The following is a 57,671-nucleotide window of genomic DNA, read 5'->3' as shown; positions in this document are numbered from 1 at the left end:
GAAAGATTTTCCCGGATGAAGTCTAATTCAAGATAAACATGGAAAGAATTCCTGATAAATTTAAAGCTATGAAAAAAAGTTACCTGAAGATTACCATAGTGTTGTTCTTATTTGTAAATCATTTCGCCATTGGGCAATGCTTTAAGGAAATTAGTTCCGGAGTTTTTTATGAAATTGCAATAAAAACCGATGGCACACTATGGTCATGGGGCGGTAATTTCATCGGAGCTTTGGGAGATGGGACAACAATCTCTAGATCTATACCTGCCCAAATTGGCACGGATACTCATTGGAGTAGAATAAGTGCTGGTTCGGGCCATACCCTTGCGATAAAATCCGATGGTACCCTTTGGGGCTGGGGACATAATCATGATGGGTTATTAGGAGATGGAACTTATGTTGATAAATACATTCCAACCCAAATTGGAACCAACTCAAATTGGATAACTATTGTTGATGGTTATGACCACATCCTATCATTAACAACCGATGGCACCCTTTGGGCTTGGGGATTTAATGCATCGGGACAATTAGGCGATGGAACAAATGTTGGTAAAAACATACCCATCCAAATTGATACCAATACCAACTGGGATAAAATTAGCGGCAAACCAGAATTTACGAGTGCTTTAAAAACCGATGGTTCGCTGTGGGTTTGGGGATACAATAAATGGGGACAATTAGGCGATGGAACAACTATTAATAGATATCTACCTACTGCTATTGTTTGCCCTGCAACTTTGGCAACTGAAACCATTATACCTGAAAATAACTTTAAAATATACCCTAATCCGGTTGCTGCTAATCTAACAATTGAGGGAAATGAGGCTATACTGCAAACTATAATTATCGATTGTAATGGTAGAGTCATTCAAATGGATAAGCATAACGAAACAAGTGCAACTATAAGTTTGGAAAGGGTGCAGGCAGGCGTCTATTTTTTAAAAATAATAACTGAAAAAGGTACTGTAACAGCAAAAATTATAAAAAACAACTAAACATAAACATATTCTTTCGGAGAGAAAATACTGAAAGACTATAAAAATAAAACCATCTAATTTTGTACTAGATGGTTTTTACTTTAATCTCTTTTAGGACTGTTTTTTTTATCACGCTTTTCCGCTTTCTTTTCTTTTGCCGTCTTCAGAGGCTCTTTTTTTGCGGCTTTCTGAACATCTTTTCCTTTTGCCATGGTATATTGTTTTTAGTTTGGTTATTAATTAAGATAAGTAAAGGTAAATACTATTTTTTATAAACCCAATTCTTTTTTAGTGTCTTTTCCGAAGCATACTTCAAAAAGATCATATTGTGTTGCCATGTCAAAATTGAAAAACTTCCATTCTTTGTTAGTGGTCTCATCTATAACTGCGACAAAAGTGCTTATTTTCTTCACGTTAAAACTATTTCTGTTGGGTTCAAACGTAACTTCTTTGGTTTTATTGATTTCCTTTAACCAGGTTGCTTTTTCTGTTGCAGTTTCAGTAGTTAATTTAGTTTCAAAAAAGTATCGCATCGGATTACGACAAGTAATTACACAAAACGATTTGCCTTGAATTGTCTTTATGATACTAAATTGAAAAGGAACAGTTTCTAATTGCAATCGTAAACGAAATTCAGGATTCTCATAATGGTTTTCTAGGTTTTCAAGAAACTTTTCGGGGCCACTTTTTTCTGCGATTTTCGGATAAGAAAGGGAAGCTACAGTTTCAAAATCCATTAAATAATTGACTTCATAGAACTTTTTTGTTGCCAATTGTAAACTGCTTATCGTTTGCGTAAGCGCATTTAAACTGAATAACAGAAAAAGGAGAGAAAATAGTTTTTTCATTTCTATTTATTGAGTAATGACAATTTTTAATTTTTTTATTGCACCTCCTTGTTGAATTTGAACAAAATAAATAGCTGGAGTTAAATTGAGTTCAATTTTGTTATCTAGAAATGCATTTTGTTGGTACATTACTCTTCCGTTAATGTCATAAATTATAATACTATCGGCTTCAATCGTTTTATTAAATAGGATGGTATTATTTTTTATTGGGTTTAAAACAACTACATTCTGAGAATCAAAAATAGAAGTGTTAAGTGAGGCACAAGTACTAGAAACTGAGTTTGTATTTTCAAGAATACCAGTTGTAGAAGTCATGTTGTGACCAACAAACCCTTGATAATTGGCAGGATATTTTTCAGCTCTAAAAAAGCTATTATTACCAGATGTAATGTTAGTAAACTGAGTATAATAAGTTGGATTTGAGTTCACTATTGGTCCAGTTGGATTTATATAAGACCATAAAATTGTTCCTGATTTTGTCATTTCTGATACTCTACCTAAAGATGCTTCACTAATGATCATATTCCCATTGGGCAAGCTATGTGTACCGCATTGTTTGGATTCATTAACCGTAACTCCTAAAATGGAACCTCTCCATGACCAATCATAGTTTATAGGATTGAATTTATTATTTGATTTCATATAAACACCATTAACAATTTCGGGCTGAAGCATAACTATTGAAGTAAAGGTTTGAGCTGTATTTGGCGCACCATTATTGAATACAGTAATTTTACCGTCATCTAAATAACCACTTTCAACCCATTTTGGATCGTGTTGTAAGAACAGTTTTTTGTCGGCAACCGTTCCTTGACGGTATACTTCTGGATTTCCCCATCGCCATAAAAAATCACCTCCTTGATTTGAATTCCCTCCAGTATGTCCAGCTGCTTGTGCTGTTGTGGTACTGTGGTCTATGATGTATATTTCATTTAGATGTCGACTTGAAATCAAAATTTGATCTAAAGCTGCATTATAATCTATTCCATTAGAATGTATCCAATCGACAGTGTTGCCATTGTTATAATTAACATCTAACAATTCGGGATGATCTATAACCACACCAAAATTCAATTTAGTAGAATCAAAATCTTGAATAAAATGATCTTTAAATTTCCATTCCCATACAATGGTGGCATCGTTTGTTCCAACGGGATGTAATTCAATTATTTTTTCTAACTTCATAGTAGCTGAAGTAATCGCTGGATTTCTTCCTAGGGATGTCATTTCAGCAAGTGGCGTTTGATCAGCAACGATACATAAAACATTTCCATTGGGCAAAGGCTCTATATCATGATGTTGTTGAATTCCGTTTGCAGTGGTAGCATAACTCCAAACTATATTGTTGTTCCAATCTCTGATTTCAATATGATCTTTCCCTGCGCGTAATAAATTACCATTAGTAAGTAAATAACAAGTGGCTCCAGGGATTTCGGTAAATGTCCATTGATTTACTTTTTCACCACAAGAATTAATTAGAAAGGTTTCATTGTTAAGTAAAGGTGTGAATAGGGTATACCCATCAGAAACATTAGCATCATGATAAAGTAATCCAATTGTAGTAGGTTGTGCTAAGCTAGATAGCGATATGAAAACGAATAGCAGTGTAATTTTTTTCATAAGCTTTTTTACCAAATTTAAATAAAATATTTTGAATTGGTATAAAAAATCCCCAACAGCATTCACTATTGGGGATTGGATTTATTGTTAACTGTTTTTTACAATTCTTCTAATTGAATACGTTTTTTGTAATTTTTAATTTCTTTAAAATAGGTTGGTGTTAGTCCAGTCACTTTTTTAAATTGGTTTGACAAATGGGAAACGCTACTGTATTCCATTAAGTAACTTATTTCAGTTAGTGATAATTCATCATACAAGAGCAATTCTTTCACACGCTCTATTTTATTCAGAATAATATAATTGACTATGGTAGTTCCAGTAACTTCTGAAAAAAGATTAGCAAGATGAGTATAATTATAGTCTAATTCTTTACTCAAATATTCTGAGAAATTTACTTTGGGATGTTTTTCTGCGTAATGAATCAGTTCTACAATTACGTTTTTTGTTCGTTCTATGAGCATAGATTTTTTATCATCCATTAATTCTAGTCCCTTTTTTAATAAGGCTTTGCGAAGTAATTCTCTATCATCAGCATGGATGTTTTTTCTGAGTACCACTTCCCCTAAATCAATAGTGGTAAAAGCTAATTTTAATTTGTCTAATTCTTCTTTTACTGCCATTTTACAACGCAGTGAAACCATATATTTAATGTGTATTTTCAATGTAAATGTGAATTGTGTTATGAAAAAGGAAGAGACTTTTGAAATCTAATAGCTTTTCTTATTCTTTTATAGAAACTTTATTTGACGGCGCAAATATATTGTACTGCACTTAAACTAAATTATATAATTCTGGAATAGATTTATATAATTCACAGTTTTTGATACTATAAAAAATCCCCAACAGCTTTCACTATTGAGGATTCTATTTAAAAATCTAGGAACTGAAATTTATTCTTGAACCAAAACCCATTCTCCAGAAGCAATCATGCTTTCTGCTTTTTTGTATTTCATGGTTTCCGTTTTTCCGCTCATAACATGTTTAATAGTAACATTGTCATTACGGTTGATTTTCGGAGCATCTCTTACAATGGTTTCAGTAACTTGTGGTCGTTGCGAAGCGGCTTGACTGGCTTCACGATTGGCACTTTCACTGCTTTGAATTTCATCTTTGCTTTCCGTGTAATTTTGTTTTTCACGTACTTGTCGTGCTTCCTGAATACTATTGTTTTGCTGTGGTAAATCCCCTTTGAATAAGAACGAAATCACCTCTTTATTCACTCCGTCTAACATGCTTCTAAACAAGTTGAAGGCTTCTAATTTGTAGATAAGTAATGGATCTTTTTGCTCATGAACTGCTAGCTGAACCGATTGTTTCAATTCATCCATTTTGCGTAAATGTTTTTTCCAAGCTTCATCTACAATAGCTAGAGTGATGTTTTTCTCAAAGTCGGCTACTAATTGAGCACCTTGTGTTTCATAAGCTTTTTTCAAATCGGTAACCACATTCAAACTCTTAATACCATCCGAAAACGGTACGATGATGCGTTCAAATTGATTGCCTTCATTTTTATATACATCCGTTATAATTGGTAATGCTTCACGAGCACTTCTTTCTGTTTTTTCAGTATAATAGGCTAAAGTAGCTTTGTATACTTTACCTGTGATTTCCATTTCAGATAGTTTGTCAAACTCACTTTCTGTAATTGGAGAGGTTATAGAGAAATAACGGATTAATTCAAATTCAAAGTTTTTGAAATCTTTTTTGTTTTTGTTTTCACTTACAATTAATTCGCAAGTGTCATACATCATATTCGCAATATCTAATTTCAATCGTTCTCCGTGCAAAGCATGACGACGGCGTTTGTATACCACTTCACGTTGCGCATTCATTACATCATCATATTCAAGCAAACGTTTACGGGTACCAAAATTGTTTTCTTCTACTTTTTTCTGAGCTCGTTCAATAGATTTAGTCATCATCGAATGTTGGATAACTTCTCCTTCTTTCAATCCCATTCTGTCCATGATTTTGGCTACTCTGTCTGAACCAAACAAACGCATTAAGTTATCTTCCAAAGACACATAAAATTGTGAACTTCCTGGATCTCCTTGACGACCTGCACGACCACGTAACTGACGGTCTACACGACGTGAATCGTGACGTTCTGTACCAATGATAGCCAATCCACCAGCGGCTTTTACTTCGGGTGTTAACTTAATATCAGTTCCACGACCGGCCATATTGGTAGCGATAGTTACTACGCCAGGTTTACCAGCTTCTTCTACGATTTGCGCTTCTTGTTTGTGCATTTTTGCATTCAATACATTGTGATTTACACCACGTATTTTCAGCATTCGACTTAATAATTCTGAAATTTCAACAGAGGTTGTTCCAATCAAAACGGGTCTTCCGGCTTGGGATAATTGGGTTACATCTTCAATTACCGCGTTGAATTTCTCACGCACCGAACGGTAAATTAAATCTTCTTTATCCACACGTGACATTCCTCTATTAGTTGGAATTTCAACAACGTCTAACTTGTAAATTTCCCATAGCTCACCAGCTTCAGTAACAGCTGTTCCCGTCATACCCGCTAATTTGCTGTACATACGGAAGTAGTTTTGAAGTGTAATGGTTGCGAAAGTTTGTGTAGCTGCTTCAATAGTTACACTTTCTTTAGCTTCAATGGCTTGGTGTAATCCATCAGAATAACGACGACCGTCCATAATACGACCGGTTTGCTCATCAACAATTAAAATCTTATTGTCCATGATTACGTATTCTACGTCTTTTTCGAATAAGGCGTAAGCTTTTAGTAACTGAGTAAGCGTATGAATTCTCTCAGATTTGATAGCAAAATCTTGGAACAATCTTTCTTTGGCTTCTGCTTCTTTATCTTTTTCTAAATTTTGTTTTTCGATATTAGCAATCTCAGTTCCGATATCGGGCAAAACGAAGAACTTATCATCCGTATCTTTAGAAAGGAATTTGATTCCGTTATCCGACAAATCTACTTGGTTATTTTTTTCTTCGATAACAAAATACAAGGCTTCGTCAACTTCAGGCATCTTACGATTGTTGTCTGACATGTATTCATTTTCTGTTTTTTGAAGTAATTGTTTAACGCCTTCTTCACTCAAGAATTTGATTAAGGCTTTATTTTTAGGCAATGCTCTATAGGCTCTCAATAATTGGAAACCAGCATCTTTCATATTCCCTTCTTTGAACAAACGTTTAGCTTCGGTCAAAAATCCGTTAGCCAATTGACGTTGCAAATTATAAAGATTTTCGATTTTTGGTTTCAATTCGTTGAATTCATGACGATCGCCATCAGCAACTGGACCAGAAATAATCAATGGGGTACGAGCATCATCAATCAATACCGAATCGACTTCATCGACAATCGCATAGTTATGTTTTCTTTGAACCAAATCTTCTGGAGAATGCGCCATATTATCACGCAAGTAATCAAAACCAAATTCGTTATTGGTACCGTAAGTAATATCAGCTTCGTAAGCTTTTCTACGAGCATCTGAGTTTGGTGAATGATTGTCAATACAGTCTACTGTTAATCCGTGGAATTCAAATAGAGGTGCTTTCCAGGTACTATCACGTTTGGCTAAGTAGTCATTTACAGTTACTAAGTGAACACCATTTCCAGTCAAGGCATTTAAGTAAAGAGGGAGTGTTGCTACCAAAGTTTTTCCTTCACCCGTTTGCATTTCGGCAATTTTGCCTTCGTGTAAAACGATACCACCAATCAACTGAACGTCATAGTGAATCATATCCCAAGTAATTTCTTTCCCAGCAGCATTCCATTGGTTGGCCCAATTGGTTTGGTCACCCACTAAAGTAATGTAAGGTTTTGTAGCCGAAAGTTCTCTATCTTTTTCAGTTGAAGTAACTGTAATGGTTGAATTTTCTTTGAAACGTTTTGCCGTTTCTTTTATTACTGCAAAAGCTTCTGGAAGAATTTCCATTAAAACTTTTTCAGAGATTTCATAAGCCTCTTTTTCTAAAGCGTCAATAGCATTGTAGATATCTTCTCTTAAATCGATATCAGCTGTATTTTCAGCTTCTATTTTTTTGGCTTCAATCTCAGCATCTTGTTTAGCACGAGCTTGTTTTATTTTTTCTTTAAATTCAGCTGTTTTAGCACGAAGTTCGTCATGAGAAAGTGCTGCTAATGCTGGTTCTAAAGCTTTTATTTTGTTGATATAAGGTTGTGTAGCTTTGACATCTTTTTGAGATTTGTCGCCTACAAAAGCTTTGATAATACTATTAATGAAACTCATAATGGGTTTGTATTTTATTTTTAAAGGGTGTGCAAATTTAAACAAAAAAAAAGCCCGAAATGGACTTTTTTTCTCTTGTAATTGTTTATTTTTTAATATTCATCCTCATTCCAAAGATAATCTTCGTCGGTTGGATAATCTGGCCAAATTTCTTCCATAGATTCATAGATTTCACCTTCATCTTCTATAGACTGTAAATTTTCTACTACTTCAAGTGGAGCACCAGTTCTTATAGCATAGTCAATAAGTTCATCTTTGGTTGCTGGCCAAGGGGCATCGCTTAAATACGATGCTAATTCTAATGTCCAATACATCTTCTATCGATTTTTAATTTAATGCAAAAATAAATTTAATACTGAAAAAGTCAAGTTTTTTTTGATTTATTTTTAAATATGTTTAAGAACGTCCTTTTGAGTATTCAATCTCAATCTCAGTTGGGAGAAACTGAACACTGAAAACTGTGACTGCTTACTTCCTCGGAATCCATGGTACTTCATCCGCTTGCAGGTCAAAGGACAACTTCCGTGCCAAGACAAAAAGGTAGTCAGAAAGTCGGTTTAAGTATTTAATTACTAACTCATCCGTAGGCTCTAACTCATGCAAATGGACTGCTAAACGCTCCGCTCTACGGCATACACAGCGTGCTATGTGACAATATGACACAGTAGTGTGACCGCCTGGCAAGACAAAGTGTGTCATGGGTGGCAAAGCAGTATCCATTACATCAATTTTACTTTCAAGGAATGCTATATCTTCTTCAGAAATGCGATTGATGTTTAAACGAGGCTGACCGTTTTTTAAAACTTCTTTTTCGGGTGGTGTGGCAAGAATGGCTCCCACAGTGAATAATCGATCTTGTATTTCTATCAGCACATTTTTGTATAAAACATCGATGTCTTGATCGCGAATAAGTCCGATATGGGAATTAAGTTCGTCAACGGTACCATAACTTTCAATTCGGATATGGTGTTTTGGAACTCGAGTGCCTCCGAAAAGAGCTGTGGTTCCAGTGTCGCCAGTTTTAGTATAAACTTTCATGCTGATTTAATATTTTAGAATTCTGATTTTGATTTCAGAATCAGAACAAAGGTAACAAAAATTCATATGGATGGCTTACTAGCCCTGATGGGAATGGCGTCATGCAGAATGGACAGCAGGAAAATAGATTACTGATACTGCCCAAGCCTTTCGCTCCTTAACCTTTACAAATGATCTGGATTAGGATTGTCACTCTCTATAATACCATCTCGCAAACGGATAATTCTATGTGCATATTTAGCGATGTCTTCTTCGTGAGTTACTAGGATTACCGTATTGCCATTTTTGTGAATGTCATTAAAAAGATTCATGATTTCGATAGAAGTTTTACTATCCAAATTTCCTGTAGGTTCATCTGCTAAGATGATAGAAGGTTTGTTGACTAAAGCTCTAGCAATAGCCACACGCTGACGTTGTCCTCCAGAAAGTTGGTTTGGTTGGTGATCCATTCTATCGGCAAGGTTAACTTGAGTTAATACTTCAGTCGCTCGTTCATTACGTTCTGATTTTGAGTGACCTGCGTAAATCATAGGTAGAGCAACATTATCTAAAGCAGTTGTTCTTGGTAAAAGATTAAACGTTTGAAATACAAATCCAATTTCTTTGTTTCGGATTTCAGCCAAATCATCGTCATGCATTTGGCTAACGTCTTTTCCATTCAAAATATAACTTCCAGAAGTGGGTGTGTCCAAACATCCTAAAAGGTTCATTAAGGTAGATTTTCCAGAACCTGAAGGCCCCATAAGCGCTACATATTCGCCTTTGTTGATTTGTAAATCGATGCCTTTTAAAACGTAAATGGTTTCGCTTCCTAATTGAAAATCACGTTTAAGGTTACTTATGTTAATTAATGGATTTGCCATTTTTTTTGCTGAAATTGAATTTGCTAAATAGGTAGTAAATATAAAGATTATGTTACAATGACACCAGTATAATTTGAAACAAGGAATTATGCAACTATTAAAAATAATTGTGTAATGCGCCAGGTTTAGGTTCAAACTAAATTTACAGTAACATTAAAACTAAAATAAAATGAAAAAAAGAGTATTACAATATGGATTGCTTTGTGGGTTATTAGTAACAATTATGTCATGTAAAAACAAAGAAAAAGAAGCTGCTGATGAAAAAATTGTAGCATTACAAACCTACATAGATTCATTAGAAGATGTAAAAACGGCTGATGCTGAAGCGAATTGGGATCAAATTTCAACGGATTTTGACAGAAAAACGAAAGAATCTAATGATGCTATCTTGCAATTGGGCGATGACGTAAAAGCTAGTAATCAGGCACGTGTTGACTCTATTAATAAAAGATACATAGTCATCAAAACTTCGGTTGAGGCATCTAAAACTCCTAAAGTAGTAGTGGTTAATGCAAATCAAAGGTTAAGAAATACTTTTTTTGGTACGGATAAAATTGGAGAAGACATGAATTTTGGTTGGGTAAATAAAGATAATATCTTGGATACATATCAAAAATTCTTTGACTCTTATAAAGCCAACAAAAGTAATTTTTCAAGAGAAGATTACGATGAGGTAAAATTGATTTATGAAGCATTAGATAGTCGTAAAAACACTGTTGAAAAAGAAGGTTTGTCTTCAGACGATAACATGAAGATAGCCTCCATAAAATTCAAATTTGCTCCCATGTTTAAAGTAAACAGAATAGGAGCAAAAGCAAGAGAAAATGAAGAAGCAAAAGAATAATTGATTAAATTGGTTTTGTTTAATTCGAGGAATGGCAATCAGGGATGGTTGCCATTTTTTATGCTCGAATCACAAAATGCTCTTTGGGTTGTTCTTTACGAAAGAATACCAGTCCCCATTGAAAAGTATCTATGGTTACTGTAACATTAGGATGATTTTTAATCCTTTCCCATGCTTCTTCCATGTCTTTTGACCAATGGATGTCATCAAAAATCCAAACCGTTTCATTAGTAACAGTGGGTAATAAGAATTCGAAATAGGCCAAAGTTGCCTTTTTAGAATGATTTCCATCAAAGTAAATTAGTTTCCAGTCGCAGTTTCCAGTCGCAGTTTTCAAGTAACTTGAAAATTCAGTGGTAATCGATTGAATGTTTTTAAAACCAAATTTTTCAAATTGTTTTTGAGCCACATTCAATGTATTTGGACATCCTTCTAATGTAGTAATTTTTGCTTTAGGATTTCCTAAGGCTAGGGCAGAAGTTGCCATTCCAAGTGAAGTACCAATTTCCAAAATACTTTCGGTTTGAAAATAATTAGTGATTCTGAAAAGCAATTCTGCTCTTTTTTTAGTGATTCCAGCAGTTGAGGCAATCTTAGCAATTGGCCTTGTATTACTTTTGAATACTCTAGAACCCGCACCAAAATCAGTAACGTCAATTGTATTTTTGTTTTGTAAAAGCGAATCCCTGTACTTTTTCAGTATAGAATATTCAGGATATTGTTTCTTGTCATAAAAGCATTTGGTAACCAAATTAAAAACAAAAGGCGAATGCACTCCATGTTGGTTTTTGGAGCAGTAAAGAAATTTTAAATATGATTTTAAGATGTAAAGCATAACGGTTATTGAAAGAACATAAAACTAAGTTATTCATTAAAATGATTCTCCATCATTAAAATAAAATGTTTTAGAATCGCGTCCTAATCCAAAATTAGCTACAAAATTAGTGAAAGTATTTTTATCAAGTAAAATTCTTATTCCTAAACCTATTGCTGGTTGCATGGAATGAAAAAGTTTTACATTTCCTTCTACATCACTCGCAGTCGTAGCATTGACAAATACCGTTCCGGTTATCAACTGATTTTTCAATATTGGAAAGCGATATTCACTTTCAAGACATAATAAATTTGCTCCTCTAATTAATCCTTGTATATAGCCTTTTCCACTTCTGTTGTTTTGATCCCAACCAATAGCTGGAAGATTTAAATAGGGAACTTTACCACTAGTGTTAAATTGGCCATAAGCCCAAATTCCTAAAACATGTTGTTTTATTTTATGGTCCAATGGTATAAAATATCTTGAATCTAATGTTAAAACGGTACTTTGTTGTTGACTAGAATTTATTTTTGGATTGAATCTGTAATTTAAATTTACAAACAACCCGTTATTTGTATTTATCAGATTGTCTCTGGTGTCATAAATCACATTTAAGCTGCCACCAACAACAGTATAATGGTTTTCATTGAATCCATATTTTTTCGAATAGTCATAATGATAAGTGAACTCTTGATGACTGACATCCAATAATTCATCTTGAATATGACTATAGTCATCAACATGAATACCTAATCCTGTGTAGAAAGATTTGATAATCCTGATAGAAGCAGTTTGATGAAATTTGAAATAATTATACTTCATGGGTTGTTCAATAGCAGCAAAATCAAAATCATCAAAGGCATCACCATAAGGAATTATATCAGAACTTAAACCGAAATTAGATTGGGAAAAAATATAATATCTATAATCACCTTTCAAAAAATACTTGTCTTTATCCAAGTACATACTGTTTTTTAAGTAGGTTAAGATTTGCTTTTTTGTGCTATAAGAAGCGCCACCAGAAATTAATGATATTTTATCTTCCAAATCTTTTTTAAAACTGTATTGACTGATAAATCCCAACGTAAACCCTGTTGCCGGTTGATAACCAATGGTAGGAAGTATGATGATATTACTTTTAGCTTCAGTATTACTCTCTATTCTTTTAGATTTTTTTTTAAACAAATCGTAAAAAGTTACTAAGGAATCATTTTTCGTTTCCTGTGAAAATGTAAGGTGAGGATAAGAAAATATAAAAAATAATAGAGTGAGTAATTTTAAATAAAAATGGAGCTTCATTAGATAGTTTTGAATAACTAGTTTTATCACAAAACTATTTTGTAAGTATTCAAATTTACATATAAATGAACAGCTTACATTATATAATTATTAGGTAAAGTATTAAAATTTTAATACTAGTTTTAATTATTTTTTTTTGTTTTTAAAAAATATACAAACAGTTTTATTTACTCCATTTTAGAAGAAAGCTCAAACCAACGTTCTTCTTTTTCTTCTAGTTTGGTTATGATAGCTTGAAGTTCATTGGCTTTAGCCGTAATATCAGCATCAGCTACTTTCCCTTCAGCAAACTGATTTTCGATTTGCTTTTTCTCGTATTCTAAATCTTTAATCTCGCGCTCAATTTTGCTGAACTCTTTTTGCTCATTGAAGTTCAAACCAGAAGTCGTTGGATTGTTTTGCTTCCAATTTACTTTTTCCGTACTAACACTCGATAAGTTTTTAGGCTCAGCCGAATCTTCATAGGCTCTAAAATCAGAATAATTTCCTGGAAAATCTTCTATCTGTCCTTCACCTCTAAAGATGAACAAGTGATCTACAATCTTATCCATAAAATAACGGTCGTGAGAAACCACTAATAAACAGCCAGGATAATCTAATAAGAAACTTTCCAATACATTCAAAGTCACAATATCCAAGTCATTCGTAGGCTCATCCAGAATCAAAAAGTTTGGATTCTGAATCAAAACGGTACACAAATACAGTCGTTTCAACTCACCACCACTTAGCTTTTCAACAAAGTCGTATTGTTTCTTAGCATCAAATAAAAAGCGTTCCAATAACTGCGAAGCCGAAATAATTTTCCCTTTCGTTAACGGAATATATTCGCCATATTCTTTGATAATGTCAATTACTTTTTGTCCAGGCTTAGGATTGATACCACTTTGTGTGTAGTACCCCACTTTAATGGTATCCCCAATAACCACTTTACCAGCATCAGGTAACATCGTTTTGGTTAAGATATTCAAGAAAGTCGATTTCCCTGTTCCGTTTTTACCAATAATTCCAATACGTTCACCGCGTTGGAAATCATAAGTAAAGTTGTCCAATATGGTTTTGTCTTTGAATTTTTTATAAAGTTTGTGTAGCTCAATAATCTTGCTGCCCATTCGCTCCATATTGATTTCAAGCTCGACTACATTATCTTTTCTTCTACTTTCAGCGACTTCCTTGATTTTGTAAAAATCATCTTGACGCGATTTCGATTTGGTAGTCCTGGCTTTAGGTTGACGACGCATCCAAGCCAATTCTTTGGTAAAAAGATTTTGCGCTTTATCAATCGTAGAATTTTCCATAGCAATGCGCTCCTCTTTTTTCTGAAGATAATAAGAGTAATTGCCTTTGTATTGGTATAGTTTTCCGTTGTCTAATTCGATAATTTCATTACAAACACGCTCCAAAAAGAAACGGTCGTGAGTAACCATAAACAAAGTAATATTTTCTTTAGCAAAATAACTTTCTAACCATTCAATCATCTCTAAATCCAAGTGATTTGTAGGCTCATCTAATATCAACAAATCAGGACGATTAATCAAAATGATAGCCAATGACAATCTTTTTTTCTGACCTCCTGAAAGACTTTTTACTTTCAGTTTTAAATCATCTAGTTTTAGTTTAGATAGAATTTGCTTGAATTGCGTTTCAAAATCCCAAGCATTGTGTCGATCCATTTCATCAAAAGCCAATTGGTATTTTTCCTCATCTTCTGGGTTTTCCAAAGCTTTTTCATATTGCTCAATCACATGCAAAATCTGATTATCCGAAGCAAAAATGCTTTCCTCAATCGTCAACTCCTCCTGCAGATTGTTCTTTTGGGAAAGAAACGCCATTTTCAATCCTTTTCGAAGCACCACCTGACCAGTATCAGGTTCATCTTCACCGTTGATAATGTTCATGATACAGGTTTTTCCTGAACCATTTTTGGCAATAAAAGCAATTTTTTGGTCTTTGTTGATGCCGAACGAAATGTTTTCAAACAAGGTTCTTTCTCCAAAGGATTTCGATATATTTTCTACTGAAAGGTAATTCACGAGTGTAATTTATTTTTAATAAGTTATGAGATTTTTAAAATTTGTAGGGTGATTTTTGGACTAATTTTCATATCAAAAAAACAAATAATTTTTCTCTCGGTGGGGCAAAGATACTAATCGAATTGGAACTATTGGGTGATACCTTTTTCTGCACGGAGTTCCTTTAGTCGTTTTGCCAACAACTTTATTCCTTCGTCATCAAATGTAAATGTTCTCGACAAGCAAAAAAAATATTTAATAAAAAAGAGTTTAATTTTTCCAAAAAAAATTAAATAGTTATTTGTTCAAATTGAACTCCTTTTAGTGTCCCCTATAATTATAATTCGACAAAACGTCTTTAAATGTAGGTGAAAATTAAGCGAATTACATTTTAACAATTAATTTGGCTAATCATCGAATAAATTAATCAGAAATTTTACATATAAATAGCTTTGCTGCATAAATATTAAAAAAAATAAAATGATGAAACAAAAATTATTACTGTTTTTAACGTTAATTTCTTTCTTTTCGAGTGTATGTGCTAATAAAGTGCCTACCGTTAAAGATTCAAGAGAAATTAATTTTTTTAAACCATCTGAAAATGATAGAAATTATGATAATTCTGCCATTTTTATCCCGTTGAGCGTTACAATTACAGGACCCTCATCTTTTTGTCCGGGTGCTACTGCTACGCTCACAGCAACTGTTAGTGGATGTCTGAATAGCGCAGTATTTGTTTGGAAGAGAAACGGTGTGATAATTCCCGGAGCTATTACTTCAAGTTATAGTGCTGATACGCCCGGAAATTACTCTGTTTCTGTTTCATGTGGATCAGCAAATGTAACTTCAACTTCATTTGTATTAAGTCGTTTGACTTTGAAAACTAATGTACAAAACTCATGTCCTGGTAGTACTGGAAATGTAAATTTGATTGTTATTAATGGAAGTTCTCCTTTTACTTATGCATGGAATACAGGGGCGACAACTCAAGATTTAATAGGTATTCCGAGTGGCAATTATTCAGTGGCAGTTACTGATGCAAATGGATGTATTGCAACTGCAATAGCAACGGTTAATAATACTTTAGTAAATATTAATGCAGGAATAAGTAAATCTATTTGTAGTGGTGACTCTACAACATTACAAGCCAGCGGAGCTGATTTGTATTTTTGGTCTCCAAGTACAGGCTTAAGCAATACGAATATAAGTAATCCTGTTGCAAATCCTACTACAACTACAACATATACCGTAACAGGATATGTAGCCAGTGGTGAATTAGTTACTAATGGTGATTTTAATCAGGGGAATAATGGTTTTTTATCTGATTATTCTTTTGTTAATGGATTTGCTAATACAGCAGTTGGTTATTCTTCAGGAACAGGACTTTATCCAGAATCAAAATATACTGTTGTGGCTAATCGAACAGATTCTAATGTTACATTATACCATCCTGCTTTTTTTGGAAATGGTCATAATCAAGGCAATACTGTAGGTCGTAATGATGATAAATATATGGCTATTAATGGTGCAACTGTTGTTGGTCAAAAAATTTGGAGTCAAACTGTTGAAGTTGTGCCAAACAATAATTATAGTTTTTCGGCATGGATTACTTCTATTAATGCCGGTAACCCTTCGCTACTTCGTTTTTTAATTAATGGAACTGAAATAGGCCCTCAAATTTCTGCACCATCAGCACTTTATGCTTGGAAGCAATTTTATACTGTTTGGAATTCAGGTTCAGCAACTACTGCTGAAATTACGATTATCAATGACAATAGTATTGCAAGTGGAAATGATTTTGGATTGGATGATATTTCTTTTTCTACAACTTGTTCAAATTCGGCAACAGTTACTATTACAGTAAATAGTCCGCTAACATCTAATGTGATAAGCAATCCTCAAGTAACGACTTTCTGTTTAAATGGTGATGCTGGAATCATACAAGGAGCATTACCAACTGGAGGAAATGGAACTTATACTTATCAGTGGCAATTAAGCAGTGACGATACAACTTGGTCAAATATTAATGGAGCAACCGATCAATCATACAATCCCGGTGTAGTCTATTCTACGACACGATTCCGTCGTATTGTCACTAGTGGTTCTTGTTCATCAGAAAGTAATATTTGCACAATAACAATTACACCTGGTACAGCTATTACTAATAATACAATTACAGCTCCTGCTACCTCATCATTTTGTATTTCTGGTGATCCGGCTAATATTGCAGGTTCTACTCCTTCTGGAGGAGGGAATGTAGGGTCGTTTTCTTATGTTTGGTTATCGAGTACAGATGGAAATAATTTTTCAATCATTTCCGGAGCAACAGCAGCATCATACAATCCGGGAGTAGTAACACAAACAACCTATTTCCGTCGTGTAGTTTCAAAAGGATCTTGTAATTCAGATGAAAGTAATATAATACTAATTTCAATTAATCAATTGCCATCAATTGATGTGATCTCGTCAGGTTCTGTATGTGGTTCAGGAAGTGCTACACTAGAAGTACAGTCCGAAAGTGGTGCAACCATTAAATGGTATGCCACAGAACAATCAAGTGCAGTACTAAATACTACTTCGATTTTCTCTACGCCATCAGTTACACAAACAACAACCTATTACGCACAAGCTACTAAAAGTGGATGTACTTCTAATCGTATTCCAGTTGTAGTTACTGTGAACCCAATACCTACAGTTGCAAGTGTTACTAACGGATCAGTATGTGGATCGGGTGATGTAACTCTTTCAGCAACATCATCTTCAGGTAGTATTCAATGGTACTCTGAAGCTACAGATGGTGCTCTATTAGGTACAGGACAAACATTCACTGCATCTGCAATTTCATTTAATACAACAGTCTATGCTCAAGCTTTGGATAATGGTTGTTCTTCAGAACGTTCTGCTGTAACGGCATCTGTTAATCCTAAACCCCAACAACCGACAATAGCTTGTTATCAATCGGCTAATTTTAATAGTGCTACTTGTTCATGGGATATATCAGGAACACAACCAGCTGCTCCTACAGTATTATGTTACCAAACAGCTACTTGGAATCCTACTTCTTGTGATTATGATATAACAGGAACACAACCAGCTGCTCCTACAGTATTATGTTACCAAACAGCTACTTGGAATGCTACTACTTGTGATTACGATGTAACAGGAACACAACCAGCTGCTCCTACAGTATTATGTTACCAAACAGCTACTTGGAATCCTACTTCTTGTGATTACGATGTAACAGGAACACAACCAGCTGCTCCTACAGTATTATGTTACCAAACAGCTACTTGGAATGCTACTACTTGTGATTACGATGTAACAGGAACACAACCAGCTGCTCCTGCAGTATTATGTTACCAAACAGCTACTTGGAATGCTACTACTTGTGATTACGATGTAACAGGAACACAACCAGCTGCTCCTGCAGTATTATGTTACCAAACAGCTACTTGGAATCCTACTTCTTGTGATTACGATGTAACAGGAACACAACCAGCTGCTCCTAAAGTATTATGTTACCAAACAGCTACTTGGAATGCTGCTTCTTGTGATTACGATGTAACAGGAACTCAACCAGCTGCTCCTACAGTATTATGCTACCAAACAGCTACTTGGAATGCTACTACTTGTGATTACGATGTAACAGGAACACAACCAGCTGCTCCTACAGTATTATGTTACCAAACAGCTACTTGGAATGCTACTACTTGTGATTACGATGTAACAGGAACACAGCCAGTTGCACCTACAGTATTATGTTACCAAACAGCTACTTGGAATGCTACTACTTGTGATTACGATGTAACAGGAACACAGCCAGCTGCACCTGCAATATTATGCTACCAAACAGCTACTTGGAATGCTGCTTCTTGTGATTACGATATAACAGGAACACAACCAGCTGCTCCTACAGTATTATGTTACCAAACAGCTACTTGGAATGCTGCTTCTTGTGATTACGATGTAACAGGAACACAACCAGCTGCTCCTACAGTATTATGTTACCAAACAGCTACTTGGAATGCTACGACTTGTGATTACGATGTAACAGGAACACAACCAGAGGCGCCAACAGTAGCTTGTTATCAAAACGCAACTTGGAATGGCACTACATGTCAATACGATGTAACAGGAACACAACCACAGGCACCAACAGTAGCTTGTTATCAAAACGCAATTTGGAATGGAAATACATGTCAATACGATGTTACAGGAATTCAGCCAATTAGACCTTCGATGACTTCTTGTCAAACAGCAGAATTCAATACAGTTAGTTGTTTATGGGTTGTGACCAATATTAATCTTGCTGTTCCAACTACTAGTTCAACTCAACCAAATTGTTCTTCTAAGAAAGGATCAATTACAGTTACATCTCCTATTGGATCAGGTTATAGCTATAGTATAAATGGTGGATTATCATACCAGACATCTCCTGTATTTAGTAATTTATGTGTAGGAACTTATAGTGTTACTGTTAAGAATGCTAATGGATGTGTTTCTAATGCTACAGTTGTTGTTATAAATTCAGCAATTGCATTATCTGCTCCTGTTGTAAATGTAACACAACCAACATGTTCTTCTACGCGAGGATCAATTACAGTTACATCTCCTATTGGCTCTGGTTATAGCTATAGTATAAATGGTGGATTATCCTATCAAACAACTCCAACATTTAGTAATTTATGTGTAGGAACTTATAGTATTACTGTTAAGAATGCTGCTGGATGTGTTTCTAATGCTAAAGTTGTCGTTATAAATTCAGCAATTGCATTATCTGCTCCTGTTGTAAATGTAACACAACCAACATGTTCTTCTACGCGAGGATCAATTATAGTTACATCTCCTATTGGCTCTGGTTATAGCTATAGTATAAATGGTGGATTATCCTATCAAACAACTCCAACATTTAGTAATTTATGTGTAGGAACTTATAGTATTACTGTTAAGAATGCTGCTGGATGTGTTTCTAATGCTAAAGTTGTCGTTATAAATTCAGCAATTGCATTATCTGCTCCTGTTGTAAATGTAACGCAACCAACATGTTCTTCTACGAGAGGATCAATTACAGTTACATCTCCTGTAGGATCTGGTTATAGCTATAGTAAAAATGGTGGATCATCATATCAGACATCTCCTGTATTTAGTAATTTATGTGTAGGAACTTATAGCATTACTGTTAAGAATACTGCTGAATGTATTTCTAATGCTAGAGTTGTTGTTATAAATTCAGCAATTGCATTATCTGCTCCTGTTGTAAATGTGACACAACCAACCTCTTCTTCTACGAGAGGATCAATTACAGTTACATCTCCTATAGGATCTGGTTATAGCTATAGTGTAAATGGTGGATCATCATATCAGACATCTCCTATATTTAGTAATTTATGTGTAGGAACTTACAGTGTTACTGTTAAAAATGCTGCTGAATGTGTTTCTAATGCTAGAATTGTGGTAATTAATAAATATATTGGAGTTAAACCAACTTGTAAATTGTTTGATGCTAAAGTTTATCCTAATCCATTTACAGAAACATTTCGTTTGAGTTTAACAAATTTAAGTGAAGCAAAAGTTGGAATTCTAGTTTATGACATAGTAGGAAATTTAATTACACAGTATGAAATTTCTGAGAGTGAAGTTTCAGATTTTGAAATAGGTTCTAATTTTCCATCAGGTATTTACAATGTTATTGTAAACCAAGAAGATCGTATTGAAACACTACGAGTAATAAAAAAATAGATTTCACTTTTTTTAATAAAATAACCCTTTCTCAGATATGAGAAAGGGTTTCTTGGTTTATAAGTCGATTATAGCTTACTAACCTTCAAAGCAGTTTTAGGCAAACCCATATAAAACCCATCTCCTTTTTTAAATAAAATAAAGAAAAACAAGAGAAGAAAGAAGAAGAAAAAAGTCCAAATTTAAACTTATCCCTAAAAGAAAACAGAGAACCCAAAACTCATAACTCATAGCCCAATCCAAGAAAAAATTGGTTTAATTGGTGATAATAAATATGATTTATAATGATTTTCGATAACAAAATTTAGACGAATGGTCAATTAAAGCAGTTGGTTGAGATCTTCAGTGTATGTAATTCGTAGCTTTTTTAGGCTAAATAACGATTAATTTTCTCAGTTCAAAAGGTGAAGTTTTTTTGTATAATAAACTTCTGAAAATAGAATATAATTTAAAGTATGAAACAAATACTTGTTATTTTACTAATAGTACTGTTTTTGCCAGTACGTTTTTATTCCCAAACAACGGTTACTCTAACTTCACAAGGAACATCTTCTTTGACAGTTCCGGCCGGAGTGACCTCATTAACGGTATACTGCTGGGGAGCCGGAGGTGGGCCTACCGGAAATGCAACTGCAGCATGCAGCGGTGTAATTTAGAAAGAACATAAACAAATTTTTTGCTTGTTGTCTGTCTTGAAGTTTCAGTTCTTGAACTAGGTAGTTGTAAAAATCTACTTTAAATGCTGCTTCATACTTTACATCAACTATATTTTGTTCTTCCATAATATTCAGAAGTAATATAGGTTGAGAACACTTTGCATCTATAAGAGCTAAACCTTAATTTCTTAATTCTTCTTTGTAGATTGGAATAACCGGATGATGAACTCTTCTTCCAAAAGTATCTCTTGAAATCTTTACTTCATAACCCAATTCATTAAGTGAATTTTCGATTATAGAATACCCTCTAAATTTTCTATGATTTTCTAATTCTATTTCTTCAATTCCTTATGTGGTATCAATTAGGAATTTATATTTCATACAAATCCCAATAGATACTTTGTAATAGCGCTTTTCTATGGATTCAAACAATAATTTAGGATGTTGCTCAATTCTAGTGAAAGGTAATTCACTTTTTGAGTTATAAATTTTGAATTATAAGTCATGAGTTTAATAAAATCATAACTCTTTAGCAAAAGTAACTCAAATTTCTAACAATATAAAGGCATAGCCGTATCTAACAATCTATTATATTTGTCAAATGCAACTATCGGTTATCATCCTTAATTACAATGTGCGCTACTTTTTAGAGCTGTGCGTGTTGAGCGTGCAAAAAGCCATACAAAATATGGATGCCGAAATTATTGTCATCGATAACCATTCTTCTGATGATAGTTGCGACATGATGAAACAGCGTTTTCCTACTATCAAATTGATTGAAAACAAAGAAAACTTAGGCTTCCCAAAAGGCAACAACATCGCAGTCAAAGAAGCCCAAGGGGAATACATTTGCATTCTAAATCCGGACACGGTTGTGGCTGAAGATACTTTTGAAAAGGTGCTGGCTTTCGCCCGAAAACAATCTGATTTAGGAATTGTAGGCTGTCAATTAATAGACGGAGCAGGAAACTTTCTTCCTGAAAGCAAACGTGGGGTTCCAACGCCATGGGTAGCTTTTACTAAGATTTTTGGCTTGTACAAATGGTTTCCTAAATCATCGCTATTCAATAAATATTATGCCCACCATTTATCCGAAAATCAAACCGGAAAAGTAGACATTCTAGTAGGAGCGTTTATGGTAATGAAACGAGAATTGTATACGGATTTAGGTGGATTTGATGAAGACTGCTTTATGTATTCGGATGATATTGATTTAAGTTATCGTTCACTACAAAAAGGAAAATCCAATTATTACTTTGCAGAAACTACCGTTATCCATTATAAAGGGGAAAGCACCGTTCGAGATCAAAAATACATGAAGCATTTTCAAGAAGCCATGCAGTTTTTTTATAAAAAGCATTTCCGAAAATCAATTTTGTTCGATTGGATGATGCAAATAGGAAGTTTTATTTTTAGCAAAATAAAAAAAAATCAGCAACACAATAGTATTTTTTATCCAGATGAAACGGTTCTTTTTTCTAAAGAACTTTTAAATTCCAAATACGCTTTAGGTAAAATTACTTATTCAAAGTTGGAGCCATTAAAAATTAATCCCGCTCTAAAATACGAAATGATATTTGATACTCAGTCATTTTTATTCCAAGAAATCATCGGTTTTATGAAGAAAACAAAAGGAAAAAATAGCGCTTTCAAAATGTTTTTACCACAGTCCAATTTTATAATTGGAAGCAATCACGCAAACGATAGAGGAATAATTAGAAATTTATCAAAAATTGAATAATTCTTAGTGTAGGCTCAAAACAATTAGTATTTTTGCAATCGAAATTAAACCACACAACTTTAGTTTACATATATGGCAAAGTTTGAATTGAAATTACCTAAGATGGGTGAAAGTGTTGCGGAAGCAACCATTACAAATTGGTTAAAAAACGTTGGTGAAAAAATCGACGCCGATGAAGCTGTTTTGGAAATTGCTACAGACAAAGTAGATAGCGAAGTGCCAAGCGAAGTATCAGGAACTTTAACCGAAATTTTATTTCAGGTAAATGATGTGGTAAAAGTGGGACAAACCATTGCCATTATTGAAACAGAAGGTGGTGGAGCCGTTGGGAATGGAATTCCTGAACCAAAAGCTGAAACTGTCGCTCCAGCAGTTGCCGAAGTAATAAAAACAGTTGAAGTGGCTCAGGCAAACGCAGCTCCGGCCGATTTTAAATCTTCAGATAAATTTTATTCTCCTTTAGTAAAAAATATTGCCACCGCTGAAGGTATTTCTGTGGCCGAATTGGAAACCATCTCAGGTTCTGGTAAAGACAATAGAGTAACCAAAGAAGATATTTTAAATTATATCAAAACTAGAGGAAGTCAACCAGCAGTTGCTGCTCCAGTAGCTTCTCAACCAGTTGCAACACCAGTAACTCCATCAACTCAAGCTGTTCCAGTTTCAGTAAATGGCGGAGACGAAATTGTAGAAATGGACCGTATGCGTAAACTGATTTCAGGGTATATGGTAGCCTCAGTACAAACATCAGCACACGTACAATCATTTATCGAAGTAGATGTTACCAATATTGTTAAATGGAGAGACCGTGTTAAAAATGCCTTCGAAAAAAGAGAAGGTGAAAAGCTAACATTTACCCCAATCTTCATGGAAGCCGTGGCCAAAGCCTTAAAAGACTTCCCAGGTATGAACATCTCTGTTGATGGTGATTTCATTATCAAAAGAAAAAATATCAACTTAGGAATGGCTGCAGCTTTACCTAACGGAAACTTAATCGTTCCTGTTATTAAAAATGCAGACCAACTAAACCTTGTCGGAATGGCAAAAGCCGTAAACGATTTAGGAAACCGTGCCAAAGCCGGAAAACTAAAACCAGACGATACCCAAGGTGGAACTTATACCGTAACCAATGTCGGAACTTTCGGTTCTGTATTCGGAACACCAATCATCAACCAACCTCAAGTAGGAATTCTTGCCCTTGGTGCCATCAGAAAAGTACCTGCCGTTATCGAAACTCCAGAAGGAGACTTTATCGGAATCCGTCAAAAAATGTTCTTATCACACTCTTACGATCATAGAGTAGTAGATGGAGCATTAGGAGGAAGCTTCGTAAAACGAGTAGCCGATTACCTAGAAGCATTTGATGTAAATAGAGAGTATTAGGAAATAAAAAAAGGTGTTCATTTGAACACCTTTTTTGTTTATCGGGTTTTATTGATAATATCAGGATTATCAATAGATATGACTCGGTAATCAAAATTATTTTCTTTTTCTAATGTATCAATTACCCCATTAATTTTACTTTTTATCATTCCTCCTAATTTGTGGGAGTAAATAAAAATCACGGTGTTCTTAGAATTATCCAGTTGCAGATTTGTCAAAAATGGGATTTCTGAGGCATCCGACTTTTTAATACCCTTATCATCAGCTATAAATAGTTTGTAGAGCGATGTCATCTGACCCGAACAACTTTTGATACTCAATTGTTCAGCACTAACAAAATAGCTTTTATTAGCAATACCATAATAAGTACTCAACCTTTTGGAGACAATTTCAGACATGAAAGTAGTAAGTTCGTCATCCTTTAAAATAATTATTTTCTCTTTTGCAATATGATTTTTTTTATTGACAGTCTCGATGTACTGTTCTTTCGAGTCATAAGTTTTTTTATTATTAACGTTTTCAACCGTTGAATAAATAGACGTACAAGAGGCTAAAAACACTATAACTAACAAAAAGGATAACGATTTTAATTTCATAAAGGTTTATTTTAAAGGTACTTTGACTAAAATTTCATCATTAGTAAAAGTAGGAATATATTCTCCTTTAATAATAAAAAAATCTTTAGATAATGAATAATCAGCATCAAATCCAAAATTTTTAAAATCTTCAGCAGTATATTCTTTTAGTTTAGTAATCTCAATAGGGAAATGCAATGTTGCAGACTTACCATCAACAGAAACTTCGGCAACAATCGTAGCAGTCTTAGTCAAAGCATTATATTTTGACTTACTTGTTCTTGAATTATCAACACATTCTACGGTCCATGTTCCATCCGAGCAAATTGAAAATCTTCTTGTGCAATTTGTAGAAAGTCTATGTAATCTTAAACAATCAAAATCAAAATAGGCAACAGCGTGTTGACCTTCCCCACAATGATAATTAGAAAGGTTGGGTCTTTGTGCATTAGCATTTAAAAATAAGAAAGTAGTAGCAAAAAAGCTAAATAATAAATTTTTCATCTTGTTGTATAATTTTTAATTAGTCACAGCCTCATTACTTGTCGTCCAAACATGTTATAAATAAGACTGTTTTTTTTTAATGGCTGGTTTTATCACGATACTATTTATAAACCAACCTTATAAAATAAATAGTAGCTTTCTATTTTTATCTAGTACAAAAAACAGAAAAAATTTTTGTAAGGTGTCACTTTGTGGAGGTAAACCACTTCTTTACCCTGTTAATAATTTATATCGTTTTGATAGCCTAAATTTAAAAAGAGGAATGCCTCTTTTGGTGTACAAAAAGTGTACTTTTTTTAAATGTACATGAATCTTCAAGTAGTAACATTAGTATTTGAAATACACAATTTTAAAAACCGTAAAAGATGTAAATTATATTCCAATTGATGTAACATTCTAACGGTAGGGTACGAGTACATTTGTTTCGTAAAATTAAATTCAAATAGTTATGAAACAATTAATTAGCAGTGTGCTTTTCTTATTTATGTACGTTATTTCTTCTGCACAAGAAATAAAAACTACCATTGTAGTAGATTCGGTTCAAACAAAAATCCAATCGAGTAAAGCCGTAATAGATGAAAAAAAATCGGAACTGAAGTCAGATCTTCACGATCAAAAGGAAATCACCAGAGATCAAGAACGAAATGATGAAAAAGCAACAGACCAAAGAAGAGAATTAGCCAAAGAGCAAAAAAAACTCAAAAAAGAACAAAAGCAAGTTCAAAAAGAAAACAGAGCCATCGCGGATAATAATGATAAACTCAATGATGCCAAAAAATCGGAAATCAGGTTAAATCAAAAATTAGTAAATGCCAATAGAGACCTAGCAAAACTTCAAGAAAAATATGAAAGCAAAAAAAACGAAGGCCATTTATCTGAGGTAGAAAGCAGCCAATTTGAAGTTAAAATCACCAAAAAACAATTGGAAGTAAAAAAATTAGAAGAGGACCTCCTTTCCAATTTAAAAAATAACCAATAATAAAAACCGCTTCTGATTTTGAGACATAATAATATTTTTAATTATCCAATGTCATTAAATAAAAGATAGCATTTCAATATTGTCGTCGGTAGTTTCAATGTTGACTTCCGCCATTTCAATGTTGACTTCCGCCATTTCAATGTTGACGTTGGCCATTTCAATGTTGCCGTCAGCAGTTTCAATGTTCTAGTTGGCATTTTCAAAGTTGACTTCCGCCATTTCAATGTTGCCGTCAGCAGTTTCAATGTTCTCGTTGGCATTTTCAAAGTTGACGTCCACCATTTCAATGTTACCGTCAGCAGTTTCAATGTTATCATTGGCCACTTCAAAGTTGCTGTTGGCATTTTCTATTGGGTTACCTATTTTACTAATTTAATCAGTAGTTACAGTAAACTCGCTTTCAAAGATTTTAGTAAAACTAGGATGGTCCTCAAAAAAATCAACAGGATAATAAACTAACTCGGCTCTCTCCAACACCGTTTGATAAAAACGTTCCAATTTTAGTACTCTCGGTTTAAAATTAAAAGTAACGGAATTAGTTTCTTTAAGAACTCTTTCGCAAAACTCTGAACAATAAAGGGTAGTGTTATCATTCAAACTAAAGGAATAATCAAAATATATTTTTTTAGAAGTATAGTATTTACATATCTTTTTGAGGTTTTTAAAATCAACAACAGGGTTATCACATTTCCAAACACTCAAATAATACACACTCTCATTGATAAAGCTTTTCAAATCACTCACAACAAGTGCCGTTTGCATCGTATCAATATCCACCACATGATAAATTTTTAAGACATTATGCTCCAAAAATCCAATACCTACGTGGGTAATTTTCTTGTCGTGAATATTAAATTTCTCGGCAATGATTCCCGATTTGGTTTTTGTTCCCCGACTAAAAATATAAATCGTGTTCTTTTCCAATTTTAAATTGGCAATGTTATTCTGAGAATTCCCATGGATTACAAATAGTAAACATATGAAATAGCAAGCAATAGCTATTGCTTTAGAAATAATTCGATACATAAGAAGAGATTATTTTACACTGATATTCAAGGTAAACTTAAAGGCAACATTATCTTTAAATTCTGGATTCGTATAAGCACCATAACGATAGTAAGTGCCAAAACCAAAGCCAATATTGGCCACATTCAGATAATTCATTTTGACTATATTGTCAAATTGTAAACCAGATTCGACATAAAACTTATCTTTTGTTTTAAAATCGATAAACTTATGAAAGCTACTATTAGAAAGAGTTCCCCAACCCACATTAGTATGCAAAGAAATACTTGGTTGAAACTTTCTAGCCTTAAAAAGTAATCCACCAAAGTTATGAGACAAAAACAATGTAACATATTCATCCGATAAAAACTCATACGGAGCCATAGTCTGAAAGGTATTCTTCATGATAAGTAAAGCATTAGTATCATAACTTCCTTCTCCAGTAAATAACAATCCATAGGGTAGAGGACTATCAATATAACCCGCTTCGAGAGTATATTTTGTACTTCCCAAATTCTTAGTGTAAAAAGAGTGTTCAACAGCTGCTTCAACTTTAGTATAATTAAAATCGCCTTGCAATACATTTTTAAATCCTTTTGAAAAAGAAAGTAACACTACAGGATATTTTGTTCCTAAACTAACCGTCTGATGAAAAGAATTGACCAATTTTTCTTTGTAAGCAAATCGCAAATTAACATTCAAAGTAGTGTTTTTGTAGTTGGTAAAAGAGTTTAGGTTGTCATCAAACACATAACTGTACTTTGGATTAGTAGTAGTTTGATGCAACATGAAATCCCAAACCAAATACCTCAAACTTCTAAAATGCACACTAAAAGTATTTTGTTTTATTTGATCGTATTGATAACCAATAAACTTTCGATAATTCAATAAGTTTTCCCCAAAGGAGTCCAACCCATAACCACCTGTTTCAATTAAATTATTTTGATACTTAATACCAATGGTAACTTCATTTCTCTTTGAAATTTTATAACGTACTTCACCACCATATTTATAGTCTTTATCCCTAATGCCATACCCCAAAAAACCCCCTAAACTAATTTTTTTTGAAACCCTATCATTCGTCCATAAACCCGAGCCAACCCTAAGGCCTTCATACTTGTTATAAACAAAAGTTTTAGACAAGTCAATGTCAATCGCATGGAGAGGAATCCTACTTTGAGCTATTTTTTCAGCAAAGGTTAAATAGGAATCAAAATTGTTTTTTATTCCAATGCTATCAATCACTCGATAAGTTTTTACTTCGGTAGTAGTAAGTTTTTCATTGCGATACTTTTGCCAAAAGAGACTGTCTTTATGAGTGGCATTTTCATCTAACCTAACTTCCTCCAAAGAGAATTTCTTCTTGTCTAAAGCAGTATTTAAACTAATATTACTAAGGTAACTTTTACCATCAAGAGTTATAGGTGTTTTTGTATTGGGTAACTCATTAAAAACCAAACTAAAATTTAATTGTTCAGGAAACCAATACTCGTTGTTAATCAATGTATAGCGCTGTTGAATTTTAATATCTATTTTCCCTTTTTCAAACGGAGATGCTATTACATTTTGAACTGCATATTGGTTAGTGTTGATATATAACAATCCCTTTAGACCTTCAAAGTTTTTATCTTTCTTGGGTTTAAAGGATAGAATATAAATAGTATCTCTTTCACTGTGAATAGTATCTTCAATATGAAACTTATACTTATTCAAACTCCCTTTACTAATAGGATTTAGATAATTAATATCAAATAACTTGATATTGTCCTTGTAAAATGAAAAAGGTTGAAAATCAGTAGCAATAGTAGCAAAAGAAGGGTCCTGAAAGCCAGACACTTTACTGCCAATAACAACTTCTTCACTGCTATTGGGTTTTACAAACTTCTTTTCAGTTACCGATTCCATCATAAAGAAATGAATCCCCTTAAGTTTATTCCGAATTTTTATACTATCGGTTTTATCAGCACTAGTTGATTTGTAATCACAAATGATTTTGTTATAAGAAGTATATTGAAACGAATTGATGTTTTCAGGATTGTTCTTTTCCTTATTAGCAATCACTTTTTGAATGATGGCATTGGCAGGATTCTCCTTAGTTGGTATGACAATTTCGTCAAGTTTGTTTTGTGATGGACTTAATTCAATGAAAAACTTTGAATAGCTTTTCTTGTCCACTTGAATTTCTGTTTTATCATAACCAACATAACTACAGGTTATTTGAACTGAATTAGAAAAGGTTTTAAATGAAAACGCACCATTCATATCCGTGATAAGCTGTGTTTTAGTATTGATAAGTATATTAGCAAAGGCAAGCTGTTCTTTGGTTTCTTTATCAATCACAATACCATGAAGTAAGTCTTGACCATAAGACATGGTCAAGACTAAAAAAAGAAATACGGTGCAAAGTTTGCCCTTCATTATTTAAACAGTTTAGTATCGAGTCTATTATTTTTGTTTTTCACTCTCTCCAAATATAGCTCCCAAAACACCTCCAAGCAAACCACAAACAGGGCCACAAATAGCATTTCCAGTTGTAATTCCAATGCCTACCCAACAAATCCAACAACGATTAGCTTGAGGTTGAAAAGTAGCCCCATTAGTATTTACGGTATTAAAAACTGCTAATGTTGACAAAACCATTTGTTTTTCAGAACTTGAAATTTTACTCTTAGTAACATCATCGACAAGGCTAGCTAAATCTGTTGTTTTTAATGATTTCAACAAAATATCTTTAGAGTAACTTGTCAAATTTGAGTTACTAATAGCTGTTTCTACTGTGGTACTCTTTAAAGAGTTTACAATTTTAGCAAATTCTTCTAACTTCATACCATAACTTAAAGATAATTTTTTTGTGTAATAATCCAAAGTTTCTTGATTTACATCTTTAATTTTTCCTGCTTTATAATCCTGAGAGATTAATTTATAAGCATTCATAAAATCATCTCCAACATAGTTGTAAGGATTGTTTTTTTGAGCGTTACAAAGATTTGTAAAAGCAAACAAGGCAATGATGCCAAATAATAAATTTTTCATAAGTTTGTGAATAATTTTTAATTATTGGCAGTCCTACTTTTGTCGTCCAAACATAATGTAGTAGGGCTGCTTTTTTTTTAGTTGGTTTTGTCGTACTACTATTTAATAACCAACCTTATAAAATAAATAGTAATGCTCTGTTACTGTTTTATACAAAAACCAGAAAGCCATTTTTGTATCGTGTCACTTTGTGGAGGTAAACCACTTCCTTTACCTTTTATAAAGTTTAGGTTGTTTTGATTTAGTAAATGTAAAAAGTAGGATTGCTCTTTTAGTGAGCAAAAAGTGTACATTTTGAAGCTTATTTAAAATCAAATAGTCAAATATTTCCTAGGCAATCATCTATGAGCTTTTGAAGTAAATTAGGGAAGTTGTGTTTATGTGTTTAGGAATCAACTCATTCCTATGCCAAACGGTTTTTTTGTTTAAAAAAATGCAAAACTTTTTATAATTTCGATAAACGGTAACGCCAATATTTTATATTTGCGAGCTTAACTTTTGATAATGGAATTAAAACTCAACAGACCCATTTGCTTCTTCGACCTAGAAACTACAGGAATTGATGTCGCTAAAGATAGAATCGTGGAAATCTCAATTTTCAAAGTCTATCCCAACGGCAACAAAGAAAGTAAAACCTGGCTGGTGAACCCAACAATTCCTATTCCGCCACAATCTACAGCAGTGCATGGAATTACTAATGAAAAAGTTGCTAATGAACCTACCTTTAAAGAATTAGCTGGTCAAGTACACAATATGATAAAGGATTCTGATTTGGCTGGATTCAATTCGGACCGATTTGACATTCCACTTTTAGCCGAAGAATTATTACGTGCTGAAGTTGATTTTGATATGAAAAACCGAGTGTCAGTGGATGTACAAACCATCTTTCATAAAAAAGAAGAAAGAACGTTAAGTGCTGCTTATAAATTTTATTGCAACGAAAGTCTAGAAAATGCGCACAGTGCAGAAGCAGATACTATGGCAACTTACGAAATTCTTAAAGCGCAATTAGATCGTTACGAGGATTTAGAAAACGATATGAAAACACTTTCTGAATATACTACTCGTAAAAAATCAGTTGATTTTGCTGGCTTCATTGCTCTAAATGCTGAAGGGCAAGAGATTTTTACTTTTGGTAAACACAAAGGTGCTTTGGTTGATGAAGTTTTAGATAAAGAACCCGGTTATTTCGGTTGGATCCAGAATGCTGAGTTTCCTTTGTACACTAAAAAAGTGTTGACAGGAATTAAATTGAGAAAACTAAACAATAAATTCAGTTAATTTTCGTTTAAGAATCATGAAGATTATTTGCATCGGAAGAAATTATGTGAATCATATAGAGGAGTTAAAGAATGAACGCCCGGATGAACCTGTTATTTTCTTAAAACCCGATACAGCAATAGCCCCGAAAAAACTTCCGTTTTTCATCCCTGCTTTCAGTAATGAAATTCATCATGAAGTGGAGATTTTGGTCAAAATCAATAAAGTAGGGAAGTACATCGATACTAAATTTGCTCATAAATACTATGACGAAATTGGTCTAGGAATTGATTTTACAGCAAGAGATGTCCAAAATAAATTAAAAGAAAAAGGATTGCCATGGGAAAAAGCCAAGGCATTTGACGGTTCCGCTGTAATTGGTGACTTTGTTTCAAAAAACAATTTTAATTCAATTGAAAATATTAACTTTGAACTAACCAACAACGGGAATACCGTTCAAAAAGGAAATACCAGCCACATGTTGTGGAAAATTGATGAAATCATTTCGTATGTTTCGCAATATTTCACCTTAAAGAAAGGCGATATTATATTTACAGGAACACCTGAAGGCGTTGCCAAAGTAGCACCAAATGATGTTTTAGAAGGATTCATAGAAAATAAAAAACTATTAAGAATACACATTAAATAATGGCAATAAACTACAACCTAGCAAAAGTGTACGCACTTTCAGACAACGATCCTGAATTTGTTATGCAAATCATTACTTTGTTTGTTACTGAGGTACCTCAGGACTTGAAACAAATCGATTTAGGTATCAAAACCAAAGACCACAAACTAGCTTACGCCTTTGCTCACAAAATAAAACCAAGTTTGGATTTATTAGGAATGAGCGTAGCCTTTGAGGAAATTCTTCAAGTAGAAGCTTGGACAAAAAGGGAAGGTAAACGCAAAGAAATCACCGATACTTTCGAAAGCATTCAAAGTCAAGTAGAGAAAGCAGTAAAAGAAATTAAGAAAGATTTCGAAATGTAAAATAAGAAGCGAAGGGTTCGGGAGTTATCAGTAATGGCAATTCCCGCTTTTCGTTACAATATCCCGATAAATCGGGATGATTTTCTCTACAATCGGGGCTATTAAAGTTTCCGTTTTCTTTTTGTAAACAAAACTCAGCAACTATCGAATGAAAGCAACCATAGTCACCATTGGAGACGAAATTTTAATTGGGCAAATTGTTGACACCAACTCAGGTTATATTGCCAAAGCATTAGATAAAATCGGTGTGCAAACTCACGAAATGCTCTCCATTTCGGATGACAAACAGCATATATTAAACACCTTTGCATCACTTCAAAATAAAGTTGATTTAGTTTTAATCACTGGAGGTTTAGGTCCAACAAAAGATGATATCACCAAGCATACTTTTTGCGAATACTTTGAAGATACTTTAGTGGTAAATCAAGAGGTCTTGGCTCATGTCACAGCCATAATTGAAGGGTTTTACAAACGTCCCATTACCCAATTAAACCGTGATCAAGCCTTAGTTCCTTCTAAATGTGAAGTGCTTTTCAATAAAATGGGAACCGCACCAGGCATGTGGATGAAAAAGGAAAATACCGTTTATATTTCGTTACCAGGCGTTCCGTATGAGATGAAATACATTGTTGAAAACGAAATCATTCCCAAAGTAGTAAAAGAATACAAACGTCCTTATATCATTCATAAAACAATACTCACTTACGGTCAAGGAGAGAGTATGATTGCGGAACGTATTGAAAATTGGGAAAACAACCTCCCAGAATATATAAAATTAGCCTATTTACCCAACCCAGGAAGAGTGCGTTTGCGTTTAACCGCGAGAGGAGAAAATAAAGAAATTTTAGAAAATGCGATTCAAGAAAATATAGCTTCATTAACCAAAATCATAGGAGATATCATCGTAGGATTTGATGAAGAGGATACTATAGAAGTAGTCTTGGGTAGATTGTTATCGAAACAAGGAAAGACTATTTCCACAGCTGAAAGTTGTACAGGTGGAAAAATTGCCCAAATGTTTACCTCAGTGGCTGGTTCGTCTCAATATTTTAGAGGAAGTGTAGTGAGTTACGCAACGGATACAAAAGTTTCCGTTTTAGGTGTTTCTCAAAGCACTATAGATGAACATTCTGTTGTAAGTGCATCCGTTGCAAAAGAGATGGTTTTAGGAATTAAAAAACTCATGAAAACAGACTATGCTATTGCAACTACGGGTAATGCAGGACCAAGTAAAGGTAATACAGATGCTGAGATAGGCACTGTTTTTATAGCTTTAGCAACACCTGCTGAAATTATTGTTGAAGAATTTAATTTTGGGCAACCTCGCGAAAAAGTGATAGATAGAACAGCAAATAAAGCCCTAGAAATGTTGCAAAAAGAAATTATGAAAAGTACTTTCAACTAAAATAGGAATGTTAATAAATTTGTTCAAAAAAGATATTCTTTTCTACACATTAAAAACAAATAAAAAAAAAAGAAAAAAATCTGCGATATTTTTTTTGTTACTACAATATATTTTCATTAAGTTTGCACCCTCGAATTGAATAACGATAAAAGAAAGCACAATGTCAAGAGTTTGTGACCTTACAGGTAAAAAAGCGATGGTAGGAAATAATGTTTCTCACGCTATGAACAAAACTAAGAGAAAATTTTCTGTTAACTTAGTTAAAAAACGTTTCTATCTTGCTGAAGAAGACAGATGGATTACGTTAAGAGTAGCTGCGTCTACAATTAAAACAATCAATAAAAATGGATTGGCTGCTGTTTTGAAAAAAGCAAAAGTTGAAGGATTTATTAAATAATCTAATCCAGTAAAAAAATAAAGTAAGATGGCAAAGAAAGGTAATAGAATACAAGTTATTTTAGAGTGTACTGAGCACAAAGGAACAGGTCTTCCTGGAACTTCTCGTTACATCACAAACAAAAACAAAAAAAATACTCCAGACAGATTAGAGATTAAAAAATTTAATCCAATCTTGAAGAGAATGACAGTTCATAAAGAAATTAAATAATTACGATTTTACTTTTAGTAAAATTTCAAAATATACTTGAATCATGGCAAAAAAGACCGTTGCAACGTTACAAACAGCTTCAAAAAGATTAACCAAAGCAATCAAAATGGTTAAGTCTCCAAAAACAGGTGCTTACACTTTCGTTGAAAGTATTATGACACCAGAAGAAGTAGATAGTTTCCTTAAAAAGAACTAATTTAACAAACTCATTATATCAAAGCTACTTTCGTTCGGAAGTAGCTTTTTTATTTTTATATTTGCCCAACAATTTTTGAATTTTCAATCTAGTACCATGAGTTTTTTCAAAAGAATATTTTCATCCGAAAAAAAAGAAACCTTAGACAAAGGTTTGGAACAAACTAAAACTTCGTTTTTTTCAAAACTTACTAAAGCTGTAGCTGGTAAATCAAAGGTTGACGATGAGGTTTTAGATAATCTGGAAGAAGTGCTTGTTTCTTCTGACGTTGGTGTTAATACCACACTTAAAATTATCCAAAGAATTGAAGATCGTGTGTCCAATGACAAATACATGGGGACTGATGAACTTAATCAAATCCTTCGAGAAGAAATAGCTGGACTTTTATCAGAAACTAAATCAGGTGAAGAAACGGAATTCGTTATTCCACCCAATAAAAAGCCTTATGTTATTATGGTTGTTGGTGTTAATGGGGTTGGAAAAACAACTACTATCGGAAAATTAGCTTACCAATTTAAAAAAGCAGGTTATAAAGTGGTCTTAGGTGCTGCAGATACTTTCCGTGCTGCTGCTATTGACCAACTTCAAATTTGGGCAGACAGAGTAGGTGTGCCTATTGTAAAACAACAAATGGGTAGTGACCCAGCATCCGTAGCTTTTGATACTTTACAAAGCGCTGTAACTCAAAATGCCGATATTGTTATAATTGACACAGCAGGTCGTTTGCACAACAAAGTAAACTTAATGAACGAGTTAACTAAAGTAAAACGTGTCATGCAAAAAGTAGTCGAAGATGCGCCACATGATGTGTTATTAGTTTTGGATGGATCTACAGGTCAAAATGCTTTTGAACAAGCCAAACAATTTACGGCTGCAACAGAGGTTTCTTGCCTTGCAGTAACCAAGTTAGACGGAACTGCCAAAGGGGGTGTTGTAATTGGAATTTCAGATCAATTTCAAATACCAGTTAAATATATTGGAGTAGGTGAAGGTATCGAAGATTTACAAGTGTTTAATAAAATTGAATTTGTAGACTCTTTTTTTAAATAGAAAATTATGAATAAAGTTATATCTTTTTTTAAAGAATCATCCGCATTAAAATTAATAGCCATTAGCATCGGAATTGCCGCTCTAAGCTATTTTTTGGAAAAACCTTTACCGAGTATTTTTTTAGGACTTAGATTATTTTCTTTTATCTTATTTGTTTACGCTGTACTCAAGTATTTCAATAAGAAATAATTATTGGTACAAAGCACTAATCTTTGTCCAAAGTGTAGCATCAAAATCAGAAAGTGCCAAGTTTGCACTATCAGCAGCATCACCCATTCTGATGACTACCATATTTTTACTTGGAATCACATAAATTTTCTGATCATTTTTTCCTAACGCCATAAACATATCGCTAGGTCCTGATGGAATAATGCTTCCGGGAAATTCCAATTGGGATTGAGGTAAATGGTAACTTGCTTTACCATTCAACCACCACAAATAGCCATAGCTTAAGTTGATATTTTGAGAAGTTGTAGTTGCTTGATTAAAATAGGTTTCATTAAGAATCTGAGTACCATTCCATTTTCCTTTATTCAATGCCATTAGACCAAAGCGTGCCATACTTCTTGTAGTACTCCAATACACAACATTATTTCCTGACTGAATCCAAGTACCATTCATTCCTAATTTATCTCTTAATTTAGTATTAAAATAATTACTCCAAGTTTGTCCAGTAGCATTAGCAATAACATCTTGAAGTTTGACATACACATTGCTATAGGCCCATCGTGTTCCAGCATCTGCTTTATAGTTCAAGCTCGATGGAGTAACATCATCGCTATATACACCACCAACATAATCATCAATTCCAGAAGTCATCGAAAGTAGATTTTTACAAGTAATTAAATTTTCTTGTGTCAGATTTTCGTTAGTCCACCCAGTTCCAATATAATCTGAAACTTTATTATTGATATTTAAATAACCTTCTTGTTGAGCAATTCCTGTCATGGTTGAAGTTAATGTTTTTCCAGCACTAGCCCAATACCAATTGGTTGTAGCCGAATGGCCATTGAAGTAATTTTCCATCACAATTCTTCCGTTAACCAAAATCATAAAAGATTTAGAATTTTTCAATTCCAAGTAATCTAAAAGTGGTTGTACAGCATTTTGATTCCAACCTAAATCTGTAATGGCTTTGGTATTCCAAGTATTACTGCCGTCGTTAGGAGGGAAGTACATAGTTTCTTCGGTAGTGGTGCTAACTTCATTACCATAAGCTGTTCCTTTGCTATTGGTGGCATAAGCTCTAATGTAGTATATAGTATTTGGTGTAAGTCCAGTAATATTGGAAGTAAATGTTCCGACACCAGTTCCGTCTGTTGTTTTAGTATCAAGTATCGTAGGATTATGATTGGTGCTCCAACAAACACCTTTTTGTGAGATAGTTGCGCCTCCGTCATTAGTAATATTTCCACCACTTGTAATTGTCGTTGATGTTGTTCCGCTGGTAGCTGTTGTTGTTACTGTGGCTAAAGCTATAGCTGAATCTGAAGAGGAATCAGAACTACAACTGGCAACTAAAAATAAAAGAATTGGGAAGAAGTATATTTTTTTCATAAAAAAAAGATTTGCCTTTGGACTTTAAAGGTATAAAAAAGTTTAATGTTGATAATATTAATTTCTAAATCTCATGAGTTTATAAATTTTATAAATTAAATTTGTAACACTACAAATCAGAAGTTCTAGCGATGAAAAAAGTAAGTATATTGATTGTTTTTTTTGCATTGATTTCTTGTCATTCTTCTATTAACAAAGAGGACATCAAAAAGATTAACGGCTATTGGGAAATTCAAAAAGTGACTCTAGCAACGGGAGAAAAAAAAGATTTTAAAGTCAATGAAACTATTGATTATTTTGAACTAAATGGCAATGAAGGCTTTCGCCAAAAAGTAATGCCTCAATTTGACGGTAAGTTCAAGACGAATGATATCAAAGAACAAATCAAGATTGTAGAGAATAGTAATACTTTTTCTATTGAATATAAAACTAATTATGGAAAATGGAAAGAGGAAATCATAAGCATTCAAGATTCGATTTTAGTTTTGAAAAATGAAGATAATGTATCTTATACCTATAAAAAATTCAAACCATTCAATTTTAAATAATGGCTAAACGACTCAGCAACGAAAGTTCTATAGGAGATGTTATAAAACAGTTTATTGAAAAAAATAAACTCCAAGCTGGTATGGATAAAATTGATGTAGCTGAAGCTTGGAAATCGCTTATGGGAAATGGTGTCAATAGCTATACTAAAGAAGTTTTATTAAAAGGAACTACGCTTTATGTTTCACTAACATCTGCAGTATTAAGAGAAGAGTTAAGTTATGGCAAACAGAAAATTATTAAAATGATTAACGAAGAAATAGGAAAAGAAGTTATCAAAGAAGTGATCCTTCGTTAAGTATTGATTTCTAAATCTTTGATATAATCTTCGTGTTCAAAAAAGAAGTATTCAAAAGCACTCATTGTTTCATTAAAAAAAGCAAATATAGTTTCCCAATCTGTTTTTTTATTCAAACTAATCCCCAATTTTTCTACCCAAATTCTACTAATCACTTTACCATTTTCAAGATAAAAATTTCGCTCTAAAATAGCTTCTGGGAGATACTCTTCTAATAAAATTGTTTTTAAAGATTCAATTTTTTCAAAATAGATTTTACGTTTTTCTTCATCTTTGGGTTCAATATCTAGTAACACTTGAGCCTTTTTATTATCGATATAAAATTTGAATGTGACATCTTTAATTTTGGTATCATAAAGCAACCATTTTCGAGGGTAAGCCGAAGCAAATGCTGTCCAAAATTCTTTTTTTATTACGAGTGCTTCTTCTTTACTATACATTTTATTGAGTTAAATATTGGTGTGCTTTGATTTTTTAAGGTAACTTTATATTCCTAAACTATATCTCATGCATTTTGACGAGTTCTTAAAATACACGCCAAAAATACTAAATGTCGAGCTTCCGGCAACGAATGCTCACGTAAAAATGGCACCTTCCAATAGAGTTGAATTGCTTAAAAACATCAATCTTGAAGAAATAAGCCCAAAGAAAGCCGCAGTAATGATGCTTTTTTATCCTAAAAAAACCCAAACTCATTTAGCTTTAATTCTCCGAACATCTTATAACGGCGTGCATTCTTCTCAAATTGCTTTTCCAGGAGGTAAAGTAGAACCCGAAGATTTGAATCTAAGCGAAACGGCCATCAGAGAAACTCATGAAGAAATTGGTGTTCATCCTAGCCATATTAATGTAATTAGAGCCTTTACAGAAGTATATATTCCGCCAAGTAATTTTATGGTGTATCCTTTTATGGGCTTCAGTAAATCAGAATTAGAGTTTGCTTTGCAAGAAGATGAAGTAGCTGGAATTGTTGAGTTGCCCTTGGTTGATTTTTTGAATGATAAAAATGTGGTAACTAACACCATGAAAACTTCTTATGCTGGTGATATTGAAGTACCTGGTTTTAAAGTAGAGCAGCATTTTATATGGGGAGCCACTGCCATGATGATGAGTGAACTGAAAGAAACATTAAAAATGATTTTGTAAAGAGTATTTTTTATAGATTTGCCTTCCTAATAAAAATTTAATTATGGGATTGTTTGAAAGAAATCCTTTTGGTCATATACTTTTTATCAAAAAATGGTTAATCCGAATTTTTGGTATTATCACTCACAGAAGATACCGTGGATTTAACGAATTGCATATTGAAGGCTCAGAAATTATCAAAGCCTTACCAGATAAAAACGTGTTGTTTATATCTAATCATCAGACGTATTTTGCTGATGTTGTAGCCATGTTTCATGTATTTAATGCTAGTCTTTCAGGAAGACATGATTCTATAAAAAACGTGGGGTATTTGTGGCAACCTAAAATGAATATTTACTATGTTGCTGCTAGTGAGACTATGAAATCAGGATTATTACCAAGAATTTTAGCGTATGTAGGTTCTATTTCTGTAGAAAGAACTTGGCGTGCCGGTGGAAAAGATGTGGAAGAAAAAAGAGAAGTCAATCCAAACGATACAGAGAATATAAGAATTGCATTAGAAGACGGCTGGGTCATTACTTTTCCGCAAGGAACTACCAAGTCCTTCAAACCAGTTCGTAAAGGAACAGCACATATTATCAAACAATATAAACCTATTGTAGTACCGATTGTGATTGATGGTTTCAGACGTTCTTTTGACAAAAAAGGATTGAGAATGAAAAAGAAAAATATCCTACAATCATTTATAGTTAAAGAACCTTTGGAAATTGATTATGAAAATGAAACCATTGAACAAATAGTAGAAAAAGTAGCCTACGCAATAGAACAACATCCTTCTTTTTTAAATGTGATTCCAGCAGAGGAAATTGAAGAACAGGAACGATTAAACAGGCTTAGAAAATGGAATGTTGATAAACAAGAAATTTTATCATAAGAATGTATTTTTGTAAATCCAATCGTAGTAAATATTAATACTACTTCTTTGACTTTAAAAATTAAATAATTCAAGAAACGTAATTAGCTATTGAAGGTATTTTAATTTAATCTGTTCTATATTTTCTTTTCCAAGTGGTTTACTTAAAAAACCAGTTACTAATTCATTTTTTTTAGCTCTTTCTTCATCCTCTGGGTTGATACTAGAACTTAAGATATATATATTAAAATTTAAATTAATATTGTTTTTGACTTTTGACAGATTTTCCAGAAATTCCCATCCATTCATAATTGGCATATTTAAATCTAGAAAAATAATAACTATTTCCTCACCATTTACATTATTATTAATTTCAATTAATGAAGCTAAACCTTCTTTACCATTTTTAGAAATAAGGATGCTTTTAGAAATATCTATTTTCTGTAGCAACCTATTGTGATAATAATTGATAGTTAAATCATCATCTATTAATAAAACGGTGTTGATTTTAATTGACATCTTATATTTTTTTTGAAATTGTAAAATAAAAAATACTTCCCTCCCCTAAGGTAGATTCAGCCCATATTTCGCCATTATGTAATTCTACAATCCTTTTACAATGAGCTAAACCAATTCCAAATCCATTATATTCATCTTGATTGTGAAGTCTTCTATACATTATGAATATTTCGTTCAAATCTTTTTTTGGAATACCTATACCGTTATCCTCTATTTTGAATAACCAATCTTCTACTCTTTCTTCACAAGAAATTGTTATTGTAGGTTGTTGGTCATTTTTAGTAAATTTTATGCTGTTGCTAATTAAATTTTGGAAAAGTAAACTAATATTTAAAGGACAGCAATACACTGTTGGTAATTCGTTGATTTTAATTTCAGCCTTATGCAATTTTATTTTATCATTTAAATTTTCTATAACTTCTTGTAAAATAATCACAATATTAGCATGAGATAAGTTTTCTGAAGTATTAATTCTAGTATATTGTAGTAAACCTGCAATTAGAGAACGCATTCTAGTGGCAGATTTATTGATGAATTGTAAAAACAACTTTCCTTCTTCATCTAATTTATCCGAGTATTCTTCCTCTAACAGATTTGAATAACCAATTAAAGATATTAAAGGTTCTTGAAGATCATGCGAAGCGATGTAATTGAATTGTTCAAGAGATTTGTTTTGCTTAAGTAAAGCTTTATTTTTAATTTCAACTTCTAATTCTTTTGCTTTTTTATTACTAATGTCTCTTACAAAAAGGCAGTAGTGCGTTTTGTTTTCAACTTCATCTATGTTTACGATAGTTAATTCAATTGGAAATTCAACACCATTTTTACGTTTAGCTAGAAACTCTGACCTTTTATGGCTATTACGACTATCGTTTTGCTCAATAAATTTTGCGATATCATTATTAGCATCGATTTCATGCGATAATATCTTACTCAACATATTCTTACCAATAGTTTGATTGGATTTCCAACCAAAAATAGCTTCCGCTTTAGGATTCCAAAAAGTAGTCTTATAGTCTTTATCTATCATAATTACACCATCAAGAGCTGATTTTAAAATTAATTCATTTTCTTTTTCCGCTTCACTTAAATGCAATTGGGCTAATTTCATTTCGGTTATATCCACGCCATATCCTATCATATAGACAAAAATACCATCCACATAGAATGGGAAAAAGCGTCTTAAAATATAGACAGTAGACTCTTCCTTTTTTATGGTGTCAATCCAGTCTACTTGTTCTTTACTTTCTTTGGCCTGATTAAAATAGACTCTTCTTTTTTCGGCCATAGTAGTATCTAACCCTCGGTATTCACAATAATCAAAATCGGTTTTGCCTATCAGCCATCTTCGGAGTTCATCATTAGCAATACCTTTCATGTTTAGAAATAAGTAGCGATGATCTTTATCAAATACAGCTATATCAGCTGGGATGTTTAGTAAAACGGAGTCGTTAAAAGCACGTTTTTGTTTAATTTCAAACTCGGCTTCCTTTTTTTGAGTTATATCTAAAATGATACCGTCAAATTGAAAAATGCCATCTATTAGAATGGGCATTGCGTTGACTTCACACCAAATTATTTTTTCTTCAATAAGTAATCTGCCTATGTAATTAAACTTGGTGAATTGTTCAATAGATTCAAACATTTGATTGTAAAACCCAATGATATCATCCGGATGAATATTAAGTGACGTTTGCCAGTTGGGCTCATTAATTGGTAATTGGAATCCAAATAATTTTTCGAACGAATCACTGACATAGGTAAAATAGGTGCCTTTATTTGAACTGACTTCAAGTTTAAATATAGCGGCTGGTATGTTACGCTCAAAAAGATCTATTTGGTTACTTTTTTCAGCGATTACTAATTTATCTTTAGTAGACTCGCTTATATCACTGTAAATAAGCATGTAGTAATTAACATTGTCAATGCCGTGAAGACAAATCTCAACAGATAAACAAGTATCTAATTCTTTATAAATAAAATTAACTCTCTCTTTTTGCTCCAATTGTATAGTCAAATCTTGCCAATCGGTGGGATTAGAATAGTGCTGAATAATATGCCAAACTTTATATTGGTTAATTTTAGTTCTTGATAGCTTAAACTTTTTATTGGCTTTTTGATTGGAATAAATTAAATCACCATTGTTGTTAAAAACCAAAACACCTTCACTTATATTATCAACAAACTTTTCAAAATGCATTAACCTGTTTTTTAAATAATCTGTTTTTAAGGAGCTGAATTTTGAAACATTAATTTCAGAAGAGGGCATAATATATAGTACACTATTTCCATTTGCTTTATCGTAATAATCAACAGTTACATTCAATAAATGCTTTTTGAAAAATTTATCGCGATAGATAAAAGAGGTTTCATTATTGCTTTTTAAATTATTTAAATTCAGAGACGGAAAAAGTGTTACAATATTTTTTGATGGGAATATGTTAAAGGAAAAATTTAAGAAATTTAATCCTTTAGCATTAATATATAGAATATTTTGATTTTTATCAAGTTGTATTGCGGGTATAGGTAAGTTTTTTATAAAGTTGAGCATGTATTGGGATAATTTTAACTAAAAATAGTTTTAATATTTATTAAATTACTCATTAAATAAAACCATTAACAATTGTTTATCGTCGAAATACATTTTTCTATAGATGAACGTTATAAAGGAACTCAAAATATAAGGAAATTTACTCTTTTGATAGAGTATAACAATAAGCCTATTCTATAGTTAAAAGAAATAAAAAAGCCCCATTTTGGGGCTTTTTTTATTATAAATCTATTTTCTTTAATTCCTTATAATTGGTATTTAATTTTCGGAGTAAGATACCATATAATAAACGGTAGAATAACCAAAACAACCCTACAATTACTACACTCGTTAGAATGACAACCCCCAGAGTAATTAATAAAGTATGGTAGTTGTTTTCGTGAGCAATTTTATCTTTCAATAAGGCCATTTTTGGATTATAAACAAAGGCAATAACAAATCCAGCAATAAGGCTCACTACAATCATAGCTAAATTATACCATACATAATACTGTACAATTTTTCGTGTCTTTAAAATGTCTTGCATCAACTGTTTAGTGGATACTGTAGTCGAAATTTTAATATAGTTTTTATAAAAATTATAGATAAACCATAAAATCACCACATAGTTTAAAAAATTCACTACTTTGAAATACAACATCATGTCTTCGGCATGTAGCTTTTTCATATAATCGTCAGTATTATAACAAATGCTAATAACTGTCCAAAATAAGACTTCAACAACACTAATAATCAAAATCCATTTTACAATAGAGGATGATTTGGTATGCAACATTTTATAAATCTCATTTTCCGAAATCTGCTCAAAATAATGGCTGTCTTTTTGCCAAGCCTTTTTTAATAAATCCAACTCTTCCATAATCCTTAGGGATTTAATATTTTTTTTAATTTTCCTTTTATTCTATTCATTTTAACGCGAGCATTTACCTCGCTAATACCCAATGTTTCTGATATTTCCGTATAATTTTTATCTTCTAAATACAGAAAGACCAACGCTTTTTCAATATCATTTAACTGTTGTACTGCTTGATACATTAACTTAATTTGTTCTTCTTCCTCAAAGTTATAATCCTCTTGTGGTAAGAAATGTTTTTGACCTTCGTAAGAGGATGTGGCAACGGTTCGAGTACTTTTTCTATAAAGTGTAATGGCAGTGTTTAGTGCTACACGATAAGCCCAAGTAGAAAACTTAGATTCTCCTCTAAATTTTGGATAGGCTTTCCATAACTGGATGGTAACTTCTTGGAATAAATCTTTATGCGCATCGTCATCATTGGTATACAACCTACATATCTTGTGAATGATATTTTGGTTATCCTTTAATTGTTTTACAAAAGATTGCTCTAAATTGCTACTCATAGTCTCGTTAGTAAAGAAATAACAAGTTTTGTTACAATGGTAAAACTACATTTTTTTAGAATAGGATTTCAAGTTTCTAATTTCCCTATCTTTGCGGTTCAAAATTCGATACATTTAAAATGGAAATAGGACATTACAATACTCTTACTATAGCACGCGAAACCAAAGTTGGACTTTTTCTAACCGATGGTACAGCTGATGTTTTACTCCCTTTAAAATATGTTCCAAAAGAATATAGCATTGGTGATGAACTAATTGTATTTGTGTATCTTGACCATGAAGAAAGACCAGTAGCTACTACATTAGAACCTTATATTTTATTGGATGAATTTGGATTGCTCCGCGTTAATTATGTCAACAATATTGGTGCTTTTTTAGATTGGGGATTGGAAAAAGATATTCTAGTTCCGTTTAAAGAGCAAGCGCGTCCTATGGAAAAAGGAAAACGCTATTTAGTTTTTGCTTACATGGATGAAAAGACCAATCGTATTGTGGCTTCTAGCAAGACTAATCAGTTTTTGAGCAATGAAAATCTGACGGTAGCTGTTGGAGATGAAGTAGATCTAATCATTTCTCATATCACCGATATAGGAATCAATGTGATCATTAACGATATTCACAAAGGACTTTTGTATAAAGACCAAGTTTACGATGATATCCGAACTGGAGACAGAATGAAGGGTTTCATCAAAACCATCAGACCTGATCATAAAATAGATGTTTCGTTGCAAAAACAAGGTTATGAAAACATCGAACCTAATGCAGAGAAAATCTTAAGCGAACTTAGAGCAAGCAGAGGGTTTTTACGTTTGAATGATGCTAGTAATCCGGAAGACATTAAAACCGTTTTAAAGATGAGCAAAAAGACCTTTAAGAAAGCCATAGGATCACTTTACAAAGACAAACTCATCGAAATAAAAGAAGACGGAATTTATTTAATTAAAGAATAATTATTCTGCACCTTCAGGTTCCGTTCCTTCTGGTAATGGAGTTTCTATAGCTGTTTTCTTTTTATAAAAAAGACTACTTACCATACTTAAAGTAGAATAGGGTCTGTTAGAATACTTATTTCCTAAACAAACTACAGTAACCGTATCTTTTTTCACTGGTACAAACGAAGTATTATTACCATGCCACCATCCATTATGATAAATCATTTTTTCTCCAGTAGGAGGTAAGAAGCGCATCCGCATTCCTAAGCCATAATCCTTTATTGGTTTTGCTACATGACCCGCACTGTAACCGAAATAGGCTTGTTGCAACAGTTCTGGATTGATGAAATCTGAAGAATAAGTCCCTAAATCAAATTTCACTAAGTCTCTTGGAGTGGAATAAATATTTTTATCGCCATACAATGCATCAAATTGATCCCACGGAAAAATAGTATTACCTCTATAGGATTTAGAAGCGGTGTCTCTATCGGTTTCATAATTGAAGACGTAAGTGTTTTTCATTCCCAAAGGTTTGAAAACTAATTCCTGCATCGCTTGACGATAATTTAAACCTGTAGCTTTTTCAATGATTAGTGCCAAAATCACATAGTTGGTATTGCAATAATCAAAATGGGTATCATCAGGGGTTTTTAATCTGAATTTGTTGGCTACTAGTAAATTAAAAATATCTTGGTTCGTAAGTATTTTGCGTCTATCCCATCTCTTTTTCATCAAAGCCGGAAAGTTAGCATAATGTTGTATACCACTTCTGTGATTTAATAAAGTTCGGATCGTGGTCTCCTTATAAGGGAATTTAGGCAACCAGTCGGTTACTTTTTCATCCAGCATTAGATTATCTTGTTGTACTAATCTTAATACCGCCATGCAAGTCAATACTTTACTAACGGATGCCAAATGAATAGGAGTGGTAGCATCAATCTTTTGTCCCGTTTTTACATTAGCATATCCTTTATAATCTTCGTAAAGTACTCGGCCATTTTTCACCACAATGAAGCCACCACTATAGTAAGGAGAATTAATGTTTTTATTGTAAAATGAATCAATTTTGCGTCTTTTCTCATTGATATAAGCCTCTGATACTGGTCCCATTTTTATAGGATAGGTGGAAGCTACATGCAAACTGTCATCTGGATTTTTGTGAATATCAGTAATCAAATCATGACTGCTTTTTCCATTAGAAAAATAGCAGAACACAGAGATTAGAAAGGTAATTAGGGTAAACTTCATAACAATAATAAGTATACAATAATACCAATATTTAAGCGAAATAATTTATTATATTTTCTAAAAGTTTTACACTAGTTATTAAAAATTATAAACCTGACCATTTTTTTAATACTAGTCAGGTTTAAGGGCAAAAAAGCAAGAATGTTTAGCGGTTATTTTAAAATGCTACTTTTATAGGAAGGGTGTATAAGGTTCTCACTTTTTCACCATCTTTAACCCCAGGAGACCATTTTATTCTTAAAGCTCTCAGTACTCTAATAGCTTCTTTTTCTAAGTTTTTATCAGTACTTCGCAATACCTTAATGTCCGTCATACTGCCATCTTTTTCTATTATAAATGACATGATAACACTAACAGAAATGCTACTATCAATTTCCGATTTATCAATGCTATTCCCTACATATTCATAGAATTTTTTCATTCCTTCTGGGTATTCTGGAAGCCGGTCTAATTCATATGTTTTTACAGGATTATTTCCACCTCCAGCAGCGGGTTTTGTAATTGTTGTCACACTAGATGTACTTCCTGAAGTATTAGTAGATGTTACGCCAGTGTCTGTCCCATCCGTTTTAGTGTCCGATGAATTGTCTTTTAATTCTTTATTAGATTTAATAGCATCTGGATTGTCTTCAGCTTTAACAAGAGTAGGATGTACTAAATCTTTTTTATCGATTTTCTTGGTTTCCTCTTCTTTCTTTAAAGGCGCCACAGCTTCTTTTTTAGGCTCTTCATCTTTAGGTGTATTATAATCAGAAAGAGTGATTACAACGCCATTATCATCAATAGGGGCGACATCAGGTTGGTTTCCAAAAGAAGAAAATAACATCCATGAACCCAGTAAGGTTAGGATAAATAATATCCCCACAAATAAGGCTAACAATGAAGTTCGAGAGTTTTCCTGGCGTAACTGATACGCTCCGTAAAGTTTGTTCTTGTCTTCAAAAACTAGATCGATCCAGTTTTTTTCATAAATACTAACGTTTGACATAATTAATTGTTTTTGAGTTAGGTATTTATGTTACATAGTGGTGCGATTTTAGTATATAACGCAATAAATTATCAAATAGTATATGATTTATTAGTTTTTTTTCAAAAAAAAGTAAAAATACTACCGCCATGTACTGTAAATTTTTCTAAACAGGGCAAACTACTACCGCCATGTGCTCTAAATTCTTCAAAACAGAGCCTACTACTGCCGCAATGTGCTCTAAATTCTTCAAAACAGGGCCTACTGCTGCCGCCATGTGCTCTAAATTCTTCAAAACAGGACATACTACTGCCGCCATGTGCTCTAAAACATAGGTAACAGGGCTAGTTACTGTAGTAACTAGTTCTTAAATAATAGGAATAGTGAAAAAAATGGAAATTAGGGTTTGCTTTCAATAATTTCTGCCAGTAGTTTTTTGGCACGAAGCAATTTGATTTTCACGTTACTCAAAGGTTCCCCTAATTGGTCGGCTATTTCTTGATAACTCATTTCCTGGAAATAGCGAAGTTGGATTACTTCTTGATAATGGGGTTTCAATTCTTTGATAAATCGCAATAGTCGAGACAAATTTTGCTCTGTTATCAAAGCGTCTTCTATAGAGGGTGTAGTATCGGCAACATTGTAAGCTTGTTGGTCTTCTTCATCCGTGATTTCTACAAAATGAGTCGATTTCTTTTTACGAAGTAAATCGATATGCACATTTTTGGCAATGGCAATCAACCAAGTATTGAATTGAAATTCGGGGTTATAAGTAGCAATTTTGTCAAAGGCTTTAGAAAAAGTTTCAATGGTAATGTCTTCAGCATCCGTTTCGTTTTCGGTGCGTTTTAGCATAAAGCCATAGACTTCATTCCAGTAATGGTCGAGCAGATATGTAAAGGCCGATTGGTCTCCTTTTTTGGCTTTTTCTATGTAGGGGTTTATTTCCAATGTACTGGCTTTGAAAAAGTATTGGTAATAAAGACGTTCAGTTGCACTAAAACTAGCACAATTTCAATTATGGGAAACCAATACATTACGTCTTTTTCTTTAAGTTTTCCTGCTGCAAATCCCATCGCAATCCAAGCAAAAATATAACGGAACCCAATGATGCTCACCACCGCTATCCACTGGAATTGGAAGGCTAACAAAAGGATAGGCAATGCTAAAAACAGTAATTGCGTAACATAGAATATACCCAATTGGTTTTGGTCAAATAATTTATAATGTTTGGCTGTAGATACATGGCGACGTTTTTGTTTAAACCAATCTTTAAAAGAAGTTTTTGGTTTGGAATAAGTAAAACTATCTGGCAAATAACATACAGTAGTATTCTTAGCGTCAGCTGCTTGATTGATAAATAAATCATCATCTCCTGAACGGATTTTCATGTGATCCATAAAGCCACGAACCTTGAAAAACTCCTCTCTTTTGTATGCCATATTACGCCCAACACCCATATATGGTTTGCCTAATTTAGCCCATGCAAAGTATTGCGTAGCCGTTAGTAAAGTTTCAAAACGGATGATTTTATTAAGGAACGAACCAGCAATTCTTTCATAAGCACCGTATCCTAAAACAATAGTCTTTTCAACGGTAAATTGCGAACTCATATTGCTAATCCAATCCTTTGAAGATGGAAGACAATCAGCATCAGTAAATAATAAATATTCATTTTTGGCTGCTTTGATACCCAGCGTTAGTGCATATTTTTTGTTACCCCAAAAAGCTTCGTTGTTTTCTACTTTTACCAATTTGATATTGGAATGCAGTTTTTCAAATTCTTCAAATATCTCTAAAGTATTATCGCTTGAGGCATCGTCAATTAAAACGATTTCAAATTGTGGATAGTCTTGTGCTACCAAAAGTGGAATAAGGGTTCTAACATTTTCCTCTTCGTTTTTGGCACAAACAATTACGGATATTGGAATTCTTTTTGGTGTAGCCGATTGAGGTTTAGCAAATGAAAATTTGCCAAAAACAACAATGTAGTACAGGAATTGAACAATAACAACGGCGATAAATAAACAAAAAACAGATAGTAACATAGTGCTTTTTCAACTTTTAAAAAGGTCTGCAAATGTACAAAATCAAATATGAAATTTTGATGAAGAAAGAGGAAATTTTACAGCCGTTATTTTCTGTTTTTTTTCATCTCTTTTGCCACTTCAATGGATTGAAAATCATTAGAATTTTCCAGTTTTGAAATGATATTTTGGTAGTTTTTGTCGTCTCGATTTTGAGATAATTTTTTCTTAGCTTCAATAGCGGTTATTTCAATTTCAAAGCCAATAATTCCTCGTGCTTGAAGCATAGTTTTTTTGGACAGTTCTTCTACACGAATGGGTTTCTCTGATTTGGCTTCGTATTTGTCTACTAGTTTTTTTAAGTCGGCCACAGTTTCTTCCAAAGAATGAATGGTTAGTTTTCCGTAAACATGAACTGCTAAATAATTCCATGTAGGTACATTTTCATGGTCGTACCAAGAAGAAGAAATATAGGAATGAGCTCCCGAAAAAACGATGAGAACTTCATCATTGGTTTTAAAGCTTTCCGCTTGGGGGTTTTCTTTAGAGAGGTGTCCGACTAAAATTTGCTTCCCATTTTGCTCTTCCAAAACTAAGGGTATGTGAGTCGCCCAAAGCTTTCCATTGGTTTGATTGATCAGAATCCCAAACCCATTTTGATGGATGAAGTTTTGAATGTCTTCCTGGTTTTCGTTTTTATAAAGTTTTGGAATGTACATGATAATTACGAATAGTTGAGATTAGATCACATTCACCTCTGCTTCAATAGCAATACCAAATTCCTTTAAAATAGTGGCTTGTATATCTTTTGAAACATTTAGAATTTCTTGTCCAGTAGCATTACCATAATTGACTAATACTAAAGCTTGGTTTTTATGAATACCGGCATCACCAAAACGTTTTCCTTTGAAACCTGCTTTTTCAATAAGCCAACCTGCAGGAACTTTCACTTCGGTTTCTGAAATTACATAATGTGGCATTTCTGGATGTAAAGCTTTAATCTTATCGTAATCCGTTTTTGATATGATTGGATTTTTAAAGAAACTACCACTGTTTCCTAACTCTTTCGGGTCAGGCAATTTGCTTTGTCGAATGGCAATCACAGCATTGGAAACATCTTTAAGAGTAGGAGTAGTCACGTTTTGTTTTTCTAGTTCCTTGGTAATATCTCCGTAGGAAGTATTGATTTTATGATGGCGTTTCGTCAGTTTAAAAACTACCGATGTAATAATGAATTGGTCCTTAGCTTCATGTTTGAAAACACTTTCTCTATATCCAAAATGACAGTCGGATTTGCTAAACGTTTTCATGTCTTGGGTTGCCATATTCATAGCCTCGCAAGAAACAAAAGTATCTTTGATTTCAGTGCCATAAGCTCCAATATTCTGAACTGGAGTAGTACCCACATTGCCCGGAATAAGGGACATGTTTTCTAATCCACCAAAGTTTTGATTGATGGTCCAAAGTACAAATTCGTGCCAATTTTCACCGGCCATGCTTTCTACCCAAACATAATCCTCATCTTCTTTTAGTATTTTTTTGCCTTTCAAATCAACATGAATCACTAACGCCTGAATATCTTGTGTTAACAGCATATTGCTTCCACCACCTAAAACAAATTTGGTTTCCGATTTGTTTTCTTGTAAAACAGTCTTTAACTCAGCTACAGTATGTACTGCTACAAATTGTTTGGCTTTGGCTTCAATACCGAAAGTGTTGTATTTTTTTAAAGAGAAATTAGGTTGGATATTCATATAGTACTAATAATTACTTCATACAAAAGTAGGTAAACAAATTAACTGAATTTTTTAAAATAGTTTTTGTACCAAATATGCAACATGAAAATAGGCATAATGTAAGGCATCAATTTACTATTTCCTTGACGCAATTCGGCTACCAATTTTTTTCCATCAAGGTTTTCTAAAAAAGACATCTCAAATATGGGACTTATGGCAAAAGCATCTAATTCTTCTTTAAATGCAGGGTATTCCATCAGATAACTATACCAAGGCGCACTCAAACCAATCTTTCTAAAATTGATTATTTCAGGAGGAAGTAAGTTTTTCATCGTTTCTTTGAGGATGAATTTTCCTTTCTTTCCTTTAAAGAACCAATCGTCCTCTAAAGTTCCTAATCCAGCAATCAATCGATAATCTAAATAGGGTTCCCGACATTCTATAGATGTTCCCATGGTGCAACGATCATTTCTATCTAGTAACGAACACATGTAGGTATGTTGGTCAAAATACAATACTTGTCGTTGCGGATTATTAGGATATAATTGTTTAGCCTCTTCCAAAATTTCTTGTCGGTATTGATTAAAAGGAACTTCCTTTCTACCATAAAACGATTTAATATCTTCTGGATATACGTTAGAACCATTGAAAATAACTAAATCATCTACATTGTCAATTTTAGAGTAGCGCATTAATTTGTCATAACGCGGCTTTTTGTTAAACCGTTCCATTAAGCTTAAACCCGAAACTACCTTTAATAAGGAAGGGCTTCTCAAAGCTTTATAACGAACATAACCTCCCATAAGTTCATCGGCACCTTCGCCCGAAAGCAATACTTTTACTTTTGGTTTTGCTATTTTTGAAACCGCTAAAAGATGGGGTTCATTTAAATGCATCAAAGGTTCATCTTGATAATAAGTGGATTCAAGTAAATTTTGATATAATGAATCGTTGTCAAGTTGAGTATTGTTGAAATTATAATGGTATTCCTCGGTAATTTTTTTGGCTAAAAAGGATTCGTTGTGTTCATCTTCTGCAAATCCAATATTAAACGTGTTGATGTTTTTATAATCCTGATGGTAAAGAGACGATAATATGGAACAAGAATCTAAACCACCACTTAATAGCACTCCAACAGGAACATCGCTAACCATCCGCAATCTTACCGATTCAAAAAAGGTTTCTTCAAACCAATCTTTAGGGTTTTTAATACTTGGGAAATTTTCAATTTCTGATTTTAGACTCCACCATTTTGTAAAGGTAGTATAGCCATTGTTTTCTAAAACCATATAATGTCCGGGCAACACTTTTTTTACTCGGTTGTACAAGGTGTTTTCACCAGCTACAAATCGATTGAAAAAATATTCATCTAATCCGTTTTCTGAAATTTCTAATGGAACTCCAGCAGTAAAAAGAGCTTTTTGTTCGGAGGCAAAATAAATAGAATTTTGATAAAACGCATAGTACAAAGGTTTTACACCCATTCGGTCTCTAGCCAAAATCAATTTCTTTTCCAATGTATCCCAAATGGCAAAGGCAAACATCCCTTGCAATCGGTGTAAGAAACTCATTCCGTATAGTTCAAACAACAACATCAAAACTTCGGTGTCAGAACCTGTTTTAATGACTAAACCTTTGCTTTTTAATTCGCCATAAAAAGATTTGTAGTTGTAGATTTCACCATTGAAAACCATAATGAATCTCTGGTTCTCTGAAATAAAAGGTTGATGACCAGCGGCACTAGTATCTATAATTGACAAACGTCTGTGGCCTAAACCAAGATTTTCCTGAATATAAAAACCAGCATCATCAGGACCGCGATGTTCAAGTGCATCACGCATTTTTAAGAGTTGATTTTGGTCAACTTTGTCTTGGTTGAACTTTAAAATACCATTAATCCCACACATAGTTATTTTGGGCTTATTTTTTCCATTATTAATTCATGATAGGCTTGGGCAATAGTATTCATATTGATGGTGTAGTTAGCTTTTTCTTCTATGAAAACTCTGTTTTTATTGACTACGGCTTTTCTCCAAACATCTCTTTCAAAAGCACTCATAATTTCTTCTGCTAAAATTTTATAATTTTTACTTGGAATCAATATCCCATTTTCGTGATTTCTGATCCAACTTCTATTGCCAGGTAAATCGGTTACTATTGGAAAACAACCACAGGCCATAGCTTCAAACAAAGATGCTGAAACTCCTTCGGTTATGGGCATACTAATATAGAAATTGGCATTATGAAGTAATTCAGCTACTCTTGTATTAGGTGTTCTTCCTTTAAAAATGACTTCTTTTTCAATATCAAGTTCAATAGCTAATTTTTGAAGGGATTTCAATAAACTTCCATCTCCAACAATTCTAAGGGTAAAAGGAATATTTTTCTTTTTAATTATAGAAAATGCTTTTAAGATAACATCATGTTTGTACTCTGGTTCAAGTGCTCTTGTGACTATAGCATCAATTGATTTTAAATTCTGAGTATCACTAAAGGAGAAGGAATTTAAATTAATTCCCTTAGGTAATTCCAAAACTTTAGTCATATCAACATTACTATTTTCCATGTGGTTAGACATAACTTTACCCCAAGCATGAATTAAATCAGCTTTTTTAAAAGCATAATCTTGAAGCATTTTTTTGAAAGGATATAAAGGCGAATTATGAGGCCAAAGATCGGTAATTCCTTGTTGTGCTATGGCAACTGGTTTTATACCTGTTAAAGCAGCCAAAAAACCGTAGCTAGTCGTTCGTTCAGCAATGACCATATCGGGTTGGAATGATTTTGTAATTTTTCTAATGGTAAAAAAAGCCATTAAAAGTTCTATTAATCGGCTAATTCTACTAAAGCCAATACTACTTTTTTTAAGCTCCCAAGTGACGATTTCAAAATCACCAAATTCTTTAAGACCATTCATCCAAGTGATGGCATCAGCGCGGTAAGTCTCTCCTAAAAAAAGAATTCGTTTTTTTGACATTTTGGTTTAGTCTTCAGTTTCTAAGGCTCTGGTTAAAAAATCATTAAATGGTTTTAAGGCAATTAATTTCTTTGCTACAATTTTACTGAAATCAGCTTCTAAAAAAAGGTTATCTTCTAATTTTTCAGATGCAGTAAAACTTTTGAGTTTTAAAAATTCAATGGCTGGATGATTGGGTTCGAAATCTTTTGGTGCTTTTTTAAGCGTATTATTTTCATCTCGAGTAATAGTTCCAAATTCGGATTTAAACTTGTTATCGTTAACAATGGATTCTAAATCTTCATAAAAATAAGCAATTTCTTTTCTGATTTGTTTCAGTTCATTGGGCTCAGGACACCAGCAACCGCCAGCTATAAAGGAATTTCCTTTTTCAAAATGAATATAATAACCCGGCGCATTTTTACTATTTCTGTTTTGTGACATCCAAACTCCAATATTGGTTTTATAAGGCGATTTGTCTTTTGAAAATCGGATATCTCTGTTAATACGAAAAGTACAATTTTTGACTTCTAAGGGCTCCAACTTTTTGTCTAAAGCTTTCATTTCAGCCAAAACACTGGCAATATAATTATGATAGTCTTTTTTAAAACTTTCATACCTTTTTTTATTGGCATGCATCCAATCGGTATTGTTGTTGGCTACTAAATCTTCTAGAAAAGTAACCGCTTCTTTGGTTATCATATTACAAATGTTTTTTAAGATCTTCTTCTGAAATATACCCTACGTTTCGCCAAACTTCTTTTCCTTTTTCATAAACTATTACAGTTGGTAATCCTTCTAATTTCAATTGTTCAACGATAGTTTTATTCTCATCAGCATCTAATTGAACAATTTTAATTTGGTCTTTTAACTCTCCTTGTAATTTCAAAATATAAGGTTTCATTTTTTGACAAGGCGCACACCATTTAGCATTAAAGTCAATCATCACTTTGTCACTTGATTTAATTAATTCACCAAATTCTTGGTCGCATATGCCAACTATTTTATCACTTGGTTTAGCGTTTCCAGCTGCATTCCATTTCATAATACCTCCATCCAAATTGTATATTTCTTTGAATCCTAATTCGGCTAATTTACTAGCAGCTTGCGCGCTTCTTCCTCCAACTTTACAATACACAAAAATGGGTTTTGTTTTATCATATTGATTAGCTTTGGTTACAAAATCGTTCCCGTTCCAATTCACATTAACCGCATTACCAATATGTTCTGAACTATATTCTTCTGGAGTTCTCACATCTAAAAGTTGAGGGTTTTCAGTTGCTTTCAGTTTTTCGGCAAAGGTTTTTACGTCAATGGTTTGAATGGCTTTTGATGATTGTCCTTGACAACTCAAAAATAAAAAAGGGAGTACTACTAGATAGAGTAATTTTGATTTCATGACTAAAAAATTTGATGTAAAATTACAAATTTGAATGATATTAAAGAGTAAATAGTTTATAACTTTGATGTGTTGATTTTACTATACTTTCCGTGCGTTCTGCATGAGTGTCAGAAATAAATAATTGTCCAAATTCTTCTTGATTTACCATTTCAATAATCTTGCTTACACGATATTCATCGAGCTTGTCAAAAATATCATCAAAGAGTAAAATGGGTTTTTCGCCACTTTGCCTTTTGACAAAATCGAATTGGGCTAGTTTTAAGGCAATTAGAAAAGATTTTTGTTGCCCTTGGGAACCAAATTTTTTAATGGGGTGACTATCAATTTCAAAAGATAAATCATCTTTATGTACCCCAACGGAAGTGTACTGCAAAGCTCTGTCTTTTTGTAAATTTTGTTCCAATAAAGTCAATGTGTCTGTTTGAAACAAATCACTTTGATACACTAATTGAACGGTTTCAGCTCCGTTAGTGATATCACTATGATACTTATTAAATATAGGTATAAAATCCGCTAAAAATTGTTTTCGCTTTTCAAAAATAGATTGTCCTAAACTATTTAGTTGTTCATTATAAATAGCCAAAGTATCATTTTCAAATACATGATTCAATGCAAAATACTTAAGTAAAGCATTCCGTTGTATAATGATTTTTTGATATTGAATTAGCTGTTGTAAATAAGAACTATCCAATTGCGAAATAACATTATCAATAAACTTTCTTCGTGTTTCACTACCTTCAATGATTAAATCACTATCGGCTGGTGAAATAATCACTAACGGAATAAAACCAATATGGTCGGAGAATTTTTCGTAGAGTTTCCCATTTCGTTTTAGAATTTTCTTTTGTCCTTTTTTTAAACTGCACAAAATCTGCTCTGCTCTTTCCTTTTTTTCAAATTCACCATCTACCACAAAAAAATCTTCTCCATGTTTGATATTTTGAACGGCCAACGGGTTGAAATAGCTCTTACCATTGGCTAAATGATAAATTGCATCGAGAACATTAGTTTTTCCAATGCCGTTTTTTCCAACGAAACAATTGATTTTAGCATCAAATTCGAAGGTAGCTTCCGAAAAATTTTTATAATTGAATAATGAAATTCGCTTTAAAAACAACTTGATTTTTGGTTTAAATTAGTGCTTAAACTCCTTATTTATATGAGGAAAATGAATTCATTCCACAGTCTCAAAGTAAAGAGGTGCAAATTATTCAAAAATATCGAGAAAAATAGCTTTTAAATATGAATAAAAATTTTATTTTTGCGCACACTAAATTAAAAATAGATGGCAACTTTTAACAAAAGAGGATATAAAGCACCAAAAGAAAAAGCGGAAAAATTAGACAACAACTACATAGAAGATGTAAACGTTGATGAAAAAGATAGCGCAACGGCAAAGGCATTTGACACATTAGATCAATCAGCATCTAGAGCGGAAGATTTTGTTGCCAAAAACCAAAAATATATTTTAGGGTTTCTTACTCTTGTGGCTGTAGCGACTGTTTCTTATTTGATGTATCAAAAATTTATTGCTGAGCCAAAACAAGAAGAAGCTGCTAACGAATTATTTGTAGCACAACAAAACTTCCAAAAAGCAGTTGATGATGCTACTGGAACCAAATCGGATTCTTTATTCAATTTAGTATTAAAAGGGTCTGAAGGAAAATTTGGAGTGACTAAAATCGCTGAAGAATATTCTGGAACAGATGCTGGAAATTTAGCTAATTATTACGCTGGTATTGCTTATTTGAATACTAAAAAATATGCTGAAGCGATTACAAGTTTAGAAAAGTTCTCTTCAGATGATGTTATGTTAAGTACTTTGGCTAAAGGTGCTATTGGTGATGCATATGCACAACAAAACAAGCAAAAAGAAGCTTTAGAGTATTATATTA

56 protein-coding genes (2 of these 56 only partly in view) are annotated in these 57,671 nt (G+C 33.1%); 22 read left to right on the top strand and 34 right to left on the bottom strand.

Annotated features, from left to right (window positions below; genetic code table 11):
• Positions 1 to 26, top strand: partial view of an FAD-binding oxidoreductase gene (locus tag OLM53_RS03780; RefSeq protein ID WP_264521727.1) — the 3' portion only. 1,378 nt of this gene lie to the left of the window's left edge; only the last 26 of its 1,404 coding nucleotides appear in the window; the start codon falls outside the window, past its left edge; it ends in the stop codon at positions 24 to 26.
• Between the two features lie 42 nt (positions 27 to 68).
• Entirely contained in the window at positions 69 to 998 is a 930-nt protein-coding gene (locus OLM53_RS03775) for a T9SS type A sorting domain-containing protein (protein ID WP_264521726.1), read from the top strand.
• 251 nt (positions 999 to 1,249) lie between these two features.
• Here OLM53_RS03775 and OLM53_RS03770 read toward each other — a convergent pair whose 3' ends face one another.
• The 7 genes from OLM53_RS03770 to OLM53_RS03740 all read right to left on the bottom strand — a co-directional run bounded on the left by OLM53_RS03770 (position 1,250) and on the right by OLM53_RS03740 (position 9,587).
• Entirely contained in the window at positions 1,250 to 1,828 is a 579-nt protein-coding gene (locus OLM53_RS03770; RefSeq protein WP_264521725.1) for a hypothetical protein, read from the bottom strand.
• A gap of 6 nt (positions 1,829 to 1,834) precedes the next feature.
• Entirely contained in the window at positions 1,835 to 3,448 is a 1,614-nt protein-coding gene (locus tag OLM53_RS03765; RefSeq protein WP_264521724.1) for an aryl-sulfate sulfotransferase, read from the bottom strand.
• Between the two features lie 98 nt (positions 3,449 to 3,546).
• A complete protein-coding gene (locus OLM53_RS03760; protein WP_264521723.1) occupies positions 3,547 to 4,068 on the bottom strand; it encodes a helix-turn-helix domain-containing protein in 522 nt (173 codons plus the stop codon).
• A 270-nt stretch (positions 4,069 to 4,338) separates the two neighbouring features.
• A complete protein-coding gene (secA, locus tag OLM53_RS03755) occupies positions 4,339 to 7,686 on the bottom strand; it encodes a preprotein translocase subunit SecA (RefSeq protein WP_264521722.1) in 3,348 nt (1,115 codons plus the stop codon).
• Positions 7,687 to 7,778: 92 nt separating this feature from the next.
• A complete protein-coding gene (locus OLM53_RS03750; protein WP_002986941.1) occupies positions 7,779 to 8,000 on the bottom strand; it encodes a DUF2795 domain-containing protein in 222 nt (73 codons plus the stop codon).
• Between the two features lie 154 nt (positions 8,001 to 8,154).
• On the bottom strand, positions 8,155 to 8,724 hold the full coding sequence (locus OLM53_RS03745) for a cob(I)yrinic acid a,c-diamide adenosyltransferase (RefSeq protein WP_264521721.1): 570 nt from the start codon (positions 8,722 to 8,724) through the stop codon (positions 8,155 to 8,157).
• 164 nt (positions 8,725 to 8,888) lie between these two features.
• On the bottom strand, positions 8,889 to 9,587 hold the full coding sequence (locus tag OLM53_RS03740; RefSeq protein ID WP_264521720.1) for an ABC transporter ATP-binding protein: 699 nt from the start codon (positions 9,585 to 9,587) through the stop codon (positions 8,889 to 8,891).
• Between the two features lie 169 nt (positions 9,588 to 9,756).
• Here OLM53_RS03740 and OLM53_RS03735 point away from each other — a divergent pair, with 169 nt between their 5' ends.
• Positions 9,757 to 10,431, top strand: a complete 675-nt coding sequence (locus tag OLM53_RS03735; RefSeq protein ID WP_264521719.1) for a hypothetical protein — start codon at positions 9,757 to 9,759, stop codon at positions 10,429 to 10,431.
• Between the two features lie 58 nt (positions 10,432 to 10,489).
• Here OLM53_RS03735 and OLM53_RS03730 read toward each other — a convergent pair whose 3' ends face one another.
• The 3 genes from OLM53_RS03730 to OLM53_RS03720 all read right to left on the bottom strand — a co-directional run bounded on the left by OLM53_RS03730 (position 10,490) and on the right by OLM53_RS03720 (position 14,574).
• The gene (locus OLM53_RS03730) at positions 10,490 to 11,266 is read right to left on the bottom strand and encodes an O-methyltransferase (protein ID WP_264521718.1); all 777 of its coding nucleotides are present in this window, start codon (positions 11,264 to 11,266) and stop codon (positions 10,490 to 10,492) included.
• A 36-nt stretch (positions 11,267 to 11,302) separates the two neighbouring features.
• Positions 11,303 to 12,430: an outer membrane protein assembly factor gene (locus OLM53_RS03725; protein ID WP_264521717.1), complete on the bottom strand. Its 1,128-nt coding sequence runs from the start codon at positions 12,428 to 12,430 to the stop codon at positions 11,303 to 11,305.
• Between the two features lie 281 nt (positions 12,431 to 12,711).
• Positions 12,712 to 14,574: an ABC-F family ATP-binding cassette domain-containing protein gene (locus tag OLM53_RS03720; RefSeq protein ID WP_264521716.1), complete on the bottom strand. Its 1,863-nt coding sequence runs from the start codon at positions 14,572 to 14,574 to the stop codon at positions 12,712 to 12,714.
• 459 nt (positions 14,575 to 15,033) lie between these two features.
• Here OLM53_RS03720 and OLM53_RS03715 point away from each other — a divergent pair, with 459 nt between their 5' ends.
• The 4 genes from OLM53_RS03715 to OLM53_RS03700 all read left to right on the top strand — a co-directional run bounded on the left by OLM53_RS03715 (position 15,034) and on the right by OLM53_RS03700 (position 24,072).
• Positions 15,034 to 20,292, top strand: a complete 5,259-nt coding sequence (locus tag OLM53_RS03715; protein ID WP_264521715.1) for a T9SS type A sorting domain-containing protein — start codon at positions 15,034 to 15,036, stop codon at positions 20,290 to 20,292.
• A 455-nt stretch (positions 20,293 to 20,747) separates the two neighbouring features.
• Positions 20,748 to 20,948, top strand: a complete 201-nt coding sequence (locus OLM53_RS03710) for a hypothetical protein (RefSeq protein ID WP_264521714.1) — start codon at positions 20,748 to 20,750, stop codon at positions 20,946 to 20,948.
• A 601-nt stretch (positions 20,949 to 21,549) separates the two neighbouring features.
• Complete coding sequence (locus OLM53_RS03705; protein WP_264521713.1) at positions 21,550 to 22,689, top strand: glycosyltransferase family 2 protein; 1,140 nt, start codon at positions 21,550 to 21,552, stop codon at positions 22,687 to 22,689.
• A gap of 72 nt (positions 22,690 to 22,761) precedes the next feature.
• Entirely contained in the window at positions 22,762 to 24,072 is a 1,311-nt protein-coding gene (locus OLM53_RS03700) for a dihydrolipoamide acetyltransferase family protein (RefSeq protein ID WP_264521712.1), read from the top strand.
• Between the two features lie 38 nt (positions 24,073 to 24,110).
• On the opposite strand, the gene OLM53_RS03695 is transcribed toward OLM53_RS03700, so the two are convergent.
• Entirely contained in the window at positions 24,111 to 24,668 is a 558-nt protein-coding gene (locus tag OLM53_RS03695) for a hypothetical protein (protein WP_264521711.1), read from the bottom strand.
• Positions 24,669 to 24,674: 6 nt separating this feature from the next.
• Complete coding sequence (locus tag OLM53_RS03690) at positions 24,675 to 25,151, bottom strand: hypothetical protein (protein ID WP_264521710.1); 477 nt, start codon at positions 25,149 to 25,151, stop codon at positions 24,675 to 24,677.
• Between the two features lie 448 nt (positions 25,152 to 25,599).
• On the opposite strand from OLM53_RS03690, the gene OLM53_RS03685 reads away from it, so the two are divergent.
• Positions 25,600 to 26,130: a hypothetical protein gene (locus OLM53_RS03685; protein ID WP_264521709.1), complete on the top strand. Its 531-nt coding sequence runs from the start codon at positions 25,600 to 25,602 to the stop codon at positions 26,128 to 26,130.
• Between the two features lie 186 nt (positions 26,131 to 26,316).
• Here the strand turns inward: OLM53_RS03685 and OLM53_RS03680 are convergent, their stop codons facing one another.
• From OLM53_RS03680 to OLM53_RS03665, 4 genes are read right to left on the bottom strand one after another with little or no spacing between them, the layout of a single operon-like run.
• Positions 26,317 to 26,454 (bottom strand): hypothetical protein, encoded by a 138-nt coding sequence (locus OLM53_RS03680; protein ID WP_264521708.1) that lies wholly within the window; start codon positions 26,452 to 26,454, stop codon positions 26,317 to 26,319.
• 48 nt (positions 26,455 to 26,502) lie between these two features.
• On the bottom strand, positions 26,503 to 27,156 hold the full coding sequence (locus OLM53_RS03675) for a hypothetical protein (protein ID WP_264521707.1): 654 nt from the start codon (positions 27,154 to 27,156) through the stop codon (positions 26,503 to 26,505).
• 9 nt (positions 27,157 to 27,165) lie between these two features.
• Positions 27,166 to 29,553, bottom strand: coding sequence for a DUF5686 and carboxypeptidase regulatory-like domain-containing protein (locus OLM53_RS03670; RefSeq protein ID WP_264521706.1), 2,388 nt, complete (start codon positions 29,551 to 29,553; stop codon positions 27,166 to 27,168).
• 27 nt (positions 29,554 to 29,580) lie between these two features.
• Positions 29,581 to 30,168: a hypothetical protein gene (locus OLM53_RS03665; protein WP_264521705.1), complete on the bottom strand. Its 588-nt coding sequence runs from the start codon at positions 30,166 to 30,168 to the stop codon at positions 29,581 to 29,583.
• 504 nt (positions 30,169 to 30,672) lie between these two features.
• Here OLM53_RS03665 and OLM53_RS03660 point away from each other — a divergent pair.
• The 8 genes from OLM53_RS03660 (at position 30,673) to ftsY (ending at position 35,679) form a co-directional block, all read left to right on the top strand.
• On the top strand, positions 30,673 to 31,449 hold the full coding sequence (locus OLM53_RS03660) for a 3'-5' exonuclease (RefSeq protein ID WP_264521704.1): 777 nt from the start codon (positions 30,673 to 30,675) through the stop codon (positions 31,447 to 31,449).
• A gap of 16 nt (positions 31,450 to 31,465) precedes the next feature.
• A complete protein-coding gene (locus tag OLM53_RS03655; RefSeq protein ID WP_264521703.1) occupies positions 31,466 to 32,077 on the top strand; it encodes a fumarylacetoacetate hydrolase family protein in 612 nt (203 codons plus the stop codon).
• Entirely contained in the window at positions 32,077 to 32,421 is a 345-nt protein-coding gene (locus OLM53_RS03650; protein ID WP_264521702.1) for an Hpt domain-containing protein, read from the top strand. The genes OLM53_RS03655 and OLM53_RS03650 overlap by 1 nt, the downstream gene beginning before the upstream one ends.
• 148 nt (positions 32,422 to 32,569) lie before the next feature.
• Positions 32,570 to 33,826 (top strand): CinA family nicotinamide mononucleotide deamidase-related protein, encoded by a 1,257-nt coding sequence (locus OLM53_RS03645; RefSeq protein ID WP_264521701.1) that lies wholly within the window; start codon positions 32,570 to 32,572, stop codon positions 33,824 to 33,826.
• Positions 33,827 to 33,986: 160 nt separating this feature from the next.
• Positions 33,987 to 34,223, top strand: coding sequence for a 50S ribosomal protein L28 (rpmB, locus tag OLM53_RS03640; RefSeq protein ID WP_264521700.1), 237 nt, complete (start codon positions 33,987 to 33,989; stop codon positions 34,221 to 34,223).
• 27 nt (positions 34,224 to 34,250) lie between these two features.
• Positions 34,251 to 34,433 (top strand): 50S ribosomal protein L33, encoded by a 183-nt coding sequence (gene rpmG / locus OLM53_RS03635; protein ID WP_035126304.1) that lies wholly within the window; start codon positions 34,251 to 34,253, stop codon positions 34,431 to 34,433.
• A gap of 43 nt (positions 34,434 to 34,476) precedes the next feature.
• A complete protein-coding gene (locus tag OLM53_RS03630) occupies positions 34,477 to 34,629 on the top strand; it encodes a DUF4295 domain-containing protein (RefSeq protein WP_162126115.1) in 153 nt (50 codons plus the stop codon).
• A gap of 96 nt (positions 34,630 to 34,725) precedes the next feature.
• Positions 34,726 to 35,679, top strand: a complete 954-nt coding sequence (gene ftsY, locus OLM53_RS03625) for a signal recognition particle-docking protein FtsY (RefSeq protein ID WP_264521699.1) — start codon at positions 34,726 to 34,728, stop codon at positions 35,677 to 35,679.
• Positions 35,680 to 35,868: 189 nt separating this feature from the next.
• Here the strand turns inward: ftsY and OLM53_RS03620 are convergent, their stop codons facing one another.
• Positions 35,869 to 36,930, bottom strand: coding sequence for a serine hydrolase domain-containing protein (locus tag OLM53_RS03620; protein ID WP_264522415.1), 1,062 nt, complete (start codon positions 36,928 to 36,930; stop codon positions 35,869 to 35,871).
• Positions 36,931 to 37,367: 437 nt separating this feature from the next.
• Here OLM53_RS03620 and OLM53_RS03615 point away from each other — a divergent pair, with 437 nt between their 5' ends.
• Together OLM53_RS03615 and OLM53_RS03610 are read left to right on the top strand one after the other, a co-directional pair.
• Entirely contained in the window at positions 37,368 to 37,784 is a 417-nt protein-coding gene (locus OLM53_RS03615; RefSeq protein ID WP_264521698.1) for a lipocalin family protein, read from the top strand.
• Positions 37,784 to 38,080, top strand: coding sequence for a DUF721 domain-containing protein (locus tag OLM53_RS03610; RefSeq protein WP_264521697.1), 297 nt, complete (start codon positions 37,784 to 37,786; stop codon positions 38,078 to 38,080). The genes OLM53_RS03615 and OLM53_RS03610 overlap by 1 nt, the downstream gene beginning before the upstream one ends.
• Here the strand turns inward: OLM53_RS03610 and OLM53_RS03605 are convergent.
• Entirely contained in the window at positions 38,077 to 38,520 is a 444-nt protein-coding gene (locus OLM53_RS03605) for a DUF4268 domain-containing protein (protein ID WP_264521696.1), read from the bottom strand. The two genes, OLM53_RS03610 and OLM53_RS03605, sit on opposite strands and share 4 nt — an antisense overlap.
• Positions 38,521 to 38,587: 67 nt before the next feature.
• Here OLM53_RS03605 and OLM53_RS03600 point away from each other — a divergent pair, with 67 nt between their 5' ends.
• A complete protein-coding gene (locus tag OLM53_RS03600; RefSeq protein WP_264521695.1) occupies positions 38,588 to 39,226 on the top strand; it encodes an NUDIX hydrolase in 639 nt (212 codons plus the stop codon).
• Positions 39,227 to 39,269: 43 nt separating this feature from the next.
• Positions 39,270 to 40,100 (top strand): lysophospholipid acyltransferase family protein, encoded by an 831-nt coding sequence (locus OLM53_RS03595; protein ID WP_264521694.1) that lies wholly within the window; start codon positions 39,270 to 39,272, stop codon positions 40,098 to 40,100.
• 87 nt (positions 40,101 to 40,187) lie between these two features.
• On the opposite strand, the gene OLM53_RS03590 is transcribed toward OLM53_RS03595, so the two are convergent.
• The 4 genes from OLM53_RS03590 to OLM53_RS03575 form a co-directional block, all read right to left on the bottom strand.
• On the bottom strand, positions 40,188 to 40,598 hold the full coding sequence (locus OLM53_RS03590) for a response regulator (protein WP_264521693.1): 411 nt from the start codon (positions 40,596 to 40,598) through the stop codon (positions 40,188 to 40,190).
• Between the two features lies 1 nt (position 40,599).
• Positions 40,600 to 43,149 (bottom strand): PAS domain S-box protein, encoded by a 2,550-nt coding sequence (locus OLM53_RS03585; RefSeq protein ID WP_264521692.1) that lies wholly within the window; start codon positions 43,147 to 43,149, stop codon positions 40,600 to 40,602.
• Positions 43,150 to 43,369: 220 nt separating this feature from the next.
• Positions 43,370 to 44,008 (bottom strand): hypothetical protein, encoded by a 639-nt coding sequence (locus OLM53_RS03580; protein WP_264521691.1) that lies wholly within the window; start codon positions 44,006 to 44,008, stop codon positions 43,370 to 43,372.
• Between the two features lie 5 nt (positions 44,009 to 44,013).
• Positions 44,014 to 44,508 (bottom strand): RNA polymerase sigma factor, encoded by a 495-nt coding sequence (locus OLM53_RS03575; RefSeq protein ID WP_264521690.1) that lies wholly within the window; start codon positions 44,506 to 44,508, stop codon positions 44,014 to 44,016.
• 119 nt (positions 44,509 to 44,627) lie between these two features.
• Between OLM53_RS03575 and OLM53_RS03570 the strand changes: the two genes are divergently transcribed.
• Positions 44,628 to 45,458 (top strand): S1 RNA-binding domain-containing protein, encoded by an 831-nt coding sequence (locus OLM53_RS03570; protein WP_264521689.1) that lies wholly within the window; start codon positions 44,628 to 44,630, stop codon positions 45,456 to 45,458.
• On the opposite strand, the gene OLM53_RS03565 is transcribed toward OLM53_RS03570, so the two are convergent.
• From OLM53_RS03565 to recF, 12 genes are all read right to left on the bottom strand, one after another.
• A complete protein-coding gene (locus tag OLM53_RS03565; RefSeq protein ID WP_264521688.1) occupies positions 45,459 to 46,688 on the bottom strand; it encodes a serine hydrolase domain-containing protein in 1,230 nt (409 codons plus the stop codon).
• Positions 46,689 to 46,845: 157 nt separating this feature from the next.
• On the bottom strand, positions 46,846 to 47,676 hold the full coding sequence (locus tag OLM53_RS03560; protein ID WP_264521687.1) for an energy transducer TonB: 831 nt from the start codon (positions 47,674 to 47,676) through the stop codon (positions 46,846 to 46,848).
• 145 nt (positions 47,677 to 47,821) lie between these two features.
• Complete coding sequence (locus OLM53_RS03555; RefSeq protein ID WP_264521686.1) at positions 47,822 to 47,974, bottom strand: hypothetical protein; 153 nt, start codon at positions 47,972 to 47,974, stop codon at positions 47,822 to 47,824.
• Positions 47,975 to 48,054: 80 nt separating this feature from the next.
• Complete coding sequence (locus OLM53_RS03550; protein WP_264521685.1) at positions 48,055 to 48,606, bottom strand: RNA polymerase sigma factor; 552 nt, start codon at positions 48,604 to 48,606, stop codon at positions 48,055 to 48,057.
• Positions 48,597 to 49,703, bottom strand: coding sequence for a glycosyltransferase (locus tag OLM53_RS03545; protein WP_264521684.1), 1,107 nt, complete (start codon positions 49,701 to 49,703; stop codon positions 48,597 to 48,599). Before OLM53_RS03545 ends, OLM53_RS03550 begins: the two co-directional genes overlap by 10 nt.
• 86 nt (positions 49,704 to 49,789) lie before the next feature.
• A complete protein-coding gene (locus OLM53_RS03540; RefSeq protein ID WP_264521683.1) occupies positions 49,790 to 50,401 on the bottom strand; it encodes an FMN-binding negative transcriptional regulator in 612 nt (203 codons plus the stop codon).
• Positions 50,402 to 50,422: 21 nt separating this feature from the next.
• Entirely contained in the window at positions 50,423 to 51,436 is a 1,014-nt protein-coding gene (murB, locus tag OLM53_RS03535) for a UDP-N-acetylmuramate dehydrogenase (protein WP_264521682.1), read from the bottom strand.
• Between the two features lie 41 nt (positions 51,437 to 51,477).
• Positions 51,478 to 53,325 carry an asparagine synthase (glutamine-hydrolyzing) gene (gene asnB / locus OLM53_RS03530; protein WP_264521681.1) on the bottom strand — a complete coding sequence of 616 codons (1,848 nt, stop codon included), beginning with the start codon at positions 53,323 to 53,325 and terminating at the stop codon, positions 51,478 to 51,480.
• A 2-nt stretch (positions 53,326 to 53,327) separates the two neighbouring features.
• Positions 53,328 to 54,395, bottom strand: a complete 1,068-nt coding sequence (locus OLM53_RS03525) for a glycosyltransferase (protein ID WP_264521680.1) — start codon at positions 54,393 to 54,395, stop codon at positions 53,328 to 53,330.
• Between the two features lie 6 nt (positions 54,396 to 54,401).
• Complete coding sequence (locus OLM53_RS03520) at positions 54,402 to 55,076, bottom strand: DUF2461 domain-containing protein (protein ID WP_264521679.1); 675 nt, start codon at positions 55,074 to 55,076, stop codon at positions 54,402 to 54,404.
• A gap of 1 nt (position 55,077) precedes the next feature.
• On the bottom strand, positions 55,078 to 55,773 hold the full coding sequence (locus OLM53_RS03515; protein WP_264521678.1) for a rhodanese-like domain-containing protein: 696 nt from the start codon (positions 55,771 to 55,773) through the stop codon (positions 55,078 to 55,080).
• 40 nt (positions 55,774 to 55,813) lie between these two features.
• Positions 55,814 to 56,893, bottom strand: a complete 1,080-nt coding sequence (recF, locus tag OLM53_RS03510) for a DNA replication/repair protein RecF (protein ID WP_264521677.1) — start codon at positions 56,891 to 56,893, stop codon at positions 55,814 to 55,816.
• A 168-nt stretch (positions 56,894 to 57,061) separates the two neighbouring features.
• Between recF and OLM53_RS03505 the strand changes: the two genes are divergently transcribed.
• Positions 57,062 to 57,671: the 5' portion of a tetratricopeptide repeat protein gene (locus OLM53_RS03505; protein ID WP_264521676.1), read on the top strand. 182 nt of this gene lie beyond the right edge of the window; 610 of the gene's 792 nt are visible here — the first part of the coding sequence; the start codon lies at positions 57,062 to 57,064; its stop codon lies beyond the right edge, outside the window.

The organism is Flavobacterium sp. N1994 (genome assembly GCF_025947145.1).
GTDB lineage: Bacteria > Bacteroidota > Bacteroidia > Flavobacteriales > Flavobacteriaceae > Flavobacterium.
Note: the sequence above shows the minus strand (reverse complement) of the source record. Positions and strands in the feature narration are given on the sequence as shown.

What these genes read in the sequence shown, in the direction of transcription:
- OLM53_RS03775 (WP_264521726.1), top strand. Translation starts at nt 69, where the DNA reads ATGAAAAAAAGTTACCTGAAGATTACCATAGTGTTGTTCTTATTTGTA.
- OLM53_RS03770 (WP_264521725.1), bottom strand. Translation starts at nt 1,828, where the DNA reads ATGAAAAAACTATTTTCTCTCCTTTTTCTGTTATTCAGTTTAAATGCG.
- OLM53_RS03765 (WP_264521724.1), bottom strand. Translation starts at nt 3,448, where the DNA reads ATGAAAAAAATTACACTGCTATTCGTTTTCATATCGCTATCTAGCTTA.
- OLM53_RS03760 (WP_264521723.1), bottom strand. Translation starts at nt 4,068, where the DNA reads ATGGCAGTAAAAGAAGAATTAGACAAATTAAAATTAGCTTTTACCACT.
- secA (WP_264521722.1), bottom strand. Translation starts at nt 7,686, where the DNA reads ATGAGTTTCATTAATAGTATTATCAAAGCTTTTGTAGGCGACAAATCT.
- OLM53_RS03750 (WP_002986941.1), bottom strand. Translation starts at nt 8,000, where the DNA reads ATGTATTGGACATTAGAATTAGCATCGTATTTAAGCGATGCCCCTTGG.
- OLM53_RS03745 (WP_264521721.1), bottom strand. Translation starts at nt 8,724, where the DNA reads ATGAAAGTTTATACTAAAACTGGCGACACTGGAACCACAGCTCTTTTC.
- OLM53_RS03740 (WP_264521720.1), bottom strand. Translation starts at nt 9,587, where the DNA reads ATGGCAAATCCATTAATTAACATAAGTAACCTTAAACGTGATTTTCAA.
- OLM53_RS03735 (WP_264521719.1), top strand. Translation starts at nt 9,757, where the DNA reads ATGAAAAAAAGAGTATTACAATATGGATTGCTTTGTGGGTTATTAGTA.
- OLM53_RS03730 (WP_264521718.1), bottom strand. Translation starts at nt 11,266, where the DNA reads ATGCTTTACATCTTAAAATCATATTTAAAATTTCTTTACTGCTCCAAA.
- OLM53_RS03715 (WP_264521715.1), top strand. Translation starts at nt 15,034, where the DNA reads ATGATGAAACAAAAATTATTACTGTTTTTAACGTTAATTTCTTTCTTT.
- OLM53_RS03710 (WP_264521714.1), top strand. Translation starts at nt 20,748, where the DNA reads ATGAAACAAATACTTGTTATTTTACTAATAGTACTGTTTTTGCCAGTA.
- OLM53_RS03705 (WP_264521713.1), top strand. Translation starts at nt 21,550, where the DNA reads ATGCAACTATCGGTTATCATCCTTAATTACAATGTGCGCTACTTTTTA.
- OLM53_RS03700 (WP_264521712.1), top strand. Translation starts at nt 22,762, where the DNA reads ATGGCAAAGTTTGAATTGAAATTACCTAAGATGGGTGAAAGTGTTGCG.
- OLM53_RS03695 (WP_264521711.1), bottom strand. Translation starts at nt 24,668, where the DNA reads ATGAAATTAAAATCGTTATCCTTTTTGTTAGTTATAGTGTTTTTAGCC.
- OLM53_RS03690 (WP_264521710.1), bottom strand. Translation starts at nt 25,151, where the DNA reads ATGAAAAATTTATTATTTAGCTTTTTTGCTACTACTTTCTTATTTTTA.
- OLM53_RS03685 (WP_264521709.1), top strand. Translation starts at nt 25,600, where the DNA reads ATGAAACAATTAATTAGCAGTGTGCTTTTCTTATTTATGTACGTTATT.
- OLM53_RS03675 (WP_264521707.1), bottom strand. Translation starts at nt 27,156, where the DNA reads ATGTATCGAATTATTTCTAAAGCAATAGCTATTGCTTGCTATTTCATA.
- OLM53_RS03670 (WP_264521706.1), bottom strand. Translation starts at nt 29,553, where the DNA reads ATGAAGGGCAAACTTTGCACCGTATTTCTTTTTTTAGTCTTGACCATG.
- OLM53_RS03665 (WP_264521705.1), bottom strand. Translation starts at nt 30,168, where the DNA reads ATGAAAAATTTATTATTTGGCATCATTGCCTTGTTTGCTTTTACAAAT.
- OLM53_RS03660 (WP_264521704.1), top strand. Translation starts at nt 30,673, where the DNA reads ATGGAATTAAAACTCAACAGACCCATTTGCTTCTTCGACCTAGAAACT.
- OLM53_RS03655 (WP_264521703.1), top strand. Translation starts at nt 31,466, where the DNA reads ATGAAGATTATTTGCATCGGAAGAAATTATGTGAATCATATAGAGGAG.
- OLM53_RS03650 (WP_264521702.1), top strand. Translation starts at nt 32,077, where the DNA reads ATGGCAATAAACTACAACCTAGCAAAAGTGTACGCACTTTCAGACAAC.
- OLM53_RS03645 (WP_264521701.1), top strand. Translation starts at nt 32,570, where the DNA reads ATGAAAGCAACCATAGTCACCATTGGAGACGAAATTTTAATTGGGCAA.
- rpmB (WP_264521700.1), top strand. Translation starts at nt 33,987, where the DNA reads ATGTCAAGAGTTTGTGACCTTACAGGTAAAAAAGCGATGGTAGGAAAT.
- rpmG (WP_035126304.1), top strand. Translation starts at nt 34,251, where the DNA reads ATGGCAAAGAAAGGTAATAGAATACAAGTTATTTTAGAGTGTACTGAG.
- OLM53_RS03630 (WP_162126115.1), top strand. Translation starts at nt 34,477, where the DNA reads ATGGCAAAAAAGACCGTTGCAACGTTACAAACAGCTTCAAAAAGATTA.
- ftsY (WP_264521699.1), top strand. Translation starts at nt 34,726, where the DNA reads ATGAGTTTTTTCAAAAGAATATTTTCATCCGAAAAAAAAGAAACCTTA.
- OLM53_RS03615 (WP_264521698.1), top strand. Translation starts at nt 37,368, where the DNA reads ATGAAAAAAGTAAGTATATTGATTGTTTTTTTTGCATTGATTTCTTGT.
- OLM53_RS03610 (WP_264521697.1), top strand. Translation starts at nt 37,784, where the DNA reads ATGGCTAAACGACTCAGCAACGAAAGTTCTATAGGAGATGTTATAAAA.
- OLM53_RS03605 (WP_264521696.1), bottom strand. Translation starts at nt 38,520, where the DNA reads ATGTATAGTAAAGAAGAAGCACTCGTAATAAAAAAAGAATTTTGGACA.
- OLM53_RS03600 (WP_264521695.1), top strand. Translation starts at nt 38,588, where the DNA reads ATGCATTTTGACGAGTTCTTAAAATACACGCCAAAAATACTAAATGTC.
- OLM53_RS03595 (WP_264521694.1), top strand. Translation starts at nt 39,270, where the DNA reads ATGGGATTGTTTGAAAGAAATCCTTTTGGTCATATACTTTTTATCAAA.
- OLM53_RS03590 (WP_264521693.1), bottom strand. Translation starts at nt 40,598, where the DNA reads ATGTCAATTAAAATCAACACCGTTTTATTAATAGATGATGATTTAACT.
- OLM53_RS03585 (WP_264521692.1), bottom strand. Translation starts at nt 43,149, where the DNA reads ATGCTCAACTTTATAAAAAACTTACCTATACCCGCAATACAACTTGAT.
- OLM53_RS03580 (WP_264521691.1), bottom strand. Translation starts at nt 44,008, where the DNA reads ATGGAAGAGTTGGATTTATTAAAAAAGGCTTGGCAAAAAGACAGCCAT.
- OLM53_RS03575 (WP_264521690.1), bottom strand. Translation starts at nt 44,508, where the DNA reads ATGAGTAGCAATTTAGAGCAATCTTTTGTAAAACAATTAAAGGATAAC.
- OLM53_RS03570 (WP_264521689.1), top strand. Translation starts at nt 44,628, where the DNA reads ATGGAAATAGGACATTACAATACTCTTACTATAGCACGCGAAACCAAA.
- OLM53_RS03565 (WP_264521688.1), bottom strand. Translation starts at nt 46,688, where the DNA reads ATGAAGTTTACCCTAATTACCTTTCTAATCTCTGTGTTCTGCTATTTT.
- OLM53_RS03560 (WP_264521687.1), bottom strand. Translation starts at nt 47,676, where the DNA reads ATGTCAAACGTTAGTATTTATGAAAAAAACTGGATCGATCTAGTTTTT.
- OLM53_RS03555 (WP_264521686.1), bottom strand. Translation starts at nt 47,974, where the DNA reads ATGGCGGCAGTAGTATGTCCTGTTTTGAAGAATTTAGAGCACATGGCG.
- OLM53_RS03545 (WP_264521684.1), bottom strand. Translation starts at nt 49,703, where the DNA reads ATGTTACTATCTGTTTTTTGTTTATTTATCGCCGTTGTTATTGTTCAA.
- OLM53_RS03540 (WP_264521683.1), bottom strand. Translation starts at nt 50,401, where the DNA reads ATGTACATTCCAAAACTTTATAAAAACGAAAACCAGGAAGACATTCAA.
- murB (WP_264521682.1), bottom strand. Translation starts at nt 51,436, where the DNA reads ATGAATATCCAACCTAATTTCTCTTTAAAAAAATACAACACTTTCGGT.
- asnB (WP_264521681.1), bottom strand. Translation starts at nt 53,325, where the DNA reads ATGTGTGGGATTAATGGTATTTTAAAGTTCAACCAAGACAAAGTTGAC.
- OLM53_RS03525 (WP_264521680.1), bottom strand. Translation starts at nt 54,395, where the DNA reads ATGTCAAAAAAACGAATTCTTTTTTTAGGAGAGACTTACCGCGCTGAT.
- OLM53_RS03520 (WP_264521679.1), bottom strand. Translation starts at nt 55,076, where the DNA reads ATGATAACCAAAGAAGCGGTTACTTTTCTAGAAGATTTAGTAGCCAAC.
- OLM53_RS03515 (WP_264521678.1), bottom strand. Translation starts at nt 55,773, where the DNA reads ATGAAATCAAAATTACTCTATCTAGTAGTACTCCCTTTTTTATTTTTG.